The 57,671-nt window shown below is 71.3% G+C and carries 51 protein-coding genes and 1 pseudogene (2 of these 52 only partly in view); 34 read left to right on the plus strand and 18 right to left on the minus strand.

Going from position 1 to position 57,671, the window contains the following annotated elements:
• Together BJ964_RS18930 and BJ964_RS18935 are read right to left on the minus strand one after the other, a co-directional pair.
• Positions 1-599, minus strand: the 5' portion of a protein-coding gene (locus BJ964_RS18930) for a helix-turn-helix domain-containing protein (protein ID WP_188121893.1). Its footprint begins 181 nt before the window's first position; 599 of the gene's 780 nt are visible here — the first part of the coding sequence; the start codon lies at positions 597-599; its stop codon lies beyond the left edge, outside the window.
• 59 nt (positions 600-658) lie between these two features.
• Positions 659-1,243 carry a TetR/AcrR family transcriptional regulator gene (locus BJ964_RS18935; RefSeq protein ID WP_188121894.1) on the minus strand — a complete coding sequence of 195 codons (585 nt, stop codon included), beginning with the start codon at positions 1,241-1,243 and terminating at the stop codon, positions 659-661.
• 164 nt (positions 1,244-1,407) lie between these two features.
• Here BJ964_RS18935 and BJ964_RS18940 point away from each other — a divergent pair, with 164 nt between their 5' ends.
• Complete coding sequence (locus BJ964_RS18940; protein ID WP_188121895.1) at positions 1,408-2,064, plus strand: HAD family hydrolase; 657 nt, start codon at positions 1,408-1,410, stop codon at positions 2,062-2,064.
• Between the two features lie 145 nt (positions 2,065-2,209).
• A complete protein-coding gene (locus BJ964_RS18945; protein ID WP_407650811.1) occupies positions 2,210-3,115 on the plus strand; it encodes a serine protein kinase RIO in 906 nt (301 codons plus the stop codon).
• A gap of 70 nt (positions 3,116-3,185) precedes the next feature.
• Here BJ964_RS18945 and BJ964_RS18950 read toward each other — a convergent pair whose 3' ends face one another.
• Complete coding sequence (locus BJ964_RS18950; RefSeq protein ID WP_188121896.1) at positions 3,186-3,431, minus strand: DUF2630 family protein; 246 nt, start codon at positions 3,429-3,431, stop codon at positions 3,186-3,188.
• Between the two features lie 76 nt (positions 3,432-3,507).
• Between BJ964_RS18950 and BJ964_RS18955 the strand changes: the two genes are divergently transcribed.
• On the plus strand, positions 3,508-4,098 hold the full coding sequence (locus tag BJ964_RS18955; RefSeq protein WP_188121897.1) for a sugar O-acetyltransferase: 591 nt from the start codon (positions 3,508-3,510) through the stop codon (positions 4,096-4,098).
• 24 nt (positions 4,099-4,122) lie between these two features.
• The gene (locus tag BJ964_RS18960; RefSeq protein ID WP_188121898.1) at positions 4,123-4,473 is read left to right on the plus strand and encodes a hypothetical protein; all 351 of its coding nucleotides are present in this window, start codon (positions 4,123-4,125) and stop codon (positions 4,471-4,473) included.
• Positions 4,474-4,764: 291 nt separating this feature from the next.
• Here BJ964_RS18960 and acnA read toward each other — a convergent pair whose 3' ends face one another.
• A complete protein-coding gene (gene acnA / locus BJ964_RS18965) occupies positions 4,765-7,542 on the minus strand; it encodes an aconitate hydratase AcnA (protein WP_188121899.1) in 2,778 nt (925 codons plus the stop codon).
• 207 nt (positions 7,543-7,749) lie between these two features.
• Here acnA and pulA point away from each other — a divergent pair.
• The 3 genes and pseudogenes from pulA to BJ964_RS18980 all read left to right on the plus strand — a co-directional run.
• Positions 7,750-10,881: pseudogene (pulA, locus tag BJ964_RS18970) on the plus strand (pullulanase-type alpha-1,6-glucosidase); the annotation flags it as partial.
• Between the two features lie 12 nt (positions 10,882-10,893).
• A complete protein-coding gene (locus tag BJ964_RS18975; protein ID WP_188121901.1) occupies positions 10,894-12,006 on the plus strand; it encodes a DUF6891 domain-containing protein in 1,113 nt (370 codons plus the stop codon).
• A gap of 47 nt (positions 12,007-12,053) precedes the next feature.
• A complete protein-coding gene (locus BJ964_RS18980) occupies positions 12,054-12,560 on the plus strand; it encodes a hypothetical protein (protein WP_188121902.1) in 507 nt (168 codons plus the stop codon).
• A 1-nt stretch (position 12,561) separates the two neighbouring features.
• On the opposite strand, the gene BJ964_RS18985 is transcribed toward BJ964_RS18980, so the two are convergent.
• Together BJ964_RS18985 and BJ964_RS18990 are read right to left on the minus strand one after the other, a co-directional pair.
• A complete protein-coding gene (locus BJ964_RS18985; protein WP_188121903.1) occupies positions 12,562-14,031 on the minus strand; it encodes an aminopeptidase P family protein in 1,470 nt (489 codons plus the stop codon).
• 76 nt (positions 14,032-14,107) lie between these two features.
• On the minus strand, positions 14,108-14,707 hold the full coding sequence (locus BJ964_RS18990; protein WP_188121904.1) for a superoxide dismutase family protein: 600 nt from the start codon (positions 14,705-14,707) through the stop codon (positions 14,108-14,110).
• A gap of 91 nt (positions 14,708-14,798) precedes the next feature.
• Here BJ964_RS18990 and BJ964_RS18995 point away from each other — a divergent pair, with 91 nt between their 5' ends.
• Positions 14,799-15,722: a carbohydrate kinase family protein gene (locus BJ964_RS18995; RefSeq protein ID WP_188121905.1), complete on the plus strand. Its 924-nt coding sequence runs from the start codon at positions 14,799-14,801 to the stop codon at positions 15,720-15,722.
• Between the two features lie 19 nt (positions 15,723-15,741).
• Here BJ964_RS18995 and BJ964_RS19000 read toward each other — a convergent pair whose 3' ends face one another.
• Genes BJ964_RS19000 through BJ964_RS19015 form a run of 4 tightly spaced genes read right to left on the minus strand, consistent with a single transcriptional unit; the run spans position 15,742 to position 18,371 of the window.
• Entirely contained in the window at positions 15,742-16,140 is a 399-nt protein-coding gene (locus BJ964_RS19000) for a thioesterase family protein (RefSeq protein WP_229807064.1), read from the minus strand.
• 3 nt (positions 16,141-16,143) lie between these two features.
• Positions 16,144-17,544 carry a PH domain-containing protein gene (locus BJ964_RS19005; protein WP_188121907.1) on the minus strand — a complete coding sequence of 467 codons (1,401 nt, stop codon included), beginning with the start codon at positions 17,542-17,544 and terminating at the stop codon, positions 16,144-16,146.
• On the minus strand, positions 17,541-18,056 hold the full coding sequence (locus tag BJ964_RS19010) for a PH domain-containing protein (RefSeq protein WP_188121908.1): 516 nt from the start codon (positions 18,054-18,056) through the stop codon (positions 17,541-17,543). Before BJ964_RS19010 ends, BJ964_RS19005 begins: the two co-directional genes overlap by 4 nt.
• Before the next feature lie 9 nt (positions 18,057-18,065).
• The gene (locus tag BJ964_RS19015; protein ID WP_229807065.1) at positions 18,066-18,371 is read right to left on the minus strand and encodes a hypothetical protein; all 306 of its coding nucleotides are present in this window, start codon (positions 18,369-18,371) and stop codon (positions 18,066-18,068) included.
• A 266-nt stretch (positions 18,372-18,637) separates the two neighbouring features.
• Here BJ964_RS19015 and BJ964_RS19020 point away from each other — a divergent pair, with 266 nt between their 5' ends.
• From BJ964_RS19020 to BJ964_RS19065, 10 genes are all read left to right on the plus strand, one after another.
• The gene (locus BJ964_RS19020) at positions 18,638-19,882 is read left to right on the plus strand and encodes an AAA family ATPase (protein ID WP_229807066.1); all 1,245 of its coding nucleotides are present in this window, start codon (positions 18,638-18,640) and stop codon (positions 19,880-19,882) included.
• Complete coding sequence (locus BJ964_RS19025; RefSeq protein WP_407650847.1) at positions 19,849-20,892, plus strand: DUF58 domain-containing protein; 1,044 nt, start codon at positions 19,849-19,851, stop codon at positions 20,890-20,892. The genes BJ964_RS19020 and BJ964_RS19025 overlap by 34 nt, the downstream gene beginning before the upstream one ends.
• Positions 20,889-21,839, plus strand: a complete 951-nt coding sequence (locus BJ964_RS19030) for a 26S proteasome regulatory subunit RPN10 (protein WP_188121910.1) — start codon at positions 20,889-20,891, stop codon at positions 21,837-21,839. The genes BJ964_RS19025 and BJ964_RS19030 overlap by 4 nt, the downstream gene beginning before the upstream one ends.
• Before the next feature lie 101 nt (positions 21,840-21,940).
• The gene (locus tag BJ964_RS19035) at positions 21,941-25,642 is read left to right on the plus strand and encodes a S8 family peptidase (RefSeq protein WP_188121911.1); all 3,702 of its coding nucleotides are present in this window, start codon (positions 21,941-21,943) and stop codon (positions 25,640-25,642) included.
• A gap of 137 nt (positions 25,643-25,779) precedes the next feature.
• Positions 25,780-26,766 (plus strand): helix-turn-helix domain-containing protein, encoded by a 987-nt coding sequence (locus tag BJ964_RS19040; RefSeq protein WP_188121912.1) that lies wholly within the window; start codon positions 25,780-25,782, stop codon positions 26,764-26,766.
• A gap of 482 nt (positions 26,767-27,248) precedes the next feature.
• Complete coding sequence (fabG, locus tag BJ964_RS19045) at positions 27,249-27,953, plus strand: beta-ketoacyl-ACP reductase (RefSeq protein ID WP_183217662.1); 705 nt, start codon at positions 27,249-27,251, stop codon at positions 27,951-27,953.
• 34 nt (positions 27,954-27,987) lie between these two features.
• Entirely contained in the window at positions 27,988-28,755 is a 768-nt protein-coding gene (fabI, locus tag BJ964_RS19050; protein ID WP_188121913.1) for an enoyl-ACP reductase FabI, read from the plus strand.
• A gap of 110 nt (positions 28,756-28,865) precedes the next feature.
• Entirely contained in the window at positions 28,866-29,894 is a 1,029-nt protein-coding gene (locus BJ964_RS19055) for a ferrochelatase (protein WP_188121914.1), read from the plus strand.
• The gene (locus tag BJ964_RS19060; protein ID WP_407650848.1) at positions 29,837-30,673 is read left to right on the plus strand and encodes an HAD-IIA family hydrolase; all 837 of its coding nucleotides are present in this window, start codon (positions 29,837-29,839) and stop codon (positions 30,671-30,673) included. The genes BJ964_RS19055 and BJ964_RS19060 overlap by 58 nt, the downstream gene beginning before the upstream one ends.
• A gap of 2 nt (positions 30,674-30,675) precedes the next feature.
• The gene (locus BJ964_RS19065; RefSeq protein WP_229807077.1) at positions 30,676-31,068 is read left to right on the plus strand and encodes an NUDIX hydrolase; all 393 of its coding nucleotides are present in this window, start codon (positions 30,676-30,678) and stop codon (positions 31,066-31,068) included.
• Here BJ964_RS19065 and BJ964_RS19070 read toward each other — a convergent pair.
• Positions 31,042-31,572, minus strand: a complete 531-nt coding sequence (locus BJ964_RS19070) for an NUDIX domain-containing protein (protein WP_229807067.1) — start codon at positions 31,570-31,572, stop codon at positions 31,042-31,044. The two genes, BJ964_RS19065 and BJ964_RS19070, sit on opposite strands and share 27 nt — an antisense overlap.
• Positions 31,569-32,351 (minus strand): hypothetical protein, encoded by a 783-nt coding sequence (locus BJ964_RS19075; RefSeq protein WP_188121917.1) that lies wholly within the window; start codon positions 32,349-32,351, stop codon positions 31,569-31,571. The genes BJ964_RS19070 and BJ964_RS19075 overlap by 4 nt, the downstream gene beginning before the upstream one ends.
• Positions 32,352-32,441: 90 nt before the next feature.
• Between BJ964_RS19075 and BJ964_RS19080 the strand changes: the two genes are divergently transcribed.
• On the plus strand, positions 32,442-33,248 hold the full coding sequence (locus BJ964_RS19080; protein WP_188121918.1) for a DUF3097 domain-containing protein: 807 nt from the start codon (positions 32,442-32,444) through the stop codon (positions 33,246-33,248).
• 3 nt (positions 33,249-33,251) lie between these two features.
• Here BJ964_RS19080 and pdxR read toward each other — a convergent pair whose 3' ends face one another.
• Positions 33,252-34,661 (minus strand): MocR-like pyridoxine biosynthesis transcription factor PdxR, encoded by a 1,410-nt coding sequence (gene pdxR / locus BJ964_RS19085; RefSeq protein WP_188127027.1) that lies wholly within the window; start codon positions 34,659-34,661, stop codon positions 33,252-33,254.
• Positions 34,662-34,727: 66 nt separating this feature from the next.
• Between pdxR and BJ964_RS19090 the strand changes: the two genes are divergently transcribed.
• Positions 34,728-35,852, plus strand: a complete 1,125-nt coding sequence (locus BJ964_RS19090; protein WP_188121919.1) for a DMT family transporter — start codon at positions 34,728-34,730, stop codon at positions 35,850-35,852.
• Positions 35,853-36,959: 1,107 nt separating this feature from the next.
• Here BJ964_RS19090 and BJ964_RS19095 read toward each other — a convergent pair.
• On the minus strand, positions 36,960-38,267 hold the full coding sequence (locus tag BJ964_RS19095; RefSeq protein WP_188127028.1) for a serine hydrolase domain-containing protein: 1,308 nt from the start codon (positions 38,265-38,267) through the stop codon (positions 36,960-36,962).
• A 99-nt stretch (positions 38,268-38,366) separates the two neighbouring features.
• Here BJ964_RS19095 and BJ964_RS19100 point away from each other — a divergent pair, with 99 nt between their 5' ends.
• The 3 genes from BJ964_RS19100 (at position 38,367) to BJ964_RS19110 (ending at position 40,773) form a co-directional block, all read left to right on the plus strand.
• Positions 38,367-38,816, plus strand: coding sequence for an NfeD family protein (locus BJ964_RS19100; RefSeq protein ID WP_188121920.1), 450 nt, complete (start codon positions 38,367-38,369; stop codon positions 38,814-38,816).
• Between the two features lie 68 nt (positions 38,817-38,884).
• Complete coding sequence (locus BJ964_RS19105; protein WP_407650849.1) at positions 38,885-39,982, plus strand: SPFH domain-containing protein; 1,098 nt, start codon at positions 38,885-38,887, stop codon at positions 39,980-39,982.
• A gap of 122 nt (positions 39,983-40,104) precedes the next feature.
• Complete coding sequence (locus BJ964_RS19110) at positions 40,105-40,773, plus strand: hypothetical protein (protein WP_188121922.1); 669 nt, start codon at positions 40,105-40,107, stop codon at positions 40,771-40,773.
• Position 40,774: 1 nt separating this feature from the next.
• Here BJ964_RS19110 and BJ964_RS19115 read toward each other — a convergent pair whose 3' ends face one another.
• The gene (locus BJ964_RS19115) at positions 40,775-41,569 is read right to left on the minus strand and encodes a TrmH family RNA methyltransferase (RefSeq protein WP_188121923.1); all 795 of its coding nucleotides are present in this window, start codon (positions 41,567-41,569) and stop codon (positions 40,775-40,777) included.
• Positions 41,570-41,624: 55 nt separating this feature from the next.
• Between BJ964_RS19115 and BJ964_RS19120 the strand changes: the two genes are divergently transcribed.
• Positions 41,625-43,205, plus strand: coding sequence for a flavohemoprotein (locus BJ964_RS19120; RefSeq protein WP_188121924.1), 1,581 nt, complete (start codon positions 41,625-41,627; stop codon positions 43,203-43,205).
• 159 nt (positions 43,206-43,364) lie between these two features.
• Here the strand turns inward: BJ964_RS19120 and BJ964_RS19125 are convergent, their stop codons facing one another.
• Both BJ964_RS19125 and BJ964_RS19130 read right to left on the minus strand, forming a co-directional pair.
• Positions 43,365-43,724, minus strand: coding sequence for a cupin domain-containing protein (locus BJ964_RS19125; protein WP_188121925.1), 360 nt, complete (start codon positions 43,722-43,724; stop codon positions 43,365-43,367).
• Positions 43,721-45,013: a hypothetical protein gene (locus BJ964_RS19130; protein ID WP_188127029.1), complete on the minus strand. Its 1,293-nt coding sequence runs from the start codon at positions 45,011-45,013 to the stop codon at positions 43,721-43,723. The genes BJ964_RS19125 and BJ964_RS19130 overlap by 4 nt, the downstream gene beginning before the upstream one ends.
• Positions 45,014-45,105: 92 nt before the next feature.
• Between BJ964_RS19130 and murD the strand changes: the two genes are divergently transcribed.
• Complete coding sequence (gene murD, locus BJ964_RS19135) at positions 45,106-46,467, plus strand: UDP-N-acetylmuramoyl-L-alanine--D-glutamate ligase (RefSeq protein ID WP_188121926.1); 1,362 nt, start codon at positions 45,106-45,108, stop codon at positions 46,465-46,467.
• Between the two features lie 52 nt (positions 46,468-46,519).
• Here the strand turns inward: murD and BJ964_RS19140 are convergent, their stop codons facing one another.
• On the minus strand, positions 46,520-47,071 hold the full coding sequence (locus BJ964_RS19140; RefSeq protein WP_188121927.1) for a hypothetical protein: 552 nt from the start codon (positions 47,069-47,071) through the stop codon (positions 46,520-46,522).
• Between the two features lie 396 nt (positions 47,072-47,467).
• On the opposite strand from BJ964_RS19140, the gene BJ964_RS19145 reads away from it, so the two are divergent.
• The 9 genes from BJ964_RS19145 to metH all read left to right on the plus strand — a co-directional run.
• A complete protein-coding gene (locus BJ964_RS19145; protein ID WP_188121928.1) occupies positions 47,468-48,481 on the plus strand; it encodes a MurR/RpiR family transcriptional regulator in 1,014 nt (337 codons plus the stop codon).
• 36 nt (positions 48,482-48,517) lie between these two features.
• A complete protein-coding gene (locus BJ964_RS19150) occupies positions 48,518-49,831 on the plus strand; it encodes an extracellular solute-binding protein (protein ID WP_188121929.1) in 1,314 nt (437 codons plus the stop codon).
• A gap of 52 nt (positions 49,832-49,883) precedes the next feature.
• Positions 49,884-50,861: a carbohydrate ABC transporter permease gene (locus tag BJ964_RS19155; protein WP_229807009.1), complete on the plus strand. Its 978-nt coding sequence runs from the start codon at positions 49,884-49,886 to the stop codon at positions 50,859-50,861.
• On the plus strand, positions 50,861-51,718 hold the full coding sequence (locus BJ964_RS19160) for a carbohydrate ABC transporter permease (RefSeq protein WP_188121930.1): 858 nt from the start codon (positions 50,861-50,863) through the stop codon (positions 51,716-51,718). Before BJ964_RS19155 ends, BJ964_RS19160 begins: the two co-directional genes overlap by 1 nt.
• A 16-nt stretch (positions 51,719-51,734) precedes the next feature.
• Positions 51,735-53,168, plus strand: coding sequence for an N-acetylglucosamine/diacetylchitobiose ABC transporter substrate-binding protein (gene ngcE / locus BJ964_RS19165; protein WP_188121931.1), 1,434 nt, complete (start codon positions 51,735-51,737; stop codon positions 53,166-53,168).
• A gap of 20 nt (positions 53,169-53,188) precedes the next feature.
• On the plus strand, positions 53,189-54,088 hold the full coding sequence (locus BJ964_RS19170) for a carbohydrate ABC transporter permease (protein WP_188121932.1): 900 nt from the start codon (positions 53,189-53,191) through the stop codon (positions 54,086-54,088).
• Between the two features lie 11 nt (positions 54,089-54,099).
• Positions 54,100-54,999, plus strand: coding sequence for a carbohydrate ABC transporter permease (locus tag BJ964_RS19175; protein ID WP_188121933.1), 900 nt, complete (start codon positions 54,100-54,102; stop codon positions 54,997-54,999).
• A 97-nt stretch (positions 55,000-55,096) separates the two neighbouring features.
• Entirely contained in the window at positions 55,097-56,734 is a 1,638-nt protein-coding gene (locus BJ964_RS19180; RefSeq protein ID WP_307838010.1) for a bifunctional 3'-5' exonuclease/DNA polymerase, read from the plus strand.
• A gap of 126 nt (positions 56,735-56,860) precedes the next feature.
• Positions 56,861-57,671 carry the start of a methionine synthase gene (metH, locus tag BJ964_RS19185; RefSeq protein ID WP_188121935.1) on the plus strand. It continues 2,792 nt past the right edge of the window, so the window shows 811 of its 3,603 coding nt (coding positions 1-811); its start codon is at positions 56,861-56,863; its stop codon lies off the right edge, out of view.

Raw genomic sequence — 57,671 nt, forward strand, 5'->3', positions numbered from 1 at the left:
AGACCGTCCGGGCGGATGCCGGCCTCGCCGCCGGGATAGCCGGCCAGCTCGGCCCCCAGCTCGTGCAGCACCGGGTCGCCGGTGGCCGTGGCCTGCCGGTCCAGCCGGTGCAGGAGGTGGGTGCGCCACTCGGCGAGATTACCGATCCGGGGCGCCATGCCGGCCGGATGCAGCGCCAGGCGCAGCACGTTGACCGGCGGCGCCAGCAGCTCCGGCGCGCATCCCGCGGTGAAGAGGGCCACCGCCGCGTTGCCGTCGACCATGGTCCAGTGCCGGTCCACCAGCACCGCCGGGTTCGGCCCGTGCCCGGCCAGCACCTCGCGGAGCGCGGACAGCACGTCGGCCAGGGGCGGGCCGTCCAGCGCCGACTCCGGGTAGGCGGGCGCGTACCCACCGGCCAGCAGCAGCTCGTTGCGGGCGCGCAACGGCACGTCCAGCTCCTCGGCCAGCCGCAGCAGCATCTGCCGGGTGGGCCGGGACCGGCCGGTCTCCACGAACGACAGATGCCGGGTGGACACCCCGGACCGGCCGGACAGGTCGAGCTGGCTCATCCTCCGGGTGTCCCGCCAGCCGCGCAGCAGCCTTCCCACCTCGCCCATGCCGGCAGCCTAGGCAGCGGCCGCGCGCCGTGACCATTACCTCCGGGGTAGTGGAGGAATCACGCGGCCGGCTTACGGACCGCCCCCTCGACCACGTCGAGGACGCGGGCCAGCTCGCCGGCCGGGCGGCCGGTGGCCAGGTGCAGCACCAGGCCGTCGTAGGCGAGCTCCAGGAACTGGGTGAGAACCTCGACGGGTACGTCCTCGCGCAGCACCCCGGCCTCACGCTGCCGCTGGAGCCGCTCGCGGGTGGCGTCGGCGATCGCGGCGGACCGCTGGGCCCAGCGCTTGGCGAAGGCGGGGTCGGTACGCAGCCGGTGTGACACCTCGAGCTGGGTGCCGAGCCAGCCGGCCGTGTCGCCCTCGCTGTTGCCGGCCCGGTCCAGCAGGTCGCGCATCACCTGGACCAGGCCGTTGCGGGCGACGGTCTCCACCATGGTGGCGGCGTCGTCCTCGGCCACGGCGAGGAACAGATGCTCCTTGTCCCGGAAATGGTGAAAAATCGCGCCGCGCGACATGCCGGTGGCCTCTTCGAGGCGGCGGACGGTGGCGCCCCCGTAGCCGAACCGCGCGAAACAGGCGCGGGCCGCAGTGAGGATCTCGTGGCGGCGCGCGTAGAGCTGGTCCTGACTCACCCTGGGCACGTCGCTGATCGTGTCATGTGGCTGGACCCTCTTGCAATCCGTACGTACGGCTTACTACAGACCGGCGTCCCACGATCGGATGATGCGAATTTCCTCATCGGCTCAGTGTTTTGTTAACAGTCCTGGACTGGGCGGTCCGGCAGGCGCTCACGTAAAGTGCCCGCGTGCCCCTAGTCTTCCTCGCCCTGGACGACACCCTGCTCGACCGCAGCGGTGCGTTCCGGCTGTGGTCCAAGGGGTTCCTCGACGAGATCGCCGCCCCTCAGGACGACCTGGAGTGGCTGGTATCGGTCGACGCGGATGGCCTGACCTCGCGCTGGGACCTCGCGGACCTCATCCGGGAACGCTACCGGCTGCGGGTGCCGGTGATCGACCTGGTCGACGAACTGAACACCGGTCCGCTCACCTTCGAACGGCTGGACCCGATGGTCGGCTGCGCGCTGGAGATCGCGGGCGACGCGGGGCTGGTGCCGGTCGTGGTCACCAACGGGCAGACCGAACAGCAGGAGGCCCGGATCCGGCGTACCGGGGTGGACCGCTATGTCGCCGACTGGGTGATCTCCGAGGAATGCGGGGTGAGCAAGCCGAACCCGCGGATCTTCGCGCTGGCCGCGCAGCGGGTGCGGATGCGGCTGGCCGGGGCCTGGGTGCTCGGGGACAGCCCGGAGGCCGACATCGGCGGCGCCGCGGCGCTCGGGCTGCCCAGCGTGTGGCTGCACCGCGGGCGGGACTGGGTGGACAACCGGTTCGCGCCGACCCGGGTGGTGGGCAACGTGATCCAGGGAATCTCCGCGATCATGGCCGCCAGAGAGACCAGATAATTCGGTTGCGCCCCGGTCCGGTGATCGGACAGAGTGGGCGCGCGTGTTTCCCGACGAGAAAGAAGGGGGTGGACCTCGTGACTGTCTTTGTCATGCCTGCGTCCCCGTTTTCCCCGATGACTTCTTTCTCTGAGGAGACCCTTCAGTGCGCGAGCACGAGACGACCATGCGCCGTGGGCGCCCCAAGTTCGACGACGACGAACCGACTTTCGTAAAGCGCGGCCGGCTCGAGCCGGCCCTGCAGGAGGACCCCGATCTGCCCGAGGAGGGCGACCGCTGGTCCACCTGGGACGGCGCTCTGCACGGTCCCGATCCCCGGCCCGACTGGGTCCGTACCGAGTACGGCGCCGTCGACACCGAACTGGGGATGCTGAAGACCGGCAAGGAGGCCGACGTCTTCCTGGTCCGGCGCGCCATCCCGGGCACCGGCCAGATCAGCATGCTGGCCGCCAAGCGGTACCGCGACGGCGACCACCGGATGTTCCACCGGGACGCCGGCTATCTCGAGGGTCGCCGGGTCCGCCGGTCCCGGGAGATGCGGGCCATGACCAACCGGACCGCCTTCGGCAAGGAGATGATCTCCGGGCAGTGGGCGGCCGCCGAGTTCGGCGCGCTCAGCCGGCTGTGGCAGGTCGGCCAGGAGAGCGGGCTGATCTGCGTGCCCTACCCGGTGCAGCTGATCGGCACCGAGCTGATGCTGGAGTTCATCGGCGACTGGGAGACCGGTGAGGCGGCGCCACGGCTCGCCCAGGTGCGCGCCGACGCCGACGGGCTGGCCGACCTGTGGCGGCAGATGACCGACGCGCTGTCGGTGCTGGCCCGGGCACAGGTGGCGCACGGGGACCTGTCGCCCTACAACACCCTCGTCCACGACGGGCGGCTGGTGCTCATCGACCTGCCGCAGATCGTGGACGTGATCGCGAATCCGCGCGGCGGCGAGTTCATCGCGCGGGACGTGCGCAACGTGGCCGGCTGGTTCCGGCAACGGGGGCTGGCGGTCGACGAGGAGGCGCTGGTCGAGCGCCTGCACTACGAGGCGGGGCTGCTCTGAGCGCGGTCCCGTGCCGGCCACTGCCCGGCCCGCGGCCGCCGCGTCCACGGCGGCCGCGACCGGCGCCGGCTCACTGCACGTAGTTCTCCACCTCGTCGACGCTGTGGGCCTGCTCGGCGTCGGGGTCGTTCCCGGCCGAGCGGGCCGCACGGCGCCGGCGCAGCAGGTCCCAGCACTGATCCAGCGACTCCTCCAGCTCCCGGAGGCGGTTGTGCTCCTCGTCCGAGGAGATCTTGCCATCGCTCAGCTGACGGCGGAGCGTGTGCTCCTCGTCGACCAGGTCGCTGATGCGGCTCAGCACAGTCTTGTCATCCATTCCCGGAGCCTAAGCATCCGGGCCGGGCCGGTGGGCGCTCACCGCACCGATGTCACGCCGACATTAGGATCATGTGGTGACGCTTGAGGCTCAGCGGGAGCACATCCTCACCGGGCGGATGTACAACGACCTGACCCCGGAACTGATCGGTGCCCGGGCCCGGGCCGTGTTGCTGACCAGCGAATACAACGACAGCTTCGGCCGCCCGCAGGCGGAGCGCGAGGCCGTCCTGCGGCGGCTGCTGCGGTCGGTGGGGCGGGAGTGCCACTTCGAGCCGACGTTCCGGTGCGAGTTCGGGTTCAACATCAGCGTCGGCGACCACTTCTATGCCAACTTCGACTGCGTGATGCTCGACGGCGGCGGGATCACCATCGGCGACCATGTGCTGTTCGGGCCCCGGGTCGGCATCTACACCTCCAACCACGCGGTCGACGCGGCCGAGCGGGCGGCCGGGGCCTGCTACGCGAAACCGGTCGTCATCGGGAACAACGTCTGGGTCGGCGGCGGCGTCACCATCAACCAGGGCGTGACCGTCGGCGACGGGGCGATCATCGGATCCGGCAGCGTGGTCACGAAGTCCGTCCCGGCCGGGGTGATCGCGGCCGGGGTCCCGGCCCGGGTGCTGCGCGAGATCACCGCCGCCGACCGGACCGGCTACCGTCCCTGACATCGCACGCGGGGGAGGACACTGGTGGAGACACGGACGGATCCGGTCGAGATCCTGGCCCGGGTGGGCCGGCGAGACGGACGAGCCCGCGCCTTCGAGGTGTGGTGCTACCGGGCGCAGAAGGCCGGATGGCAGGTTGTGGTCGAGTCGACGGCGTTCGAGGACGACGGCGACGAGTGCGGGATCGTCCATGTCGAGGGCCTGCGCTACCGGATCCGGCACAGCCCGCGGGTCCGCCGCCAGGTGTACCACGTCGACTCCGGCCAGCACCTCATCTCGGTCGCCGTGGCCATGACGGCCGCCGGTGAGGTCGAGGGCCGGGTCACCCAGGGCGTCGAGTTCGACCACGCGGCCTGGGCCGAGCCCATCCTGTGACCATGGCGTCCTCCCGGGACGGACGGGCGCCGTGGAGCCGGAGGATCTGCTGTTCCACGCGGCCGACCTGACCTCGTCAGGTGACCTCCGAGCGGGTTCGTAGCGCAACCGCTCACGCACGTCGCCCGGGGTGGGGAGCGGTTTGGACGCGCCAGCGGCCAGCGAGTCGCGCCGGGCCCTCGGCGGGAGCAGCGGTCTGTGCCACCCGCTCAGGTGCGACATCGGGTTTTGCATCCGGAAAGCGGAACGCCCCGCCCTCCGTGAGTGGAGGACGGGGCGTCTCGGTGATCGTCAGCCGCGGAGCATCTTGCGGAGGACGTACTGGAGGATGCCGCCGTTGCGGTAGTAGTCCGCCTCGCCGGGGGTGTCGATGCGGACGACGGCGTCGAACTCGATGCCGGTGTCCGTCGTCACCTTGACCGTGCGCGGGGTGGAGCCGTTGTTCAGCTCGGTGACGCCGGCGAACGAGAAGGTCTCGGTGCCGGTGAGGCCGAGCGACGCGGCGTTCTGGCCCTGCGGGAACTGCAGCGGCAGCACGCCCATGCCGATCAGGTTGGAGCGGTGGATGCGCTCGTAGCTCTCGGCGATGACCGCGCGGACACCGAGGAGCATGGTGCCCTTGGCGGCCCAGTCACGCGACGAGCCCGAGCCGTACTCCTTGCCGGCCAGGATGACCAGCGGGATGCCGGCCTCCTGGTAGGCGACCGAGGCGTCGTAGATGGTGGTCTGCTCGCCGGTCAGGTGGTTGAGCGTGAAGCCACCCTCGACATCGTTCAGCAGCTGGTTGCGCAGCCGGATGTTGGCGAAGGTGCCACGGATCATGACCTCGTGGTTGCCGCGGCGCGAGCCGTAGCTGTTGAACTCGGCGCGCGGGACGCCGTTGGCCGCGAGGTACTTGCCGGCGGGCGAGTCCGGCTTGATCGAGCTGGCCGGGGAGATGTGGTCGGTGGTGACCGAGTCGCCCAGCTTGGCCAGGACGCGGGCGCCGGCGATGTCGGTCACCGGGCTCGGGTCGGCCTGCATGCCCTCGAAGTACGGGGGCTTGCGGACGTAGGTGGAGTCACCGGCCCAGGCGAAGGTGTCGCCGGTCGGGGTCGGCAGCGACTGCCACTGCTCGTCGCCGGCGAAGACGTCCTGGTACGCCGTGGAGAAGCCCTCGGCACCGATCGCCTGCGCGATGGTGTCGTCGATCTCCTGGTTGGTCGGCCAGATGTCGTCGAGGTACACCGGCTTGCCGTCCGAGCCCGTGCCGAGCGGCTCGGTGGTGATGTCGATGTCCATCGAGCCGGCCAGCGCGTAGGCGACCACCAGCGGCGGGGACGCCAGGTAGTTCATCTTGACGTCCGGGTTGATCCGGCCCTCGAAGTTCCGGTTGCCGGAGAGGACGCTGACCGCGGTCAGGTCGGCCTCGTTGATGGCGACCGAGACCTCCTCGGGCAGCGGGCCCGAGTTGCCGATGCAGGTGGTGCAGCCGTAGCCGACCAGGTTGAACCCGATCTTGTCCAGGTAGGGGGTCAGCCCGGCCCGGTCGTAGTAGTCGGAGACGACCTTGGAGCCGGGGGCCAGGGTGGTCTTGACCCACGGCTTGCGGGTCAGGCCCTTCTCCACCGCCTTCTTGGCGAGCAGCGCGGCACCGATCATGACCTGCGGGTTCGAGGTGTTGGTGCAGGACGTGATGGCGGCGATGACGACGGCGCCGTGGTCCAGTTCGTACTCCACGCCGTCTTCGCCCTTGACCAGGGTCGGCTTGGAGATGCGGCCCTTCGCGCCGTAGGCCGCGCTGAAGACCAGCGGCTTGTCGGCGTCGTCCTGCACGCCGTTGGCCGGCGAGTCGCTGGCCGGGAAGGACTCCTCGCTGGCCTCGTCGGCGTGGCCGTGCGGGGTGGCGTAGTTCGGCAGCGCCTGGCGGAAGGCGGACTTCGCCTCGCTCAGCAGGACCCGGTCCTGCGGGCGCTTCGGGCCGGCCAGCGACGGGACGATCGTCGACAGGTCCAGCTCGAGCTTCTCCGAGTAGTCCGGCTCGGCGTTCGGGTCCAGCCAGAGGCCCTGGCGCTTCGCGTACGCCTCGACGAGCGCCACCTGCTGCTCGGTGCGGCCGGTCAGCTTCAGATAGTCGATGGTCTGCTCGTCGATCGGGAAGATCGCGACGGTCGAGCCGTACTCCGGCGACATGTTGCCGATGGTGGCGCGGTTCGCCAGCGGGACGGCGCTCACGCCGGGGCCGTAGAACTCGACGAACTTGCTGACCACACCGTGCTTGCGCAGCATCTCGGTGATGGTGAGCACCAGGTCGGTGGCGGTGGTGCCGGCCGGCGCCTCGCCGAAGAGCTTGAAACCGACGACCCGCGGGATCAGCATGCTGACCGGCTGGCCCAGCATGGCGGCCTCGGCCTCGATGCCGCCGACGCCCCAGCCCAGCACGCCGAGGCCGTTGACCATGGTGGTGTGCGAGTCGGTGCCGACCACGGTGTCCGGGTAGGCCTGACCGTTGCGCTCCATGATGGTGCGGGCCAGGTACTCGATGTTGACCTGGTGCACGATGCCGGTGCCCGGCGGGACGACCTTGAACTCGTTGAACGCGGTCTGGCCCCAGCGCAGGAACTGGTAGCGCTCCTTGTTGCGCTGGTACTCCAGGTCCACGTTGCGCTGGAAGGCGTCCGCACGGCCGAACAGGTCGGCGATGACCGAGTGGTCGATGACCATCTCGGCCGGCGAGAGCGGGTTGACCTTGGTCGGGTCGCCGCCCAGGTCCTTCACGGCCTCGCGCATGGTGGCCAGGTCGACCACGCAGGGGACGCCGGTGAAGTCCTGCATCAGCACCCGTGCCGGGGTGAACTGAATCTCGACGTTCGGCTGTGCGTCCTTGTCCCAGCTGCCGAGCGCGTTGATGTGGTCGGCGGTGATGTTCGCGCCGTCCTCAGTGCGCAGCAGGTTCTCCAGGAGGATCTTCAAGGAGTAGGGCAGGCGATCGTGCCCCTTCACCTTGTCGATCGTGAAAATCTCGTAGCTCGCGTCTCCGACGCGCAGCTCGCTCTTCGCACCAAAGGTGTCGAGGCTGGCCACCGTCATCTCCTTCACACCCAGCGACTGGAAGTCAAGTCTTTCGCACCGAAAGGGCGACCTTCGGGTTAGGTTTGCCTAACTCTCGGTTGTGCGTGTCCGGTAAACCGTACGTCCGTCTTGTAAGCCCGTGCAAGGCGGGTCCCACGGGCCGAGTCTTCCAGCCCTTCATCGGGACGCCCGGAAAATGTCGTATCCCGCTGCGATGATGTGCCGGTGACAAGAGCCGATCCGCGATGGCTGATCGTGCACTACCGGCGCGACGACGGTGATTACGCGGACTGGGTGCTGCACGCCTGGGGCGACCTCGAGCCCGGTGCCGGCCCGGCCTATCCCGACGGCGTCCCGTTCGCGGGGGAGGACGAGTGGGGCCGCTTCGCCTGGGTGCCGCTGGCCCCCGACGCGCAGAAGGCCGGCTTCCTGGTGCTGAACCGCCGGGGCGCCAAGGACGTCGAGGCCGATCGCTGGGTCCCGGTGCGCGAGGCGAGCGAGATCTGGGTGACCGCCGGTGACCGGGCGATCTCCACCGTCGCGCCGGAGACCACGCCACCCGCCCCCGCCACCGTGGTGATCCACTACCGGCGGCCCGCCGGCGACTACGCCGGGTGGGGTCTGCACTGCTGGGAGGGTGTCTTCGTCAAGGACCGCACCCGCTGGGGCACGCCGCTGGCGCCCACCCGCTTCGACGCGTTCGGCGCGGTCTTCGAGGTTCCGGTCCGGCCCGGCGCCGTGGGCCTGCGCTATGTGCTGCACCGCGGCGAGGAGAAGGACCTGCCCGACGACCAGCGGCTCGACCTCACCGTCTGCCGGGAGGTGTGGCTGACCGCCGGGGTGCGGGCACCGGTCCGCCCCGACCTCGGGACCCTCGGGCCGGAGCTGGACCCGGCCCGGGCGCACGCCGTCTTCATCGACCGGACCACGGTGGCGCTGCCCGACTGGTTCGCCACCCGCGCGGCCACGTTCACGCTCGCCGGGCTGCCCCTGGCGCCCCGGCCCGGTGGCCTCTTCCAGGCGCAGAGCCGGCGGTTCCCGCACCTGCGGGCGTACCGCGCCTTCGCCGTGCCGGAGACGGACCTGGACCCGCTGCTGCGGGACCGTCTGCTGGTCGAGGGCCGGGACCACGCGGGTGAGGTGGTCGCGGTCACCGCGGTGCAGCTCGCCGGGGTGCTCGACGACCTCTACGAGCCCGCCACCGGGGCCGAGCTGGGCCCGGTGACCGAGGACCACGACCGGCCCCGGATCTCGGTGTGGGCGCCGACCGCCCGCACCGTGGAGCTGGAGCTGTTCAGGGACCCCGCCGACGAGCCACGGGTCCTGCCGATGGAGCGCGACGACACGACCGGCGTCTGGTCGATCACCGGCCGGCGCAAGTGGCTCGGCCGGTGGTACAGATTCCGTGTCCAGGTGTGGCAGCCGGCCGCACAGCGGGTGGTGACGACCAGCGTGACGGATCCGTACTCGGTGTCCCTGGCCGCCGACTCCACCCACAGCCAGCTGATCGACCTGGACGATCCGGCGTTGCGCCCACCCGGCTGGGACACCCTGGTCAAACCACCGGCGGTGGCCCCCGCCCGGATGCAGATCAGCGAGCTGTCGGTGCGCGACTTCTCCATCCTGGACGGCGCGGTGCCGGCCGCCGAGCGCGGCACCTACCTGGCCTTCGCCCACCCCGGGTCGGCCGGGATGCGCCACCTGCGCTCGCTCGCCGAGGCCGGGCTCACCCACGTGCACCTGCTGCCGGTCAACGACTTCGCCACCGTGCCGGACCGTCGCGCCGACCAGTCGGTGCCCGCCTGCGACCTGGCCACGTTCCCGCCGGACTCGCCGGAGCAGCAGCGGGCCGTCATGGCGGTCGCCGACACCGACGGGTTCAACTGGGGTTACGACCCCTGGCACTGGACGGCGCCGGAGGGCGGTTACGCCACCGACCCGGCCGGGCCGCACCGGATCGTCCAGCTGCGCCGGGCGGTGATGGCCCTCGGCGAGGCCGGGCTGCGGGTGGTCCTCGACGTCGTCTACAACCACACCATGCACGACGGGCTCGGCCGGTTCAGCGTCCTCGACCGGATCGTGCCCGGCTACTACCACCGGCTGCTCGCCGACGGCAGCACCGCCGAGTCCTCCTGCTGCCCCAACACCGCGACCGAACACGCCATGATGGACCGGCTCGTCGTCGACTCGCTGGTCACCTGGGCGCGGCACTACAAGATCGACGGGTTCCGGTTCGACCTGATGGGCCACCACCCGAAGGCCAACATCCTGCGCGTCCAGGAGGCGCTCGGCCCCGACGCGGTGCTCTACGGGGAGGGGTGGAATTTCGGGGAGGTGGCCTACGACGCCCGGTTCGTCCAGGCCACCCAGGTCAACATGGCCGGCACCGGCGTCGCCACGTTCAACGACCGGCTACGGGACGCGCTGCGCGGCGGCGGCGCGTTCGGCGACGACCCGGGCGTGCGCGGGTTCGCCACCGGGCTCGGCTCGGCCACGCCGCTGTGGCTGCACGACCGGATCAAGGTGGGGCTGTCCGGGGCGCTCACGACGTACCGGTTCGTCAACCACGACGGGGTGGAGCGCAGCGGCGCCCAGATCGACTACAACGGCTCACCGTGCGGCTACGCCCACGCCCCCGGCGAGGCGGTCAACTATGTGGACGCCCACGACAACGAGATCCTGTACGACGCCATGGCGTTCAAGCTCCCCCCGGACACGTCCCAGCTGGACCGCGCCCGGATGCAGATCCTCGCCCTGTCCTTCGTGGTGCTGGGCCAGGGCGCCGGGTTCGTGGCGCTCGGCACCGAGCTGCTGCGGTCCAAGTCGCTGGACCGGAACTCCTACAACTCCGGCGACTGGTTCAACCAGATCCGCTGGGATCCGAGTCTGGGCAACGGGTTCGGCGTGGGCCTGCCGCCGGAGCCCGACAACGCCGACAAGTGGGACTATGCCCGCCCACTGCTCGCCGACCCGGGCCTGGTGCCCCGGCCCGACGTGATCGAGCTGACCGCCGAGCGCTACCGGGAACTGCTCCGCATCCGCCGGTCCTCGCCGGTCTTCGGGCTGCCCACCGCTGAGGAGGTGCAGCGGCGCCTGTCGTTCCCGCTCGGCGGCCCGCGGGAGCCGCCCGGCGTGATCGTGATGTGCCTGGACGGCACCGGCCTGGACGCCCGCTGGAGCCGGGTCGTGGTGGTGTTCAACGCCACCACCGAGCCGGCCCGGCCGGGGCTGCCCGAGCCGGGGTCGTTGCGCCCGCATCCGGAGCAGACCGGCTCGGCGGATCCGGTGCTGCGCGCCGCCACACCGCACGAGGTGCCGGCCCGGTCGGTCGCGGTCTTCGTCAGTGACACCGTCTGAGCAGGGAGATACATGTCCGTCGAGGAGAACGTGCGGGTCGCCGTGGCGCGTGGCGAGCACGACTGGACCACCCTGGTGGAGGAGTGCGCCGAGGACTTCAGCGGCGAGATCGAACCGGAGAAGATCCGTGCGCTGGCCACCCAGCACTTCGCGGCCCACCTCAACGCACAGGCGGGCTGGCCGCGGCGGACCGACAGCGACCGGCTCACCGACGCGTTCCGCGCGCTGGACACCGCCGGCATCACCGCCCGGCAGGACTTCTCCTGCTGCCAGAACTGCGGGGTCGCCGAGCTGCGCGACGCCCCGGGCCGGGGTTTCGTCTTCTACCACCAGCAGGATGCCGAGCGGGCGGCCGGCGGCGGCACCCTGTGGCTCGCCTTCGGCCCGGACGTCGAGACCGGGCAGGAGGTGGTGGCCGCGCTGCGCGCCGAGGGCCTGCACGTGGACTGGGACGAGTCGGCCGGCCAGCGGATCCACGTGCGGCTGCGGTGGGCCCGCCCCCGGTACGGACGGATGGCCGCCCACCCGTCCGAGCCGGACGGCCGGGAGATCGGCGTCGAGGTGGTCAGCGGCCGGCACCGCGTCCCCGGGCGGGTCCCGGCGGCCGTGCTCGGCGAGGTCGAGCTGCCCTGGCTGCCCGCCGGGGTCGAGCTCGAGCTCACCGACGGCGAGCGGTCGGTGGCGGTGCACCGGGAGTTCGACCGGCTGATCGGCGGCGACCGTGCGGTGGGCCGGTTCGACGGGCTGCGGCTGCTGGAGGAGGACGGGGAGAGCGGGGAGCCGCCGGACGAGGCGGGGCTGATCGAGGTGACGTACCAGACCCTGCCGGGCGGGCCCGCCGAACCCGCCGGGCGGCCGATGACGATCGCCGAGGTCACCGACGTGCTGCGGCGGCTGCCCCCGCGGACCGGGTCGTGGCTCAGCGCGGTCGGCCGGTCCGGCGGGTGCGTGCAGGTGGCCTGGGAGGAGGGCGGGCTGTGGCTGGAGACGCCGGACGTCGGCGCGGCCGCGTCGGTCGGCAAGCACGCCACCCTCGACGAGGCGGAGCGGATGTTCGGTGTGCTGGCCGATGAGGACCGGGTCGCCGTCCGGGATCTGCCGGATGTGATCAGCCGGCCCTGGTGACGAGCCGGAGCACGGCGGACGGGCGCGCCTGCGCTAGATTGCGCCGCGTGGGAGTTCTGCGGTTCGAGCGTGTGCTGTTCGCGGTGGTCGTCGCCGGGCTGGCCGGGGGGTGTACGTCCTCCCCGGACAGTGAGCCGGTCATTCAGGATCCGCCGCCGTCGACGGCCGCGTCCGCGCCGGCGTGGACCGAGCCCTCGGCCTACAGCTTCGTGCTGACCCGGGGCTGCGACGCCGCCGCGCCGCTGGGCCGTTACCAGGCCACCGTCTCCGGCGGGGTGGTGACCGGCTCGCAGCGGGTCGGCGCCTCCGCCGCGGCGCCGACCGCCTCGGCCGCCGTCGACCTCGGCCCGGCGACCGGGCAGGAGGGCGAGGAGATCGAGGTGCCGACGCTGGGCGAGCTGGTCGCCATGGCGGAGACCGCCGAGGAGGACGGGGCCGAGGTGGCCACCGAGTTCGACCTCACCGACGGTCATCCGGCCAAGGTGACCATCAACGTCACCGACACGGCGGACGGTGCCGAGTGCTGGATCATCTCCGACTACCGGAGAGGCTGACTCAGCCGGGCAGGCGGGGGCCCGCCTCACGCTGCGCCGCGAGCCACTGCTCCACCTCGCCGGAGGAGCGCGGCAGGCCCGCCGACAGGTTGCGGCAGCCGTCCGCGGTCACCAGGACGTCGTCCTCGATGCGGACGCCGACGCCGCGCAGCTCCTCGGGCACCAGCTCGTCCTCCGGCTGGAAGTAGAGGCCCGGCTCGACGGTGAGCACGTAGCCCTCCTTCAGCTCGCCCTCCCGGTACGTCTCGTTCCGTGCCGCCGAGCAGTCGTGCACGTCGATGCCGAGCATGTGGCCGAAGCCGTGCAGTGTCCACCGCCGGTAGACCGTGCTGTCGTCGGCCATCGCCTGGTCCACGCCGACCGGTAGCAGGCCCAGGTCGTGCAGGCCCTCGGCGAGCACCCGCATGCAGACCTTGTGCACGTCGCGGAAGACCACGCCCGGCTTGATCGCGTCCATGCCGGCCTGCTGGGAGGCGTGGACGATGTCGTACACCTGGCGCTGCAACGGGGTGAAGACGCCGTTGACCGGAACCGTCCGGGTCACGTCGGCGGTGTAGAGGTTGTGGCCCTCCACGCCCATGTCCATCAGCAGCAGCTCACCCGGCACCGTCACACCGTTGTTGCGCACCCAGTGCAGGATCGTCGCGTGCGGGCCGGCGCCCACGATCGAGGTGTAGCCGACGTCGTTGCCGTCGTGCCGGGCGCGCAGCCCGAACACGCCCTCCAGCAGCCGCTCCCGGACACCCCGGTCGGCCGGCAGGACGCGGGCCACGTCCTCGAAGCCGCGCACCGTGGCGTCGATGGCGGCCTGCAGCTGGGCGATCTCCCACTCGTCCTTGACCAGCTTGAGCTCGGAGATCACATGGGCCAGCTCACGGTCGCGGAGCTTGGAACGATCCGGCTCGTACGGCAGGATGGCGCGGTCCACATTCGGGTCCAGCCCGCGCAGCACCCGGGTCCGGCCCGGCGCCGACCCGGCCAGCGCCGGGCCCAGGGCGCCCAGGGCGGCGGTGGGCAGGCCCAGCTCGGTCGACTTCTCGGCCAGCGTGTGCGTGCGCCCGACCCAGAGCTCGCCGTTGCGGTCCCGGAAGAAGCGGTCGGTGTCCTTGGAGTTCCGCTGCCGGGTGTAGAGCACCGCGTCGTGGCCGGAGCCGCTCGGGTGCAGGATGAGCACGCTGTCCGGGTCGTGGTCACCGGTCAGGTAGAAGAAGTCGCTGCCCGGGCGGAAGTGGTAGTCGGTGTCGTTGGCCCGCACCTTCTCGTTGCCGCTCGGGATGACCAGCGTCTCGCCGGGGAACGCCTCGGAGAGCGCGGCCCGCCGCTTCGCGTAGTTGGGCACCTCGGGCAGTGGTGCGACGGTGAGCGGATCCTCCCGCCAGCCCTGGCGCATGAAGCTCAGGAACGCCTCGGGGAAGTCCGGGTCGTGCGACTCGGTCTTCGTGGGCTGGGTGCCGCTGTTCTCGGCCGTCATGGGGGTGCCTCCGTTCTCGGTGCCACCGACGTTACCGCCTGGGCCGCCCAGCCCGGCAGGGCCGGGCGGTGTTCGGTCAGCGGCCGGGCCGTTCCCCGTACTGCGGGAGCGCGCCCCTGGTCAGGCAGGCCAGCCGTGCCCCCGCGGTGCCCGCCTCACCCGGCCCGGTGTGGGTGTGTTCGGCGTGCAGCACCAGCGACCACGGCGCCCGTTTCATGTCGAACATCCAGTCCTGTGCACTCACCGAGCGGCCCACCCCGTTGCGGTCGGCGGTGAAGTCCAGCCAGACCTCGTTGTGCGGGTTGGCGTAGGCCGGGTCCACCGACGGGCGGCCCGGTCCGGCGGCCGGATCCCGGTGGTGCTGGTAGTGCGGCCCGGCGGCGGCCGGATCCCTGCCGCACCTGCTGGTGTGCACGTGCGCCCCGTACGCCCGTCCCGGGATCAGGCCGGTGGCCAGCAGCTCCACCCGTACCCCGGCTCCGGTCCTCTCGGCCGTGACCGTGGCCCGCGCGCCCGGCGGGACCAGCGTGGGTTGATAGGTGATCGCGGTGGCGCCCGCGTGCCAGCGTTTGAACGTGCCCTCGAACTCGTGCCTGGGCAGGGCGGCGCTCGCGGCGGGCGCGGAGAGCAGGCTCAGCGCGAGCGGCGCCGTGAGAATCAACAGACGACCATTCATCCGATAATTATCCCAAATTCACCCATATAGGCCTCGTCGATGGCGGGTACTGGCCCGTCGGTGCCCCGCGACGGATGAGAGGCTGACCGGCATGGGCTACGCGATGGTGATGGGCGAGGCGCTGATCGACCTCCTCGAAGCCGATCTCGACGGCGAGCGCGTCTACCGCCAGGCGATCGGCGGCGCCCCGCTCAACGTGGCCGTCGGCGTGGCCCGGCTCGGCGGCGAGGCCCGCTACGCCGGCACGATCGGCGACGACACGCTCGGCGACCGGATCGCGGTCTTCCTCCGCGAGACCGGCGTCGGCGATCGAGGGGTACGCCGGGTGCCCGTCCCCACCACCCTGGCCGTGACCACCTTCGAAGGCGCCGAGCCGACCTTCACCTTCTACGGCGAGCCGCCGTCCTACGCCCTGCTCGCCCCGGCCGACCTGGACCCGGCCGAGGTGGCCGGTGCCGCGGTCCTCTATGCCGGCTCGATCAGCCTGCTGCGCCGCCCGTTCCTGGACGCCGCCCGCGCGGCCTGGGCCGTCCCCGGTCCGCTGCGCGTCTTCGACCCCAACGTGCGGCCCACCCTGCTCCCCGACACCGCCGCCGTGACCGCGCTGCGTGACCTCGCCGAGGAGTTCTTCGCCACCGCCGACCTCGTCAAACTGAGTGCCGCCGACGCCGTGACGCTCTACGGCGAACCCGATCCGGCGGCCGCCGCCGCGCACGTCCGCTCCCTCGGCGCGGCCACCGTCGTGGTGACCGACGGCGCGCGGGGCGCCCACCTCGCCACCGCCGACGGCGCCGTCACGCTCCCCGCGCCGAAGGTCGACGCGGTCGACGCCACCGGCGCCGGCGACTCGGTGATGGCCGCCCTGATCAGCCGCCTGCTCTCCACCGGCGGGCCCACCACCCGGAGCCACGTCGACTTCGCCCTGTCGGTGGCCGGCCTCGTCTGCGAACGCCGGGGCGGCGCCACGGCCATGCCCACCCCGGCCGACCTGGAGAGCCGCTGGGGCTCTCGCTGAAGATCGGTCGCCCGGGAGGTCAGTCGCCGAAGGCGCGGGCGATGAAGCGCTGCCGGTCGAGGACCATCCGTTCCAGGCGGACCTCGGCCACCAGCAGCTCGCCGTCGTGGACGGTCACTTCGAAGAGGAGCTTGCGCCCGTCCACCTTGGTCAGCGTGGCCTGGGCGACGACCCGGCGACCGAGCGGCGTGGGCGCCCGGTGCTCGACCTCCGCCCGGGTGCCGACCGTGGTGATGCCGCCGGGGATCTGGCGGGCGGTCGCCGCGACCGTCGCCGCCTCGGCCAGGGCGAGCACCCGGGGCGTGCCGAGCACCGGCACGTCACCGGAGCCGAGGGACTGTGCGGTGTCGGCGTCGGTGACCAACAACTCGACCCGGGCGCTGAGACCGGGCGCGAACTCCGGAGGCTCCATTGTCAAAGCTTAAGGCTGTTCGGGCCGTTGCCAGAACGTCTCTTCCGTGGCCGGGACCGGGACGGCCGGTACGGGCGGGGCGGAGCGGGCCCGGCGGGCGCGCAGAGCGAGCTGATCGGCGATGGCGTAGGCCTCGGCCAGGGGCCGGTCGTGAGCCGCACCGGCGTGACCGCCGGCGGTGTCCGCGTACACCGTGGCCAGTCCCAGGCGGCGCTGCACCGGGCCCTGGACGACGCGGACGCTCTGCATCCGTGCGTACGGGATCAGGGCCGTCTCGCGGGTGATCCGCCCGGAGCGGGAGACGAAGACGTCGGCCGCCAGGCCGGCACCCAGGAAACGCAGCCCGAAGGGATGCAGCAGGCGGGCCCGCGGCGGGGGCGGCGAGGTGGCCAGGGTGGCCAGGTCGACGCCGGGGAGCGCGGCGGCGACCAGGGCGCGGGCGGTCGGCAGGTCACCGACCGGCATGAGGCGGTCGGAGCTCTTGTCGTCGCCGGGCTCGGGACCGGACAGGCCGGCGATGTCCATCCGCAGGCGCATCCACCCTTTGGCCCGCCAGAGGAACGGCCAGGTGAGCCGCACCGCCTGCACCCGGTTCGGCGGCACCAGCTGGCTGCGCGTCTCGGTGAGGCCGTAGTGCAGCACCAGCCGGTCGCCGTTCTCCCGGGCGAGCTGGAAGTCCCAGTCGCGCAGCACCCGCCGGATCGGCTGGAGGAGGACACCGGCCATCGCGGTCACCGTGCTGGCGATGCCGATGAACGTCCACGAGCCCTCCAGCAGGAACTGGGCGGACACCCAGGCCACACCGAACGGCAGGAGGATCGCCTGCGGGGTGAGCAACTGGCTGATCAGCAGGTCGTGGTTGCGCACCCGGTAGAGCGGCGCGCCACCGGCCGGCTCGTCCGCGGTGGTGGCGGTGTCCACCGGGGCGGCCCGCCCGGACAGCGCCAGCAGCCGCTCCCGCAGGGTGGCCGCGTCCCGCACGGTCAGGTAGGCGAGCGGGGCCTCCGCCTTGTTGCCGCCGACCACCTCGAGCCGCAGCTCGGCCAGGCCGCTGATCTGGGCGAGCAGGGGCCGGCGCAGCTCCACGGCCTGGAGCCGGTCGAGCGGGATGGCCCGGTTGCGCCGCCAGACCAGGCCCTCGGTGATCCGCAGCTCCCGGGCGACGACGTGGTACCCGGTGTTCCACCAGCCGACCGCCGAGAAGATCACCACCCCGACCGCGAGCGCCAGCACGATGAGCGCGAAGTCGGTCGCCCCGACCTGCCCGAGGGTCTGCCAGGAGAGCGCCGCCACGATCACGGCGATGCTCTTGGCGCCTTTCAGCAGCGGGCTGAGCGGGTGCAGGCGCTGGCGCGGCTCGACCTCCGGCGCCGGCCGCCCGGACGTGACGGGATGCCCGGTGTCGCTCACAGGCCCTCGGCCCGGTCCTCGCCGAGGGCGGTGAGCCGGTCCCGGAGGCGGGCCGCCTCCTCCGGCGGCAGCCCGGGCACCCGGGCGTCGCTGGCCGCCGCGGCCGTGTGCAGTTGCACCGTGGCCAGGCCGAACGCGCGCTCCAGCGGCCCGGCGGTGACGTCCACGTACTGCATCCGCGCGTACGGCACGATCGACAGGTGGCGGACCACCAGACCGTGCCGCACCAGCAGGTCGTTGTCGCGCTCGGCGTAACCCCACGCCCGGACCGCCCGGACGGCCACGCCGGCGCGCCAGAGGCCGAGGACCAGGACCGCGGCCATGCCCCACAGCCAGGCGCTCTGGCCGCCGATGATCCGGCCGGCGAGCAGGCCGCCGAGCAGCACGGCGGTCCAGGTGGCGACGCCGATCAGGTGCACGATGATCAGCCGGCTGGAGAGCGGACGCCAGATGACGGTGTCCGGCCAGGGTTCGAGGGCATCGACGACGGTTCGCGCGGGCGGCTCGCTCACCCTTGAAGCCTAAGAGATGATCGCGTCTCCCGACGAGGTGAAGGGGGTGACCTCACGCAGGAACCCGCGGGCCTCCAGGAAAGAGCCGAGCGAGGCCCGGTGCTCGTCGCAGGCCAGCCAGGTCTTCCGCCGCTCCGGAGTGTGGATCTTCGGGTTGTTCCACCGCAGCTGCCAGACCGCGGGCGCACGGCAGCCCTTGGCGGAGCACTGGGGGTTGATCTCCTCGACCATGCCGTAGACATTACGGAACGGGAGTTTGAGCGCCGGGCGGCCACGGGGGAAGCCGCCCGGCGACGAGCCAAATGCTACACGCATCCCATGGTCGCGTATCCACCCGGTGACCGTGCCCGATCCGGCGGATCGCGCAGAAAGATCAACACAATCGGCCCATGGCGCCGTGGGCTGCGCGGATCAGAGGGTTCCGGGATGATGACGGCCGGATGACGACGGGCCGCTCTAGGCTGGGCGGCGCCGCTGGGACCGGCTCTTGGGAACCTCCCAGCCGTGTGTTGTCGTATGTCGTGTAAGTCTTGAGCGTCGGCGTCGAAGAGCCGGCGCATCTCGACCGTTGTGGAGGACCGGTGGCGCAGCCGAGCACGCCCGAGACCGAGACGAGCGACGGGTCCGGGGCGCCCGTGCCCCCGGCGCACGACGCGTCGCAGCTCGAGCGCGCGATGTTCGAGGTCAAGCGGGTCATCGTGGGCCAGGACCGGATGGTCGAGCGGATGTTCGTGGGCCTGCTGGCCCGCGGTCACTGCCTGCTCGAGGGCGTGCCCGGCGTGGCCAAGACCCTCGCGGTGGAGACCCTGGCCAAGGTGGTCGGCGGCACGTTCTCCCGGGTGCAGTTCACCCCGGACCTGGTGCCGGCCGACATCGTCGGCACCCGGATCTACCGGCAGTCGAGCGAGCAGTTCGACGTGGAGCTGGGCCCGGTCTTCGTCAACTTCCTGCTGGCCGACGAGATCAACCGGGCGCCGGCCAAGGTGCAGTCGGCGCTGCTCGAGGTGATGGCCGAGCACCAGGTGTCGATCGGCGGCAAGAGCTACGACGTGCCCGACCCGTTCCTGGTGATGGCCACCCAGAACCCGATCGAGCAGGAGGGCGTCTACCCGCTGCCGGAGGCGCAGCGGGACCGCTTCCTCATGAAGATCATCGTGGGCTACCCGACGGACAGCGAGGAGCGGGAGATCGTCTACCGGATGGGGGTGAGCGCCCCGGAGCCGAAGCAGATCTTCACCCCGGAGGACCTGCTCGCCCTCCAGGGCCGCGCCGACCAGGTGTTCGTGCACAACGCGCTGGTGGACTACACGGTGCGGCTGGTGCTGGCCACCCGGGCCCCGGCACAGCACGGCATGCCGGACGTCGCCCAGCTGATCCAGTACGGGGCGAGCCCCCGCGCCTCGCTCGGCATCGTCCGGGCCACCCGGGCGCTGGCGCTGCTGCGCGGCCGTGACTACGCGCTGCCCCAGGACGTGCAGGACATCGCCCCGGACATCCTGCGCCACCGGCTGGTGCTCAGCTACGACGCGCTGGCCGACGACATCCCGGCCGACCACATCGTGGCCCGGATCATGCAGATGGTGCCGCCGCCGCAGGTCTCCTCCCGGCAGGGCTCCGGGCCGAACGGTGGGCCCCCGGTCGCGCTGCCGGTCCCGCCCGGCCCGATGACCCCGGTCCCGGCCGGTGCGGCGCAGTCCGCGCAGTACGTGGCCGGCCCGGCCGGTCCGCAGCCCACCAGCGGCGTCCCGGCGGGCGTGTTCGACAACGGCCGGCCCCAGCCGCCGGCCGGTCCCTGGCCCGCCCCCGGTCACCCCGGACAGCAATGATCCGGCCCGGCACGGCGGTGCCGGTCGCCCCGGAGGAGGCGGTCCGGGCCGAGGCCGTCCTCGCCAAGCTGCAACTGCTGGTCACCCGGAAACTCGACGGCCTGCTCCAGGGGGACTACGCCGGCCTGCTGCCCGGCCCGGGCAGTGAGGCGGGCGAGTCGCGGGAGTACCGGCCGGGCGACGACGTGCGCCGGATGGACTGGCCGGTGACCGCCCGGACCACACTGCCGCACGTCCGCCGCACGGTGGCCGACCGCGAACTGGAGACCTGGCTGGCCGTGGACCTGTCGGCGAGCCTCGACTTCGGCACCGCGAAATGGCTCAAACGGGACCTGGTGCTCGCCGCCGCCACCGCGATGGCCCATCTCACCGTCCGGGGCGGCAACCGGATCGGCGCCGTGGTGGGCACCGGCTCCGGCGTACCGGAGAGGAAGGTGAGCCGGAGCTGGTGGCGCCGTAGGCCGGAGACGGTGGGTGACCCGGCGCCGGGCGGCCCGGTTCTGCGGCTGCCCGCGCGGGCCGGCCGTAAGGAGGCGCAGGGCCTGCTGCGGGCGATCGCCCGGACCGAGAGCCGGCCCGGCCGCGCCGACCTCGGCGAGCTGATCGACATGCTGAACCGGCCGCCCCGGCGGCGCGGCGTGGCCGTGGTGATCTCCGACTTCCTGGCCCCGGTGGAGGGCTGGGCCCGGCCGGTGCGCAAGCTCGGCGTCCGGCACGACGTGCTCGCCATCGAGGTGGTCGACCCGCGTGAGCTGGAGCTGCCGGACGTCGGGGTGCTGACCCTGGCCGATCCGGAGTCCGGGATGCTGCACGAGGTGCAGACCGCCGATCCGGGGCTGCGCCGGCGGTACGCGGAGGCGGCGGGTGAGCAGCGCGCCGCGATCGCCCGTGCGCTGCGCGCCGCGGGCGCGGCCCACCTGCGGCTGCGCACCGACACCGACTGGCTGCTCGACATGGTCCGCTTCGTGGCCGCTCAGCGCCACGCCCGTACCCGAGGGACCACACGATGATCCGTTTCCTGGAGCCGTGGTGGCTGCTGACGCTGCTGCCGGTCCTGGCCATGGCCGGGCTGTACGTCTGGCGGCAGTTCCGCAAGCGGCAGTACGCGATGCGCTTCACCAACGTCGACCTGCTCCGCACCCTCGCCCCGAAGGGCCTGGGCTGGCGCCGGCACGTCTCGGCGGGCGCGTTCCTGCTGATGATGGGCGCGCTGGCGGCGGCCACCGCCCGTCCCTCGGTGGACACCGAGGAGCCACTGGAGCGGGCCACCGTGATGCTGGCCATCGACGTGTCGCTGTCGATGCAGGCCGAGGACGTGGCGCCGAGCCGGATCGAGGCGGCGCAGGAGGCCGCGAAGGCGTTCGTGGCCGAGCTGCCGCCCAGCTACAACCTGGGCCTGGTGTCGTTCGCGAAGGCGGCGAACGTGCTGGTCGCGCCGACCAAGGACCGGTCCGCGGTGATCAGCGCGATCGACGGGCTGACGCTGGCCGAGGCGACCGCCACCGGTGAGGCGGTGTTCACCTCGCTGGACGCCATCCGGATGGTGCCGGCCGACGGCGCGGACGGCGCCCCGCCCGCCCGGATCGTGCTGCTCTCCGACGGCTACCGCACGTCGGGCCGCTCGATCGAGGACGCGGCGACCGCGTCGGCGCAGGCCAACGTGCCGGTGTCGACGATCGCGTTCGGCACCGACACCGGTGTGGTCGACATCCGCGGCTCGGTGCAGCGGGTGCCGGTGGACCGCCTCTCCCTGCAGGAGCTGGCCGAGAACACCGACGGCTACTTCTACGAGGCGGCCTCGGTGAGCGAGCTCAAGCAGGTCTACGAGGACATGGGCAGCTCGATCGGGCACCGGACCGAGCCACGCGAGGTGACACGGTGGTACGCCGCCGTGGGCCTGCTGCTGGGGCTGGCCGGCGCGGCGATGAGTCTGCTGTGGACGTCCCGCTTGCCCTAGGTGATTGATTCCTGAATCTTTGCTGGCGGAGTTGTGCCCTGGCGTGACTCCGCCAAGCTCCGGTATTCACGGGCTTCGAGCAGGCATATAGAAATCTTCACATGCCTTCCCCCTCGCAGCCCTTCGGCCCCGATCCGGTGCGGCGCCGGCTGCTGGCCGCGGCAGCGGCAGTCGGATTGATCGCCGGCGGAATCGCCGCGGTCCCGACGCCCGCGACCGCGGCAGCCACCAGCTCGGCCCCCGCGACCACCGGCACCTCCATACACACCATCACTCTCGTCACCGGCGATGTGGTCACCGTGACCACCTCGGCCGACAGCATCGAGAAGGTCGATGTGGAACGGCCCGGCGCCGCCATCGGCGGTGTCCGCCTCCAGCAGACCGGCGACGATCTGTTCGTCCTGCCCGACGAGGTGCTGCCGCTGCTGAGCGCCGACCGGCTGGACCGCAGGCTGTTCAACGTCACCGATCTCCTCGAGATGGGGTACGACGACGCACACACCGACAGCCTGCCGGTGATCAGCACCTACTCGGCAGCCGGGGCACGCGCCGCCGCGCCGGCCACGCCGCGAGGCGCGACATTGGTTCGCGACCTGCGGAAGGTCGGCGCCGCGGCGCTGGCGGTCGACAAGAAGCAGACCCGCCCGTTCTGGGAGACCATCGCGCCGGGCGCGGGCAAGGCCCCCGCCGCGCTCGGTAGTGGTGTGACCAAGCTTTGGCTGGACGGGCGGGTCACCGCCGACCTGAAGGAGAGCGTGCCGCAGATCGGCGCCCCCGAAGCATGGGCCGCCGGGTACGACGGCCGCGGGGTCAAGGTCGCGGTGCTGGACACCGGCGTGGACGCGAGTCACCCCGACCTCGCCGACCAGGTCGACGACAAGGTCAGCTTCGTCCCGGACGAGGACACCTCCGACGTCAACGGGCACGGCACCCACGTCGCCGCGACGATCGTGGGCACCGGCGCGGGCTCGGCCGGCGCGAACAGGGGCGTCGCGCCCGGTGCGGATCTCATCGTCGGCAAGGTTCTCGCCAACGGGGGCTCCGGCCAGGACTCCTGGGTGCTCGCCGGTATGCAGTGGGCGGCCGAGTCCGGGGCGGACGTCGTCAGCATGAGCCTGGGCGACTCGACGCTCTCCGACGGCAGCGACCCGCTGTCCGTCGCGGTCGACGCCCTGTCGGCCCAGTACGGCACCCTCTTCGTCATCGCGTCCGGCAACAACGGGCCGCAGAGCATCGGCTCGCCCGGCGCCGCGGCCAGTGCGCTCACCGTCGGCGCGGTCTCCAAGCAGGATGCGCTGGCGGCCTTCTCCAGCACCGGGCCTCTGCTGGGCAGCGGCGCGCTCAAGCCGGACATCACCGCGCCCGGCGTCAACATCACCGCCGCCCGTTCGCAGCAGATGACCTCCGGAACCGGCCTGTACCGGACCATCAGCGGCACGTCGATGGCCACCCCGCACGTGTCGGGCGCGGCGGCCATCCTGGCGCAACGCCACCCCGGCTGGACCGGCGCCCAGCTCAAGGAAGCGCTGATGAGCAGCGCGAAGGGTCTGAAAACGACGTACACCCCGTACGAGGTGGGTGCCGGCCGGGTCGACGTCGCCGCCGCCGTGCGCAACAACGTCCGGGCCACCGGATCGGTCTTCTTCGGCAACTTCGACTGGCCGCACGAGCCGACCGACGCGCCGACCACCAAGCAGGTGGCCTTCAGTAACTCGGGTGACACCGACGTCACCCTGAACCTCGCCACCACCGGTGCGAACCAGTTCTCGGTGGGCGCCTCCTCGGTGACGGTGCCCGCGGGCGGCAGCGTGGCCGTTCCGGTCGCCGGCGACTCGACCCTGCCCGGGACCGGCGAGGTCTCCGGCTACCTTGTCGGCACCGACGCCACCACCGGCGCCGTGGTCACCCGTACCTCGCTCGGCCTGATCAAGGAGGCCGAACGCTACGACCTGAAGATCAAGCTGCTCGGCCGGGACGGCAAACCCACCGAGAACACCGTTCTGATCAAGAAGGACGGCGTTGCCGAGCCGTGGATGTACACCGTCGACGGTTCGCTCACCCTACGGATGGCCCCCGGCGTCTACACCGTCTCGGCCGACTTCGACGTCCCGGGGGAGCGGGCCGACCGGCTCGGCCGCGCCCTGCTCGTCGACCCGGAGACCATTCTCGACGGCTCCGGAGCCGAGGTGGTGCTGGACGCCAGCAAGGCTCGCCTGCTGGACACCACCGCGCCGCAGCGCACCGAGAACCGCCAGCGCAAGTACGACTTCACCATCGACTTCGGCAACGGTGACAGCCTGCGCGCCGGCTACCTCTACCCGATCGCGTACGACGACATCTACCTCTCGCCGACCCAGAAGGTCACCAAGTCGACCTTCACGATGGTCACCAGGTGGCGTAAGGGCGAGCCGCTGCTGACCGTGGCCGCACCCGGGCTGCCGCCGCTGGACGTCCTGGTCCAGGCGGGCAGCACCCTCATCGCGGGCCGTGAGTCGCTGCCCACCGTGTATGCCGGCACGGGCACCGTCGCCGAGTACGAGAAGATCGACGCCAAGGGCAAGGCGGTGGTGGTGACCCGCAGCGACGCGATCACCGCCGCCGGCCGCGCGGCCGCCGCCGTCGCCGCGGGCGCGAAACTGCTGGTGGTCGTCAACGACGGCATCGGTGGGCTCAGCGAGTGGGTCGGCTCGTCGCCGATCCCGGTCGCCGGCGTGCACCGCGATGCCGGAGCCCGGCTGATCAGCCTGGCCAAGTCGGGCCGGCTACGGCTGAACACCGAGCAGGTGCCGTACGCGAGCTACGTCTACGACCTGTCCCCGAACTACACCGGCCAGGTGCCGGACCGGGCGCTGCGCTACCACCCGAGCCAGCGCGACCTGGCCCGGATCGACGCCCGCTTCTACGACCCGACGACCGCGATGCAGGGCAGCGGCTACCGGTACGACCTGTCGATCGTTCCGGCGTTCGGTGCGTCGGAGCGCGAGTGGTATCCCAACCTCCGTACCGAATGGGTCACCCCGGCCCAGCTCTGGTCGGAGTCGCACACCCAGGGCGGCTGGACCGACTCGGCCAACCGCAGGACGTACGCCAAGGGCAGCAGCACCCGCCTGAACTGGTTCGCCCCGGCCATCCGGCCCGCCTTCAACCGGACGTTCACCGTGCAGAACGCCCGCTACCGCGACTACATGACCATCAACATCCAGGCGTGGACCCCCTCGGACGACGCCCTGGAACACGGCGGCAACCTGCCCTACGGTTCGGTGCCGAGTTCGCTGAAGCTCTACCAGGGCGACCAGCTGCTGCACACGAGCCCTTCGTCGTCGATGCAGAACAGGGTGGTGCCGGCCGGCACCCTGCCCTACCACCTGGTGCTGGACGCCTCCCGCCCGGCCGAGCAGTGGCGGCTGTCGACCCGCACGCACACCGAGTGGGACTTCGTCTCCAGCTCCAACACCTCGGACAAGTACGAACCGTTCGCGCTGATGCAGATGGAGTACCGCCTCGACACCGACCTGCGCGGTGACGTGCGGGCCGGCCGTACCGAGGAGATCCGGATCAAGCCGATTCCGCAGGCCGGACCCGGCGACACCACCGGCAAGGTCACCTCGGTGACGCTGGAGGTGTCCTACGACGACGGTGTCACCTGGCAGCAGGTGACCTTGCGTAAGTGCGACGGTTGGTGGAACGGCGCGCTCAAGCTGCCGAAGCAGCCGGGCGGCTTCGTGTCGGTGCGGGCCACCGGCAAGACCGACGCCGGCTTCGGCATCAACCAAGAGATCATCCGGGCGTACGGCCTCCGGTGAGATCGCACGCAGGGCCCCGGGGCGGTAACGTCCCGGGGCCCGTCCCCGCTCATCTCCTGCCCCCGGAAACTGGGCAGGACCGTATGGAATGGCGCATACTCTCTCCGCGGTCACGGGTGCAGAGGAGACAGCCACCGATGCTGGGCGCGCTGGGCCTGAACCCCGACCACGAAGCCGTCTACTGTGTCCTCGCCGGGCGTACCCAGGCCAGCCTGGCCGAATTGGCCGAGACTCTGCATGTCCCCACCTTCGCGATCGAGGTCGCGCTCACCCACCTGACCGCGTGCGGCCTGGTCAAATCGACTCTCGACGGCGCCTATGCGGCCGCGCCGCCCGCGGTCGCCCTCGGAGCGATGATCAGCGAACGGCAGGCCGAACTGCGCAGCGCCGAGCTGGCCCTGGTCACCCTTGCCGAGGAGCACCGTAAGGCGATGGCGGACCGCACCATCAGCGAACTGATCGAAGTGATCACCGGTGTCGAGGCGATCCGGCACCGGTTCGCCCAGATACAGCACGCCGCTCGGACCCAGGTGCGCAGCTTCGTCACCGCCCCCTTCGTCGCCGTACCGCCCGGCGCCAACCCGGTGGAGTCGCAGATGGTGGCCCAGGGCGTGCGCTACCGCGTCGCCATCGACCGGTCCGCGCTGGCCGAACCCGGTGTGGCCGCCGAAACCATGGAGTCGCTGCGCCAGGGCGTCGAGGTACGGGTGGCCGCCTCGCTGCCGATCAAGCTGATGCTGGCCGACAGCGAACTCGCGCTGGTGCCCTTGACCGTCACACCCGGGGAGGACCCGGGCGCGGTCCTGCTGCACCGATCCGGACTGCTGACCGCGATGGACGCGCTGTTCGAGACCGTGTGGCGGCACGCGCATCCGCTCGACGCGTCGGTGCTCGGCGACCTGACCACGGCGGACGCCGGGCGTACGGAGGCGGACACCCCCACAGCGCTGGACCGGAAGATCCTGGCACTGCTGCTGGCCGGCCTCACAGACCAGGCGGTGGCCACCCAGCTCGACCTCTCGCTGCGCACGTTGCAACGCCGCCTGCGTCACCTGATGGACCTGGCCGGAGTCCAGAGCCGGATGCAGCTCGGCTGGTACGCGGCCCGCCACGACTGGGCCTGACAAACCGATCCGTCAGGGGGTGTTGTGCGCCAGGACGAACAGCACGACGACCCAGGCCGAGAGCAGGGTGAAACCGAGGGGCGCGACGATCTTCTTCATGGTTGAACCGTCTTCCGCTGGTGACTGAGCTACGGACGTAGGTCACTTCGCGGCCGAGAACCACCGCACGCCGGCGGGCCGGCCTCGACAGGGCCGGTGGCATGCGGGTGGGGATCGAGTGTCAGCGGTCAGAAACGCTGACGAGCGTCCCGGCCACGACTAGGAGGATCGCTATCTCGCACAGCGATCACCTCCACTACATAGCCGGGCCAGAACCGTGTCGGACTGTACCCCTTAACCACAACTTAAGAAAATCGGCGCGGCCCTGAACGGGGTGTAAGTAGGCGGGACCATCCCTCGGCAGGGGTAGTGCGGGCCGATAGTCTCGCCTTTCAGAGGGATCGTCGTGACCCTGTGTGATGACCCGTCGATTGGAGTGTGTTGTGGCTCGCACCGTTCTGGTGACCGGAGGAAACCGCGGCATCGGCCTGGCCATCGCCCAGGCTTTCGTCAAACAGGGAGACCGGGTGGCCGTCACCCACCGCGGCTCGAACGTCCCCGAGGGCCTGTTCGGCGTGCAGTGCGACATCACCGACTCGTCGGCCGTCGACGCGGCGTTCACTTTCGTGGAGAACGAGCTCGGCCCGGTCGAGGTGCTGGTGGCGAACGCCGGCATCACCGACGACACGCTGCTCATGCGGATGTCCGACGAGCAGTTCGAGCGGGTGATCGACACCAACCTGACCGGCGCGTTCCGCTGCGCGAAGCGGGCCAGCACCAAGATGCTGCGTGCCAAGTGGGGCCGGATCGTCTTCATCTCGTCGGTCGTCGGCCTGTACGGCGGACCCGGCCAGGTGAACTACGCGGCGAGCAAGGCGGGCCTGGTCGGCATGGCCCGTAGCATCACGCGTGAGCTGGGCAGCCGAAACATCACCGCGAACGTGGTGGCGCCCGGTTTCATCGAGACCGAGATGACCGCCGTCTTGCCGGACTCGCGCAAGGCCGAGATCATCAAGGCCGTCCCGGCCGGTCGTCTCGCGGCCACGGACGAGGTCGCCGCCGCGGTGACCTTCCTCGCGAGCGACAGTGCGGCGTACATCTCGGGCGCCGTGCTCCCCGTCGACGGGGGCCTCGGTATGGGGCACTGAGTTTTTCCGAGACTTTTTCAGGAGAGAAGTAAAAGTGTCTGGACTGCTGGCCGGTAAACGGCTGCTCGTCACCGGCGTCATCACCGACGCCTCGATCGCCTTCTCGGTGGCGAAGCTGGCCCAGGAGGCCGGCGCCACCGTGGTGCTCACCGGCTTCGGCCGGCTCTCGCTGGTCGAGCGGATCGCGAAGCGGCTGCCCGAGCCGGCCCCCGTCATCGAACTGGACGTCACCAACCAGGAGCAACTGGACGGCCTCGCCGGCAAGGTTCGCGAGCACGTCGACGGACTGGACGGCGTGGTCCACTCCATCGGCTTCGCCCCGCAGAACGCCCTCGGCGGCGCCTTCCTCGACACCACGTGGGAGGAGGTGTCCCAGGCGCTGCACGTGTCGACGTACTCGTACAAGTCCCTGGCGACCGCCTGCCTGCCGCTGATGGATCAGGGTGGCTCGATCGTCGGCCTGACCTTCGACGCGACCAAGGCGTACCCGTTGTACGACTGGATGGGCGTCGCCAAGGCCGGGCTCGAGTCGGCCTCCCGCTACCTCGCCATGTACCTGGGCAAGCACGGCATCCGCAGCAACATCGTGTCGGCCGGCCCGCTGCGCACCATGGCGGCCAAGTCGATCCCGGGCTTCAGCGAGTTCGAGGACGCCTGGACCCAGCGGGCGCCGCTCGGCTGGAACCTCACCGACCCGGAGCCGACCGCCCGCGCGGTGTGCGCCCTGCTGTCCGACTGGTTCCCGGCCACCACCGGTGAGATGGTGCACGTCGACGGGGGTTACCACGCTCTTGCGGCCTGAGCGACTGCACCGAGCGGCACCCTGCTGAGGGTGCCGCACCAGGCCGCGGGCGAGGGCCAGGAGGGCAGGCCAAAGGCAGGCACTGCGTAACACGGTGGCAGGATGGGCGCGTGGTTTACGACGCGTTCGTCCTGCTCTCCTTCGGCGGGCCCGAGAAGCCCGATGACGTGATGCCGTTCCTGCGCAACGTGGTCCGCGGGCGCGGCGTCCCGGACGAGCGCCTCGCCGAGGTGTACGAGCACTACATGCACTTCGGCGGGGTGTCCCCGATCAACCAGCAGTGCCGTGACCTGCTCGCCGCGATCGGGACCGAGTTCGCGGCGCACGACGTGGACCTGCCCACCTACTGGGGCAACCGCAACTGGCAGCCGATGCTGGCCGACACCGTGGCGCGGATGCGCGACGACGGGGTCGAGCATGCGCTCGGATTCGCCACCAGCGCGTACGGCGGGTATTCGTCCTGCCGGCAGTACTGGGAGGACATCGACGCGGCCCGGGCGCACGTCGGGCCGGGCGCCCCACGGATCTCCAAGCTGCGGCAGTTCCACGACCATCCCGGTTTCGTGAATCCGCACGTGTCCGCCGTACGGGAAGCCTTGGAGGAGCTGGAACCGGACCGCCGGGCCTCCACCCGCCTGGTCTTCACGGCCCACTCCGTGCCGGTCGGCATGGCCCGGACGGCCGGGCCCGACGGCGGGCGGTACACCGCCCAACTGGAGGAGACCGCCCGGCTGGTGCACGCCGCGGCCGCCGCCGACCTGGGCTACGACCTGGTGTGGCAGAGCCGCTCCGGCCCGCCGCACATCCCCTGGCTGGAACCGGACATCAACGACCACCTCGCGCTGCTCGCCGAGAAGGGTGCGACCGACGTGGTGGTCAGCCCGATCGGGTTCGTCTCCGACCATCTAGAGGTCATCTGGGACCTCGACAACGAGGCGAAGGAGACCGCGGCCAGGCTCGGTCTCGGCTATTCCCGGGCGGCGACGCCCGGCGTTCATCCCGAGTTCGTCGCAATGGTGCGGCAACTCGTCCAGGAGCGGACTGATGATCAGAATCGGCCGGCGCTCGGTACGCTGCCGACCTGGGACGTCTGCCCCGCGGACTGCTGCCCTCCACCCGCGCGACGAAAGGCACCCTGATGAAGGAGCGTAAGGCGATCGAGAGCTGGCTCACCGATATGGACGGTGTCCTCGTCCACGAGGGTGAGCCGGTGCCGGGCGCGCCCGAGTTCGTCAACCGGATGAAGGCGAGCGGCAAGCCGTTCCTCATCCTCACCAACAACTCCATCTACACGCCCCGCGACCTCCAGGCCCGGCTCTACCGGATGGGCTTCGACGTCGACGAGTCCTCGATCTGGACGGCCGCGCTGGCCACCGCCCAGTTCCTCGCCGACCAGCGGCCCGGCGGCACCGCGTACGTGATCGGCGAGGCCGGCCTGACCACCGCCATGCACGCGGCCGGCTACATCCTCACCGAGTTCGAGCCCGACTACGTGGTGCTCGGCGAGACCCGCACCTACAGTTTCGAGGCGATCACCAAGGCGATCCGGCTGATCAGCGCCGGCTCCCGGTTCATCTGCACGAACCCGGACGCCACCGGCCCGTCGAACGAGGGCCTGCTCCCGGCCGCCGGATCGGTCGCCGCGATGATCTCCAAGGCGACCGGTGTGAAGCCGTACTTCGTCGGCAAGCCGAACCCGATGATGATGCGGTCGGCGCTCAACGCGATCGGCGCGCACAGCGAGACCACCGCGATGATCGGCGACCGGATGGACACCGACGTGCTGTGCGGTCTCGAGGCCGGGCTGGAGACGATCCTGGTGCTCACCGGGATCAGCAGCCGGATGGAGAGCGAGACGTACCCGTACCGGCCGTCCCGGATCATCAACTCGGTCGCCGACCTGATCGACGAGATTTGAGCGTGGTCGAGGCGGCGGCCTGGGTGTGTGTCCGCGAACGCCGGGTCCTCGTGGTCCGGGCCACCGGGTCGGACGCCTTCTACCTGCCCGGCGGCAAACCCGAGCCGGGGGAGTCCGACGCCGGCGCGGCCGCCCGCGAGGTGTCCGAGGAGGTCGGGATCAACGTCGACCCGGCCGGGCTGCGGCACTTCACCACCATCGACGCGCCCGCCCACAACCGGCCGCCGGGCACCCGTGTGCGCCTCGTGTGTTTCACGAGCGACGAGCCCGGCGAGCCGGAGGCGGCCAACGAGATCGCCGAGATCGGCTGGTTCACGTCGGCCGACGCCGGGCGGTGCGCGCCCGCGATCAGGATGGTCCTGGACGAGCTAGTCGGCGCGGACCTGATCGACTGAGCGGGCGTGCTCGGTGAAGAACCGGGTGGCGATCGCGGTGTGGATGCCGAAACCGAGCTCGGTCGGCCCGTAGAGCACCTCCCGCCGGACCGTCTCCTCGGTGTCCGGCTCCGGCGGCAGGTCGGCCGGGCTGCGCATCGCCGGCAGCAGACCGAAGATGAGGACCGTGCCGTCGGGGGCACTGACCGTGTCGTACAGCCGGACGTAGCCCGGATCGGCCACCACCCCGGTCTCCTCGAACAGCTCCCGCACCGCGGCGGCCTGCCAGGTCTCGCCCACGTCGATGAAACCGCCCGGCAGTGCGAGCCGCCCGCGCGCCGGCGCGATCCCGCGGCGGACCGCCAGCAGGCCGGCGCCGACCGGCTGGACCGCCACCGCCACCGGGGTCGGGTTGAGATAGCTGACCTCGCCGCACGCCATGCACCGGCGCGGCCACGGCTGACCGGCGGTGAACCGGGCGCCGCAGAAACTGCAGTGCGCGTGCCGGTCGAGGGCCGGGCTCACGGGCGCAACGGGGAGTTGCAGGCCGCCACCAGGGCCTGGCGGCAGGCGGCGGTCAGCGGGCGCAGCGCCTCGTCGCGCTGCTGGGCCTCGTAACCGTTCACAGCGCCGCCCGGCGCGGTCGTCTCGGCGAGGGTGAGCACCTGGTCCAGGACGCTGGCCCGGGCGAACAGCCGTCGCGAGCGCGGGTCGAACCCGAGTGGCAGGGTCTCGGTGCTCTCCGGCCGGCGCAGCGCCTGGAGAGCGCCGGCCAGCTCCGGTTTCCACTGCGCCACGTCGAGCCGGGTCAGCCGGGCGGTGGCCTCGCCGAGCGCGGCGGTCAGCTCCGCCTCGGCCTCGGCGGCGCCCATCTGGAAGACCTGCCGGTGCTCGGGCGCCTCGTGGACCCGCCACAGCACGGTGGAGAACTCCACGCCGGAGCCGGACGTGTGCCGCCGCACCTCGGGCACCACACCGAACGACGGCGTCATCACCGCCTCGCCGGCCAGCAGCGCCGCCCCGGTCAGCTCGCCCGGGCCGGGCAGGCCGCGCGGGTCACCGGGCACCGGCAGCACCAGGCGGATCTCGTCGGGGTGCAGCTTCGCGAAGATCGGCAGGCCCTGGGGGAGCGGGACGTCGGTCCAGGTGCCGGGGGCGTCGGCGACGAGGTGCTCCTCGTCCGCGGCGATCTCGTCGGCCAGCTCGTCGAACGGGACGAGGCCGGCGCGCCAGGCGCGCACCCAGGCCACGAACCTGGTGGACCGGCGTGCGGTACGGGTGGCCGCATCGGCTGCGGGTGACATGCGAGCAAGGGTACGTGCCGGTGCGGAGAGTTGTCTCGGCTCGGAGCGTCACCGCCGGTGTGTCCGTGATCGCGCGTTACCGTGCGGGACATGTATGGGGAGGATGTGCTGGCGGGCGACTGGCGCCGCCGGAAGGTGACACCGGAGGTGGAGGCCGAACCGGATCTGGTGGTCGAGGACGCCGACTCCGGGTTCTGCGGCGCGGTCGTCGGGTTCGAGCTGGGCGCCGTCGTCCTGGAGGACCGGAACGGCAGGCGCCGCAACTTCCCGCTCGCCCCGGCCGCGTTTCTGCTGGACGGCCGTCCGGTCACACTGGTCCGCCCGTCCGCGGTCAGGGCGCCGGCGCAGCGCCGGGTCACCGCGTCCGGGTCGGTCGCCGTCGACGGCGTGCAGGCCCAGGTGGCGAAGGCCAGCCGGATCTGGGTGGAGGGCATCCACGACGCCGCCCTGGTGGAGCGGATCTGGGGCGACGACCTGCGGATCGAGGGCATCGTCGTGGAGCCGCTGGACGGCATCGACGACCTGGCCGGCGCGGTCGCCGCGTTCCGGCCCGGACCGTCGCGCCGGCTCGGCGTACTGGTCGATCATCTCGTCCCGGGGTCCAAGGAGAGCCGGATCGTGGCCCGGGTGACCGACCCGAACGTGCTCGTCACGGGTCACCCCTACGTGGACATCTGGCAGGCGGTCCGGCCCGAACGGGTGGGCCTGCGCGCCTGGCCGGTGATCCCGCCGGGCCGTCCGTGGAAGGAGGGCGTCTGCGCGGCCGTCGGCATCCGTGAGCCGGCCGACATGTGGCGCCGCGTCCTCGCCTCGGTCAGCTCCTACAAGGACGTCGAGACGCCCCTGATCAACTCGATGGAGCGGCTCATCGACTTCGTCACGGTTCTCGAGGGCTGAGCCCTATTTGAGAACGCGGCCGATGCGGGCGGCGGCCTCGGCGAGGCGGTCCGGCGGGTGGGCGGCATAGCCGATCACCAGGCCGGGCGGTCCGGTCCGGCGCCGGTGCCAGGTCAGAGGCTGCACCAGTACGCCGGTGGCCGCGACCCGCCCGGCCACCTCCACGTCGTCGGCCGTCCCCGGCAGCAGCACGAGCAGATGCAGCCCGGCCGCCACCCCGGCCACCCGCAACCCCGGCAGATGCTCGCGCAACCCGGCCAGCAGCGCGTCCCGCCGTGCCCGCTGGCGGGCCCGGACCGCCCGCAGATGCCGCTCGTAGTCGCCGGACGCCAGCAACTCGGCCAGCACCAGCTGGGGCAGGGCCGGATTGCCCAGATCGCTGGCGTGCTTGGCGGCGAGCAGCTCGGCCTGCATCGGGCGCGGCGCGATCAGCCAGCCCATCCGCATCGCCGGCGCCAGCGACTTGGAGACACTGCCGAGGTACGCCACCCGCTCCGGCATCGACCCCTGCAACGCGGCGACCGGCGCCCGGTCGTACCGGTGCTCGGCGTCGTAGTCGTCCTCGACCACCAGGTTGCCGGCGGACGCCCAGGCCAGCAGCTCCCGGCGACGGTCCGGGGCCAGCACCACCCCGGTCGGGAACTGGTGCGCCGGCGTCAGCACGGCCGCACGGACGCCGGACGCGGCCAGATCGCCGATCCGCATCCCGTCCGCGTCGACCGGCACCCCCACCTGCGCCATGCCCCAGAACGCCATCTGGTCGGCGGCGCCCCGCGACCCCGGGTCCTCGACCGCGACCGTCGTGACACCCCGGGCCTTGAGGACGTGCGCGACCAGGGCGAGCCCTTGCGCCACGCCCGCGGTGACCACCACGTCGTCCGCTTCGGAGCGCACCCCACGCGTACGGGTGAGCCAGGCGACCAGTGCCGCTCGCAGCCGGGGCGTGCCGCCCGGGTCGCCGTAGCCGAGGTCCGCGGCCGTGACCCGGTCCAGCACCGCGCGCTCGGCCCGCAGCCAGGCCGCCCGCGGGAACGCCGACAGATCCGGCACACCCGGCGACAGATCCAGGTCGATGTCGTCCGGGGCGTAGACCGGCAGCCGCAGCTCGTCCAGGGTCCGCCGGCGGTCCTCGGCCGGCCGTGACCCCAGCGCCGTGCCGCGCCCGGTGACGACCGTGCCCGACCCGGTCCGCGCCCCGGCCAGCCCCTCGTCGGCCAGCCGCTGGTAGGCCTGCACCACCACACCCCGGGAGACGCCGAGCTCCCCGGCGAGCAGACGGGTGGCCGGCAGCCGGGCGCCCGGCGCCAGCCGCCCGGCCGTGATCGCCGCCCGCAGCCCCTCGGTCAGCCAGGCGGTCAGCCCCTTGGCCGGCGCTTCCCCGGCCCGCAGCTGGAGAAAGTCCGATCCGGAAATTGGTCCACCTCATCCCGCTGGAATTGGCTCTCGAACCGGACCATACCCGGGGGAACGATGCTGTCCATGACACCCTCCGTTCGGGAATCCGCCGCCCCGCCGCGGACCGCGCGTCACGGCCTCGCCGGGGCGGCCGGCATGGTCTTCGTCGGCGGCAGCGTCGCGGTCTCCGGCCACCTCGCCGACGCGCCCCTGTTCACCGTGCAGGCCGCCCGGTACGGGGTGGCCTGCCTGCTCCTGCTCGGCTACGCCCGATGGGCCGGCACCCCCGTCCACCGGCCCCGCGGCCGCGAATGGCTCTGGCTGCTCGGCGTCACCCTGACCGGCCTGGTGATCTTCAACGTCGCCCTGATCCAGGGCTCCCGGCACGCCGAACCCGCGGTCATCGGTGTCGCCGTGGCCTGCGTGCCGATCGTCCTCGCCGCGGTCGGCCCACTCCTGGAAGGCCGCCGCCCGGCCGCCCGGGTACTGGCCGCCGCCACGGTGGTGACCGCCGGCGCGGCCCTCGTGCAGGGGCTCGGCCGTACCGATGCCACCGGCGTGGCCTGGGCGGCCGTGACATTCGGCTGCGAGGCCGCCTTCACCCTGCTCGCGGTGCCGGTCCTGGGCCGGCACGGGCCGCTCGGCGTCTCCGCGCACGCCACCTGGCTGGGCGCCGCCGTGTTCGCCGCGATCGGCCTGACGGTCGAGGGCCCCGGCGCGGTCACCCGGCTCCACCTCGACGACGTCCTGGCCGGCGCCTATCTGGCCGTCCTGGTCACGGCCGTCGCGTTCCTGCTCTGGTACACGTGCGTGGCCGGCATCGGCTCCGGCCCCGCCGGCCTGCTCACCGGCGTGGCCCCCGTCGCGGCCGCCGTCACCGGCATGGCCCTCGGCGCCCCGTCCCCGGCCCCCTTGGTCTGGCTGGGCATAGCCACCGTAGCCGCCGGCCTGACCCTGGGCCTCTCCCACCGCCCCACCCCCACAACCACCCCTCCCACCCCTCCCGCTGCTCCCACCTCTCCCACCCCTCCCACCTCTCCCACCCCTCCGGCTGCTCCCACCTCTCCCGCTGGTCCCGCACCTGCCGCTGCTGCCGGAACTCCCACCCCTCCCGCTGCTCTCGGATCTCCCACGCCTCCCGCGCCTCCCGCTGCTCCCACGCCACCCGCGGCCCGGGCGGCGGCCGCAGGCGCCGTCCCGCGATCTTGAACGCTTTCCCACCGGCTGCGGTGGCCAACCGTCCAAGATCGTGGGCCGGGGAGGCGTGCCCGGCCAGGTGCCCGCCAGCCCTCCGGGCGCTTCCGCGATCTTGGATGCTTTCTCACCGGTTGCGGTGGCTAATCGTCCAAGATCGTGGGCCGGGGAGGCGTGCCCGGCCAGGTGCCTGCCAGCCCGCCAAGCGCTTCCGCGATCTTGAACGCTTTCCCGCCGGCTGCGGTGGCCAATCGTCCAAGATCGTGGGCCGGGGAGGCGTGCCCGGCCAGGTGCCTGCCAGCCCGCCAAGCGCTTCCGCGATCTTGAACGCTTTCCCGCCGGCTGCGGTGGCCAATCGTCCAAGATCGTGGGCCGGGGAGGCGTGCCCGGCCAGGTGCCCGCCAGCCCTCCGGGCGCTTCCGCGATCTTGGACGCTTTCTCACCGGCTGCGGTGGCCAATCGTCCAAGATTGCGGTCGTGGGGAGGGGCGCTCGGCGCGTTTGCCCGCCAGCCCTCCGGGGCTTCCGCGATCTTGGACGTTCTGCCGCCGATGGTGGTGGCCAATCGTCCAAGATTGCGGCCACCGCCGCGGCGGCGGTAGCGGTAGTGGCGGTTGACGGTTGGCGGTTGGCGGTAGTGGCGGCGGCGGTGGCGGCTGGCGCGGTCCCTGCCGGCGCAGGCGTCCTTTCGCGATCTTGAGGGTTTCCCGCCGGTTGCGGTGGTCAATCGTCCAAGCGCGGGTCGTGGGGAGGGGCGCTCGGCGTGTTTGCCCGCTAGCGCGCCGGGCGCTTCGGCTGCACGCCGGCCCGCCGAGCGCTTTGGCGATCTTGGACGCCTTGCCGCCGGTTGCGGTGGGGAAACGTCCAAGATCGCGGGAGGTGGGGTGGTGGGTGACTGCTGTGGTGGGTGGAGGCTGGGCCCGGTGGGGCGGCACGGGCGGGAGTGGGTGAGTGGTTGCGGAGGTGGCGGGAGTGGGTGAGTGGTTGCGGAGGTGGCGGGAGTGGGTGAGTGGTTGCGGAGGTGGCGGGAGTGGGTGAGTGGTCGCGGAGGTGGCGGGACGGGCGGGACGGGGTGGTTGCGGTTGGGGGGTGCGACGTCCGTACCGGGGATGGGGTTGGGGTTTCAGGCCAGATGGCTGGGGGCGCGGCTGTAGCGGAAGGTGGCGATGTCCAGGCGTTCGGCCGTGCCGTCGGGGTCGCGCAGGATGCGCAGGATCTCGCCCTCGTTGTCGCCGGAGAGGCCGCGCCAACGGTCCGGGGCCTCGCGCGTGAAGCGGGTGCGATGGTTCGGGCCGGTCATGACGAGGGCGTCGCCGTCGGGGAGCAGTGAGTACTCGCGGCCCATCCACCACCAGCGGCCGCAGATCTCGGCGGCCTCGCCTTCGGGGGCCGCGGGCGGGCGCCACGCGGGGACGGGGGTGGGTTCGCTGTCCAGGGTGGCGGTGAGGGCCTCCAGGCTGACGTCCTTGATGCTGGTGCCGTCGAGGCCGTAGGCGTTGGCGAAGACGATGACGCCCATCCGGCTGCGGCGGTGTACGGCCAGATGCGCGACGTAGCCGGGCATCGAGCCGCCGTGCCCGGCGTAGACCCGCTCGCCGACCCGGTACAGCTGGGGGCCGAGGCCTTGCCCGGCGGTCCAGGACTCCAGGTCGCTGATGGCGACGGGCGTGCACATCTCGTCGACCGTCTCCCGGGCCAGGACGGCCGGCGCCGGATCGGCCAGGAAGGCGGCCCATTTCGCCATGTCGGTGACCGTCGACCAGAGTTGCCCGGCGGGCGCCATGGCGCCGGTGTCCGGGCGCGGTTCCTCGTGCAGGGCGCCGCCGAGGGCGTGCTGCACCACATAGCCGCGGGCGTACGGTTCGACCGGCGCGTACGTGGTGCGCTTCATGCCGAGCGGGTCGAGGAGGCGTTTGCCGGCGAGTTCCGCCCAGCCCATGCCGGTGACCCGTTCGAGGACCGCGCCGAGCAGACCGTAGGCCAGGTTGGAGTAGCGGTAGCGGCGGTACGGCGGCCCGGCCAGCTTCTCGTAGGTGAGCTCGGCCAGCAGCTTGTCCACGTCGCCGCCGGGGTTGCGTTCCCACCACGGGCCGTCCGGCTCGCGTTGCAGGCCGGAGACGTGCCCGAGCAGCTGGCGCAGGGTCACGCCGCCGATCGGGGTGCCCGGCAGGTGCCGGTAGAGCAGGTCGTCGAGGGCGAAGAAGCCCTCGTCGCGCAGCTGCATCACCAGGGTCGCGGTGATCGTCTTGGTGATCGAGCCGAGCCGGTACTGGGTCTTCGGGTCCGGGCGGGGCTGTTCGCCGGCGCCCGCGAAGTGCAGGACGGCGCGGTCGCGGACGACGGCCAGGGCGAGCGACGGCACCCGGCCGGTGGACTGTGCCCGGGCGGCGATTCCGTCGATCCGGCGGACGGTCTCCGGTAGCAGCGTCACGGTGGGTTCCCTCCCCTGCGGCGAACTCATGGGTCTAACTGTTTGAACCGGATTCGGCTACGGTCGCCGTGGGTGCATGGGCGTGTCACGATCGGTGTTGTGGAAGCCGTGCTCTGGGTCATCCTCGCCGTGGTCCTGGCGATCGCCGAGGCCTTCACCGCGACGATTCTGGTCATATTCTTCGCCGCCGGTGCTCTGGCCGCGGCTGGTGCTGCCGCGCTCGGCGCGGACCTGGTGGTCCAGGTGATCGTCTTCGCCGTGGTGTCCGGGCTCTCGGTCGGTGCGCTGCGCCCGATCATCATGCGGCACGCCCGCCCCGCCCTGGAGACTGGGGAGCGCCCGTTCGGGATCGAGGCGATCGAGGGTTCCCGCGGGACCGTGGTCGAGGAGGTCTCCGCCGACCACGGCATGGTCAAGATCGACGGCGAGCTGTGGCAGGCCCGCTCGGTCGACGGCCAGGAGGTCTTTCTTCCGGGAGTGCATGTCCGGGTCGTCAAGGTGCGTGGCGCGACCGTCCAGGTGTGGCACGACGACCTGCCCGATCTTTAAGCGACGACCTGCCCGATCTTTGAGCGACGACCTGCCCGATCTATAGAAGGAGTGGGGTTGTGGAGCAAATCGTCCTGATCCTCGTCATAGCCATCGTCGTGCTCGTGGTGACCACGCTCGTCAAGTCGTTCCGGATCGTCCCGCAGCAGCGGATGGACGTCATCGAGCGGCTCGGGAAGTACCAGCGCACCCTCTCGCCCGGCCTCAACCTGCTGGTGCCGTTCGTCGACTCGGTACGCACCAAGGTCGACATGCGCGAGCAGGTGGTCTCCTTCCCGCCGCAACCGGTGATCACCTCGGACAACCTGGTCGTCTCGATCGACACGGTGCTCTACTTCAAGGTGGTCGACCCGGTCCGGGCGACGTACGAGATCTCCCACTTCCTCCAGGCCATCGAGCAGCTGACCGTCACCACCCTGCGCAACGTGATCGGCTCACTGGACCTGGAGCGGGCGCTGACCAGCCGCGAGGAGATCAACCGGCACCTGTCCGGGGTGCTGGACGAGACCACCGGCCGCTGGGGCATCAAGGTGACCCGGGTCGAGATCAAGGCGATCGAGCCGCCGCCGAGCATCCGCGACTCGATGGAGAAGCAGATGCGCGCCGAGCGGGACCGGCGGGCCGCCATCCTCAACGCCGAGGGCCACAAGCAGGCGCAGATCCTCACGGCCGAGGGCGAGAAGCAGGCCGCCGTGCTCCGCGCCGACGGTGACCGGCAGGCCCGGATCCTCCAGGCGGAGGGCCAGGCGAAGGCGATCCGGACCGTCTTCGACGCGATCCACCAGGCCAACCCGTCGCAGAAGGTGCTCGCCTACCAGTACCTTCAATCGCTTCCGCAGATCGCCAACGGCACCGCCAACAAGGTGTGGATCCTGCCGACCGAGCTCACCAAGGCGCTGGAGGGGCTGGGTGGGGCGCTCGGCGGCCTGGCGAACATGGTGGGTGACGAGCCCCGGCAGGAGGTGGACGCGAGCGCCGTCGAGCGGGAGGCCGCGGCCGCCGCCGAAGCCGCCGCGGCCGAGGCCCGCCGGGTCGACGAGGCGGTGCGGGAGGCCGAGGCGGAGGCCTCCGGGCGGCCGGGACTGCCCGCCCCCGACGTGATCCCGCCGACCGCGGCGCTCGGCAGCGCCGACTACGACGGAGTGCAGCACATCGAAAAACACTGACTTTTCCGGCTTTTGTGAGATCCGCCGCAATCGACGGTGACTCTTTGGCATGCTTCGCAGCAGGATTCCCGACCGGTGCCCCCGGCCGCTCGGCTTGTTGCCCCAGCTAACGAGGCGGAGCCATGAGCATCAGCGAGCGCCAGACGGCGAGCGGCCGACCTTTGCGGGTCGCACCGGCGTGGGTCGGCGCCCCGACCACGACCGAGGAGGACACACACCTCCTGCCGGTACGGGACGCCGTCTGGATCTGGTCGGTCCGCCGGTACGCCCGGCTGGCCCTGTGGGCGCTCCCGGCCGCCGCGGTGTTCTACGGCTGGCTCACCCTCGGAGTCCTGGGCGTCCCCGGCCCGCTCGCCGTCGGCCTGCTCGCCGGGTGGCTCGCCATGATCTCCCTGATCGCGCTGGCCGGGCTGCTCGCCGGGTCCCGTACCCGGCGGTGCGCCCTGGCCGGGCTGCTGACCACGCTGGCCGGCGCCACCCTGCTGCTGCCGGTGGCCGCCCTGCCGGAGGACGCCGTGGTGGCGAGCGCGCCGATGGTCGCCGGGCACGTCGACGGCCTGCTCACCGTCGCCGCGGCGGTGTGCGGCGCCGGGATGCTGCTGCTCGGCTGGGCGGTGTTCCGTTCCAAACTCGTCAACCCCGCCGACGGGGTGCTGCTGATGCTCGCGGCGCTGGCGATGGGTGCGGGCACGTCCGTGGACCAGCCCGTACCGACCGTCGGCGCCCTTCTCGCGCTGGCCGCCGGCATGGGCCTGGCCTGGACCGGCGGCCGCCTCGTACCCCGTTCCTGAGTCAGCGCGTGATCTCGTAGAACCCGATCGCCGCCGCGGTCGCCACGTTCAGCGAGTCCACCCCGTTGTGCATCGGGATCACCACCCGGGCGTCGGCCGCCTCCAGGGCGGTACGCGTCAACCCGGGCCCCTCCGCGCCGAGCAGCAGCGCGGGCCGCTCCCGCTGGGCCGGGGTCAGGCCGGCGATCGACACGGCGCCCTCGCCCGGAGTCATCGCCAGCAGGCTGAACCCGGCCGCCCGGATCGCCTTGAGGGTGCCCGGCCAGTCGTCCGACTTCGCGTACGGGATGGCGAACACCTCACCCATGCTGACCCGTACCGCCCGGCGGTAGAGCGGGTCCGCGCAGTTCGGCGACAGGACCACGGCGTCGATGCCGAGCGCCGCCGCGCTCCGGAACAGCGCACCCAGGTTGGTGTGCGTGTTCAGCCCCTCCAGGACGGCCAGGCTGCGCGCCCCGGCGAGCATCTCCTCCATCACCGGCAGCTCCCGCCGGTGGAACGACGCCAGGATGCCCCGGTGCACGTGGAACCCGGTGATCGACTCCAGCACCGGCGGCGGAGCGGTGTAGAGCGGCGCCTCCGGCGGCAGCCCGGTCAGCTGATCGGCGCGCTTCTCGTCGACCAGGGCCGAGCGCATCCGGTAGCCGGCCCGCAGCGCCCGCTGGATGACCAGCTCCCCCTCGGCGATGAACAGACCGTTCGGCGGTTCCCACCGGGTTCGCAGCTCGACGTCGGTGAGGGCTAGATAGTCGCCGATCCGTGGATCGTCCGGGCTGGTGATACTGAGTGCAGGCACACCGGCATTATTCGCGGGGTAGGGTCACCCTTGTCGAGTTCGCCGGGGGTGATCCGTGTCGGATCCGCATCTGCTCGCCCTGCTGCGTGCCATCCGGCTGCGCCAGAACGCGCCGGACGCCGCCGCCGCCGGAGTGGCCGATGCCGACGCCGCGCTCTCCGAGATCCCCTTTCCGAACCAGGCCGACGACGAGGAGGAGACCGACGTGCCCCCGTCGCACCAGCCCGGCGGCGGCTTGCTCTGGCGCGGCGATCCCGGCGACACGATCGGCCGCTCCAGCTTTCAGGCCCGGTACGGCCCCGACCGGGGAATCCCACCGATCGGGGCCGTCCCGTCCGGCCCGACCGGCCCGGTGCCGAACATCCCGCCGGTCGCCCCGGCCCGCCGGATCGGCGGGCCCGCCACCGAGTTCCCGCCACCCCAACCCCAGACGACGACCGGTGACCATCCGGGCCGCCGCCGTCCCGGGGTGCCCGGCAAGCGCGGCACGCCCCGGCCCGACGGCGTCGACCCGGCCGACCGCCAGGCGCTGCGCGACACCCAGCGGCTGCTCAGTGCGAGCCTCGACGCCGCGGGCGGCATCGACGAGGTCGCCGGCCGGCTCTGGCGGGCCCTGGGGCAGGCGCAATCGCCCCTGCTCGAGGCGCTCCCCGGCACCCCGGAGACACAGCGCGCCCAGCTGGCCCGCGCGCTCACCTGGCTGGTCCGCCGGCTGGACGACCCGCCGGCCCTGGTCGCCGGCTGCATCCAGCTCGGTGCGGTGCTCGCCGAGTGCGGCATCCCGTGGACCCGGCTCCGGGTGGTCGGCGCCGCGCTGGCCGAGGCGATGCGCGCGGGGATGGCCCCGGGCGCCTGGCGGCAGGACTTCGACCAGGCCTGGCGCTGGACGTGGCAGCACATCTACGAGTGGCTGGTGCACGGCGGGACGCTCGTCGCGTACCAGCCGACCGTCTGGCCCGCCGAGGTGATCGAGCACGACGTGCGCCGCCGTGACCTCGCGGTGATCACGTTGCGGCCGTCGCTGCCGCTGTCGTTCCGCCCCGGTCAGTACACCCGGGTCGAGGTCGACGCCGTGCCCGGGGTCCGGCGGCCGTACTCGCTGGCCGGCGCCCCGCACCGGGACGAGCTGATCGAGCTGCACGTGCGGGCGAAGACGGAGACCGGCGTCAGCGGCACCCTCGTGCACCACACCCGCGCCGGCGACCTGGTCCGCCTGACCCGCGCCGAGGGCGACATGGGCCTCCCCGCGGAACCGGACCGCGGCATCCTCATGATCGCCGGCGACACCGGTGTGGCCCCGATGAAGGCCATGCTCGCCGAGATCGCCGCCACCGGCGACACCCGGCCGGCCGTCCTGTTCTGGGGCGTCCGCGACCGGACCGAGCTCTACGACATCGAGGCCCTCACCGAGCTGGCCGCCCGGTCGCCGCGCGCCGCGGTGGTCCCGGTGGTGGCCGAGGGCGATCCCGGGCCCTACGAGTCCGGCCTGGTCACCGACGTGGTCGCCGCCTTCGGCGAGTGGTCCCGCTTCGAGGTCTACCTGGCCGGGCCGCCGCTCATGCTGGCCAACACCAGCGTGGCGCTGCACCGGCTCGGCGTGGATGCCGCGCGCATCCATCACGACACACCCCAATAGGCCCATTTTCGGTACGCTGCTCGCCGCACCCGACCGCACCACGGCCGTTCCGCCCCGCCCCGCGATGCCACCGCGCCGTCGCGGCCGTAACGCGCCCTTCCGGCGTGTCGCGTTCCCTCACGCGACCCCGCGGCGCCCGCGCCTTGCGGCGCGGGCGGGTCAGCGGACGGCGTAGCCCGGGACGGACGGCCAGCGGACGGTGAGGACCACCGACTCCTCGGCGGCGAACCACGAGTGGTCGACGCCGCGCGGCCAGACCACGTAGTCGCCCTGCTTGTCGAGGACGACCGTGCGTTCCGGGAACTCCATGTGGAAGCAGCCGCTGATCAGCACCAGCAGGGCGGTCCGCTCCTCGCCGCGGACCCACTCGGCCCGCCGGTCGCCCCGCGGATGCCGGCCCCACTTGATCTCGACGTCGGTGCTGTGCCGGGGGTCGCCCTCCGGCTTGAAGTGCCCCAGCAGCCAGCCCCGCTCGGCGAGCGCGTCCGGGTCGGCGTTTCCCACATAGATCTCGCTCATCCGGCGACCGCCTCGTCGAGGATCTTGCGGTAGGCGGGGGGCACGTGGTTCGGGCCGCCGGGGGTGAAGACGTCCGAGTGGGAGACCTCGGCCCACGCCGTCGCCGGCACGGCGGCGCGGAGCTCGGCCAGGACCGGCGCGCCGTCGGTCAGCATGGCGAGGGCGACCAGGCACTCCTCGGCCTCGCCGACGCACTCGAACGGCTTGTGCGCGTCGACGCCGAGCAGTTCCAGGAACCCGGCCGTCTGGGACGGGTCGGCGAACAGGTCCCGGCCGAAGATGTGCGCGAGCCGCTCGCGGTGCATGTGCGGGGCCATCGCCAGGAAGACGAACCGGCACTTCGGACAGTCACCGCACCAGCGGGCCGTCGGGTCGTGCAACTTGAATGCCTTGTTACAGCTCGTAACAACATCATCGTACGCGGTGTGACCGGCGAACAGTTGGGCGATGTGCAGTTCGGACAGTGGGCGCAGCAGTGAGAAGTACGGGTCGGGCAGTCCCGAGTACGCCGTCACGGCGGCCCGCAGCAGCCCCTCCGCCTCGACGCCCTTGGACCACTGGTGGTTGACCTCGTGACCGTTCCAGATCAGGTTCGGGTCGGAGGCGGACCGCTCGTTCGACATCACCACCGGGCCGAGCCCGTGCCAGACCGCGGTGGCGATGGCGATCAGCGAGTTGATCGCGGTGACCGGGATGTGCCCGTTCAGCGCCCCGGCCTTGTTGAGCTCGAAGAGCCGCGGGTCCAGCTTGCGGCGGGCGGCCAGCGCGGGCAGGCCGGAGGCGGCGTTCACCTTCTCGATCACCGGGTTCGGGTTGACCGAGAACGGCACCGGGTCGAGCCCGGCGGCGCGCAGGATCTCCAGCGTGACGATCGAGTCCTTGCCGCCGCCGACCGCGGAGAGCGGCCGGCCCCCGGCGATCCCGGTGGGCTCGGCGGCCGGGATCACACCCGGGGCCTCCACGGTCAGCTCCAGCACGTGCGGCAGCTGGTTGCGGTACGCGTACTCCGCCATGCCCTTGGTGTAGACGGCCGTGAGGAAATCGGTGACCTGGGGTGGCACGGGTTTGGGCGCGACCACCCGGGCCGGCGCGCCGACCTTGAAGTAGCTCACCCCGGCCACCACGTGCAGCAGGTCGAGCACCCGGGTGAGCGCCTCCGGCACGGCCGGGTCGGCCGGCACCGGCAGCGTGATCGTCTCGGTGAAACGCAGTGGCTCCGGACCGTCCAGCAGGTAGTCGAACGTCGCCACCCCCGTCACCGGATCGAACGTGTACGAGGGGAACTGCATGACGTCGAACCGCACCCGGAGTCTCCTTGCCTATGACCGAGGGGCAATATTAGTTCGGTCCGACGAGGTTCAACGCGAAGCGGGGAGACGACGTGCGCCTGGCAGACCTGCGCGGCCGTTCGGTGGCGGTCTGGGGGACCGGCCGGGAGGGCCGGGCCGCGGTGACCGCGATCGCCCGCCATCAGCCGTCCCGCCTGATCGCGGTCGACGACAGTGCCAATTATCTGTCCGTGGAGTGGACCGGCGAACTGGCCGAGCTGGCGCCGCTGGCCGGTGGCGAGCACGCCTTCGCGGCCCTGGCCAGCGCCGACGTGGTGGTCCGGTCGCCCGGGGTGCCGTCCACCCACCCGTTCATGGTCGAGCTGCGCGAGCGCGGGATCACGGTGACCGGCGGCAGCGCGCTGTGGATGGCCGAGCACGCCGCGAAGACCGTCGGGGTCACCGGCAGCAAGGGCAAGAGCACCACGTCCAGCCTGATCAGCCATCTGCTGGCGGCGGTCGGGCGGCCCAACGCGTACGGCGGGAACATCGGGGTGCCGCTGCTCGACATGCCCGAGGCGGAGCTGTACGTGCTGGAGCTGTCCAGCTACCAGTGCGCCGACCTGACCGACTCGCCGCGGGTGGCGGTGGTCACGTCGCTCTTCCCGGAGCACCTGGACGCGCACGGCGGCGAGCGGGAGTACTACCGGGACAAGCTGAACCTCCTCCGGCACGGCCCGGAGCTGATCGTGGTGAACGGCACCGACAAGCGGCTGCGCGACGAGATCCGCGGGGTCACCGACGCGGGCTGGTTCCCGCCGGTGCCGGCGGCCGCCGTGGACTCCCGGTTCCGGGTCGAGGACGGGCAGGTCTGGTGCAGTGACGAGCCGCTGTTCCCGCGGGACGCGCTGCGGCTCAAGGGCCGGCACAACGAGGGCAACCTGTGCGTCGCGCTGGCCGTGCTGGACGGCATGGGCGTGGACGTGGAGGCGGAGCGGGCGGTCGTCGAGGCGGCGGTCCGGTCCTTCCCGGGGCTGCCGCACCGGCTCGCCGAGATCGAGGACCCGTCCGGGCTGACGTTCGTCGACGACACCCTCTCGACGAGCCCGTACGCCGCCATGCACGCCATCGAGGCGTACGAGAACCGGCCACTCACCGTGCTCGTCGGCGGAAATGATCGCGGCCTCGACTACTCACCGTTACGTGACTTTCTGGCCGACCGGGAACTCACCGTGATCGGCCTGCCGGACAGCGGCCCCCGCATCCTGGAGGTGCTGGCCCGCCTGCCCCGGGTCCGCACCGAACCGGCCGAGGACCTGGTCGACGCCGTCCGCCTGGCCCGCAAGATCACCCCCGCCGGGGGAGTGGTGCTGCTGTCCCCGGCCGCGCCCAGCTACGGCCGCTTCCGCAACTTCGAGCACCGCTCCGAGGTCTTCGCCCAGGCGGTCCGCGAAACGGCGGAGGCGCAGGCGTAGGCGGCGCGAAACGGCGGAGGCGCAGGCGTAGGCGGCGCGAAACGGCCGAGTCTCAGGCCGGCTGTGACACCGCCGTCGCCGGGACGGGCGGCCCGGTCCGGACCTGGTAGAGCTCGACGCGGTCCGGCCCGGACTTCGCGACGAGCGTGGTGGTGACCGTGGTCGACACGAGCCGGGACGTGCGGACCTTCTCGTCCGGCTTCGGCTCGGGACACGGCGTGCCCGGCGCCGGGGGGACCGTGGTGCCGGAGATGCCGGCGTAGGCCTTGACGATCCGGAAGCCGGTGACGTCCCGCGTGCCCGGCTTGCGGGCCACCTTGACGGTGAGGAACTCCTTCGCGTCCTGGGCGGTGTGGACCGCCCGGAGCGGGCGGGCGCCGGCTCCTCCGCAGACCACCACGTAGGTGTCCTGAACCAGCCTCAGGTGCTCGAACTCCAGGCCTTTCGCCTTGGACCGCAGGGTGGCGGCGTCCCAGTCGAAGGCCTGCCGAACGTCCTCGGCGTCCACGAAACCGGTGTTGGTGCCGAAGTCGAAGGTGACTTTCGCGTGGGCGGGGCCGGGGAGAGCCAGGACCGCCATGACGATCACCGATAACCATCGCATGCCTATTTCTCCTGAAATGAGAGCAATTGCCCCTATGCTGCCACTCCGGCGCTCACGGCGTACCGGAAATTTTTTTGATTTTGTTTCCGGTGTGACGGGAAGGTTTCAGCGCGTCACGGAGACCGGGCGATCGGGTGATCGCGCCTCGCCGAAATGGCCTAGTCCTTATGGGCCGTTTGGCCGACCAAAAAAGGGCGCAATTCGGGCATGTGATGGCGGTCACGTCGTATCGGCCATTTGTGGATCGATGGCGGTCATCCGCCCCGCCGGAAACATCAGTTCATACGCCCTGCTCCGGTAACGGTTTGAAAACTTCCTTCACAGCCTTGACAGCAAGGGGCCGTTAGTAAGAACTTTTACCGCGACAGTAAACAGTCCTTCCTGAAAGGGTGACCGATGGCTGAGCCGGAGATGGACGGCGCCGCGTGGACCGCGGTGACCCCCTCGCTGGTTCGCGCCCACGCCGCTCTGAACAGGAGCAACGGGAGCGACCACGGGGGTGGGCGCACCACCGGATCGAACGGCGTGGACCATCCGCCCGTCGATGGGGTGCTCGCCCGGGTCAGGAAGTTGCTGCCGGACTTCACCGGGGCGCTGCAACGGGTCGCCGAGCAGGTGCTCGCCGACCCCGCCGCGGCCTCCCGGGCCACCATCGTCGAGCTGGCCGAGCGCAGCGGCACCTCGCCCGCGACGATCACCCGGTTCTGCCGGGCGGTCGGCTTCGACGGTTACGCGGACCTTCGCCTCGGCATCGCGGCGGAGACCGGCCGGGCCCGCTCGGCCGGCTGGACCGTGGACATCGGCCGGGAGATCCAGCCGAACGACCCGCTCGAGCGGGTCCTCGGCCAGATCATGGCGGCCGACACGCGGGCCATGCACGACACCGCCACACTGCTCGACCTGGGCGAGGTGGAACGGGCCGCGGTGGCGATCGCCGCCGCGCCACGGGTGAACATCTTCGGCGCCAGCGGAAGCGCGCTGGTCGGCGAGGAGATGCAGTTCAGTCTGCACCGCATCGGCATTCCGGTGTGGGCCTGGACCGACGTGCACAACGGTCTGGCCAGCGCCGCCTTGTCGAGGCCCGGCGACGTCGCGCTCGGCATCTCGCACAGTGGCGAGACCGGCGAGACGATCGAGCTGCTCGCCGAGGCGAACAGCCGGGGCGCCACCACGATCGCGCTGACCAGTTTCCCCCGTTCCCCACTGGCCGAGCTCGCGGACATCGTCCTGCTCACCGCCACGCAGGCGACGACCTTCCGGCCGGACGCGCTCAGCGCCCGCCACCCCCAGCTGGTCGTTCTCGACCTGCTGTACGTCGCCGTCGCGCAACGAACCCACGAACGTTCGCACGCCGCGTTCCAGCGCACCGCCCAAGCGGTGCACGGGCACAAGGCCGCGAAAGACAGCTGAACCCTTAAAACGTATGAAATCCCCTCGGGAGGAAATGTGAAGCGCAAGATCGCGGTTGCGGCGGCGCTCGCCGCGTCGCTGTTCGGTGCGGCCGCCTGCGGCAACTCCGGCAGCGACGAGGGTGCGACCTCGGCCAACGGCACGGTCGACGGCAAGGGCAAGACCATCAAGGTCTGGCTCATGGTCGACGCCGAGACCAGCTGGAAGGGCGTCGTCGAGGACGCCTCCAAGCGGTTCACCGAGGCCACCGGCGCGCAGGTGAACGTCGAGTACCAGCAGTGGGCCAACCACCTCACCAAGCTGGACGCGACGCTGGCCGGCTCGGACGTCCCGGACGTCGTCGAGCTGGGCAACACCGAGTTCTCCAAGTACGTCTTCTCCGGCGGCTTCGCCGAGCTGAACAAGGGTGACTTCGAGAACTCCGGCACCTGGCTGTCCGGCCTCTCCGGCGCCTGTGAGTCCGAGGGCAAGACCTACTGCGTGCCCTACTACGCCGGTGCCCGCGTGATGATCTACCGCACCGACCTCTTCCAGAAGGCCGGCATCGCCGAGGCCCCGAAGACCTACGCCGACCTCCTCTCCGCGGCCGACAAGCTCCAGACCGGCAACGCGGCCGACAAGAAGTTCAGCGCGATCTACATGCCGGGCCAGTACTGGTACGCGGCCATGTCCTGGGTCAAGTCGACCGGCGGCGAGATCGCCAAGCAGGACGGCGACAAGTGGGTCGGCCAGCTCTCCACCCCGCAGTCGCAGGAGGGCCTCCAGCGCTGGGTCGACATGGTCAAGAAGTACTCGAAGGCCGACGTCACCAAGAACGAGAGCGAGCAGGCCGGCATCTTCTCGCAGGGCTCGGGCGGCATCTTCTACGGCAACGCCTGGGAGCAGGGTGTCGCCGAGGAGGTCCGCAAGGACCCGAACGACCCGAACTCCGAGCTGGTTCCGACCAAGGTCAAGGGCAAGCTCGCCGCCGCCCCGCTGCCCGAGGTGCCGTCCTTCCTCGGTGGCTCCAACCTGGGTGTGACCGCGAAGAGCGGCAACAAGGAGCTCGCCGCGCAGTGGGTCAAGTACTTCACCGACAGCAAGTCGATGGAGGGCCTGGTCAAGGCCAGCGCGCTGCCGAACGCGACCGCGCTGCTGGACAAGGCCGCCACGGACAACCCGAAGATCGCGCCGGCCGCGCTGTCCGCGAAGAACAGCTGGTTCCCGCCGAACGCCGAGAAGTGGGCCGACGTGGAGAAGGGCAACATCCTCCAGACCATGCTGACCGACATCCTCACCGGCAAGAAGACGGTGGCCGACGGCGCCAAGTGGGCTGACGAGCAGATCGCCGCCACGCTCAACGAGGCCTGATGACGCATGTGCCGCCCGCCGTCGGGCGGGCGGCACACCGCACTGGAGGATCATGATGCACGCCGTCGACTCCCGGCCCGCCCCGGCACAGGCGCCGCAGGCCACGCCGCCCAAGCCCGTCAAGCGGGTGCGCTCCCGTGGCCAGCGCGACTCCGGTGTCGCCTGGCTGCTCTCCCTGCCCACGCTGCTGATCCTGATCGCGATGCTGGGCTACCCGCTCTACCGCATGATCGTGCTGTCCTTCCAGAACATGCGGCTGCGGGAGCTGTTCTCCGGCGCCACCCCGCCGTGGGCCGGCGTCGACCAGTACACGAAGGCCCTCACCGACAGCGACTTCTGGGGCGTCGTCGCGCGGACCGCGGGCTTCACGGTCGTCTCGGTCGCCCTTTCGGTGCTGGCCGGGCTGGGCATCGCGCTGCTCATGCGCCGGGTCACCCGCGGCGTCCGGATGTTCATGATGATCGCGATGATGTTCGTCTGGGCCCTTCCCCAGCTCGTCGCCGCGCAGGCCTTCCGCTGGCTGACCGACTCGGACTTCGGCGTCCTCAACTACGTGCTCACCGAGCTGGGGCTGGACTACTCCTCCCACAGCTGGTTCGTCAACCCGTGGGAGGGCTGGGCGGTGATCACCGCGCTGGTGCTCTGGGCCGGCATCCCGTTCCTGGCGATCTCGCTGAGCGCCGGTCTCACCCAGGTGCCGAAGGAGCTCCTGGAGGCCGCCACGGTGGACGGCGCCAACCCCTGGCAGTCGTTGCGCAGCATCACCCTGCCGATCCTGAAGCCGCTGCTGATGATCGTCACCACGCTGTCGGTGATCTGGAACTTCGGCCTCTTCACCCAGAACTGGGCGCTGCGCGACGGTCACCCGGAGCCGGTCTACCAGACCCTGGCGACCTACTCCTACACGCAGGCGTTCGGGCGCTCCAACTACAGCTTCGGCTCGGCGATCTCGGTGATCACCGTGCTCCTGATGCTCGGCGTGATGGTCTTCTACATCCGCCAGATGTTCAAGATCGGAGAGGTGGACTGATGGCCCGCCATGACGATGGTGTGATCACCGTCGGACGCAGCCGCACCGGTACGTTCTTCGCGAACGCCACCGGCATCGTCTTCGGCCTGGCCATGATCTTCCCGGTGTACTGGGTGCTCATCACGGCGTTCAAGCCGGACCGCGAGGTCCGCAGTTTCACCCCCACCTTCTGGCCGCACGACTTCACACTGGACAACTTCAGGTCCGCGCTCGGCGAGGAGCTGTTCATCCCGAGCATGATCAACGGTCTGGTCATCACGGCGATGGCGGTGGCCGCGGCGCTGGTCGTGGGCTTCCTCGCGGCGCTCGCGATCGCCCGGTTCAGCTTCTACGGCCGCAAGGCGATCATCCTGGTCGTCCTGACCGTCCAGCTGGTGCCGTTCCTGGCCCTGCTCATCCCGCTCTTCCTGATGCTCCAGAGTGTCAACCTCACCAACACCCTCGTCGGCGTGGCGCTGGTCTACCTGGTGCTGCTGCTGCCGTACACGGTGTGGACGCTGCGCGGCTTCATCTCGGGCATCCCGCGGGAGCTGGACGAGGCCGCGATGATCGACGGCTGTACCCGGGCCCAGGTGTTCTGGCGGATCATCCTGCCGCTCACCGGTCCCGGTCTCGTCGCCACCTCGGTCTACGGGTTCATCCAGGCGTGGAACGAATTCATCATCATCAACACGCTGAACGACCCGACGAACCAGAACCCGATGGCCTGGCTGCTCCACAACCAGACCGAACGTGGCACCGCATGGGGTCCCCTCATGGCCGGTGCGATCATCACCTCCATCCCGGTGGTGGTGTTCTTCCTCCTGATCCAGCGCAACATCGCCACCGGTTTGACGGCCGGCGCCGTCAAGGGCTGAACCCGAAAGGACATCGATGTCTGACATAACGAACTCTGAGCTGGACCGCCGTACTCTGCTGCGCCGCGCCGCCGCGGTCGGCCTGGCGGCGACCCCGGCGGTGGGCATGCTCAGCGCCTGCGTGGGCGGTGGCGAGGAGGACACGACCGACCAGGCCACCGGTACGAAGTCCGCGGACAACCCGCTGGGCGTCGACCCGAAGGCGCCGATCGAGATCGTGATCTTCGACGGCGGTCTGGGCACCAAGTACGCCACCGACGTCGACACCCCGCTCTACAACAAGAAGTGGCCGGAGTCGAAGGTCGCCTACTCGGCCACCCAGGAGATCTCGACGACCGTTCAGCCGCGCCTCAACGCCGGCGACGCGCCCGACATGATCAACAACTCGGGTGCCAAGATGATGGACTTCGGCGCCATCGTGGCGGCCGGCCAGGCGCAGGACCTCACCGAGCTCTACGCCGCCCCGTCCTTCGACATCCCCGGCAAGACCGTGGCGGAGACGCTGGTCCCGGGCACGGCCGAGTGGGGCAGCTACACCGGCAAGCCGTACGCGCTGAACTACTCGTACACCGTCTTCGGCCTGTGGCACAACGCCACCCTGTTCGAGAAGAACGGCTGGGCCCTGCCGGCCACCTGGGCCGAGTTCACCGCCCTCTGCGACAAGATCCAGGCCGCCGGCATCGTCCCGTTCGGCTACGCCGGCGCGAACGCCGCGTACTACATGGTCCGTGCCCTGCTCACCAGCGCCGGAAAGATCGGCACCGAGCAGGTCCTCAAGGACATCGACAACCTGAAGCCCGGCGCGTGGACCGCCCCGGCCGTCCTCGAGGCCGCCAAGGCCTGGGGCGAGATCGGCAAGAAGTACCTGGACAAGTCGTTCCTCGGCCTCAAGCACACCGAGGTCCAGCTCCAGCAGAACCAGGACAAGGTCGCCTTCTACCCGTGCGGCTCCTGGCTGGAGAACGAGCAGGCCAAGGACACCCCGCCGACCTTCAAGTACGCGGTCGCGCCGTACCCGAGCGTCACCACCTCGGACAAGCTCCCGGCGGCCGCGATGAACGCCGCGGCCGGTGAGATCTACTTCGCGTCGTCGAAGGGCAAGAACCCGCGCGGCGGCATGGAGTACCTGCGGGTCATGCTCTCCAAGGAGGCGGCGACCGAGTTCACCAAGCTCACCAAGTCGCTGACCGTGGTGCTCGGCGCCGCTGACGGTGTCGAGCTGTCCCCCGGCCTGACCAGCGCCAACGCGGCGCTGACCAAGGCCGGCAAGGACGTCTTCATGGGCTACCTGTTCGACACCTGGTACAAGAAGCTCGGCGACGAGTCGCTGAGCGCCGTCAACGACCTGATGTTCAAGGGCGGCGACGCGCAGAAGTTCTGTGACCGGATGGAGGCCGCCTCGCAGGCGCTCGCCAAGGACTCCTCCGTCCAGAAGCAGATCCGTAGCTAGTAGTAGTGAGGTAGAGCGCCATGCGGCACGGTAAGTATCCCTTCATCATCGGTTTCCTTGCCGTGCCGGTGGCGCTCTACGCCACCTTCGTGGTGGCGGCGTACATCCAGACCTTCCAGCTGTCCGTGGCCAGCTGGTCCGGGTTCGGACCGATCAAGTACGTCGGCTTCGACAACTTCGTCAAACTGTGGAACGACGACCTCTTCTGGAAGTCGTTGCGGCACAACGGTTACCTGCTCCTGCTGCTGCCGATCGTGACGATCGCGCTCGGTCTGCTCTTCGCGTTCCTGCTGAACGTGGGCGGCGGATCCAAGGGCGGCATGACCCGCGGGGTCTGGGGCTCCAAGTTCTACCGGGTGATCTTCTTCTTCCCGCAGCTGATGGCCCTCGCCATCGTCGCGGTGATCTTCGGCCGGGTGTTCGCCTCGGACAAGAGCGGCATGATCAACGGTCTGCTCCCGGACTCCTGGGCGCCGTGGCTGTTCCTGGCCGACGAACGCTGGGCGCTGACCTGCATCCTGGTGGTGCTGGTCTGGCAGGCGGTCGGCTTCTACGTGGTGCTCTTCTCGGCCGGCATGGGCTCGATCGAGCACGAGATCTACGAGGCCGCGGCGCTGGACGGCGCCACCCGGGTCACCCTCTTCTTCCGGATCACCCTGCCGCTGCTCTGGGGCACCATCCAGACCGCATGGGTCTACCTGGGCATCGCCGCGTTCGACGCGTTCGCCCTGATCAACATCATGACCGTGGACCGCGGCGGCCCGGACGGCGCGACCTCGGTGCTGGCCATGATGATCTACCGCAACACCTTCGAGTACTCCCAGGTCGGGTACGCCTCCGCGCTCGGCGTGGTGCTGTTCTTCCTGACCCTGACCTTCGCCGCGCTGACCCTGCGGGTCACGCGACGTGACGCCGTCTGAGAGGCCCGCACATGACCACATTGACCGCGGCCGTCTCCGAGAAGAAGTCGCAGAAGAAGGTGGAGACCCACCGCCAGGTCCGCGCCTTCAACGGCCTGGCCCACGTGGCCCTCGTCTTCTGGGCGCTGGTCACCGCCGGACCGCTGATCTGGGTGCTGCTGGCCTCGTTCAAGTCCAACACCGAGATCTTCCTGGGTGAGCCGTTCGCGCTGCCGGACTCGTTCTCGCTGGAGACCTACTTCTCCGCGTGGAATCAGGCGCACATCGGCCGCTACTTCCTGAACAGCGTCTTCGTGGTGGCGGTCAGCACCGCCGGCACCATGCTGTTCGGGTCGATGGCCGCCTACGTGCTGGCCCGCTACACCTTCCCCGGCAACCGGGTCCTTTACTTCCTGTTCGTCTCCGGCCTGGCCTTCCCGACGTTCATGGCGCTCGCCCCGCTCTTCCACATCCTGAAGAACCTGGGGCTGCTGAACTCGTACATCGGCCTGATCCTGGTCTACATCGCCTACTCGCTGCCGTTCACCGTCTTCTTCCTGGCCGCGTTCTTCAGGACGCTGCCGCACGAGATCGACGAGGCCGCGACGGTCGACGGCGCCTCGCACACCCGCAAGTTCTTCCAGATCATGATGCCGATGGCGAAGTCCGGCCTGGTCAGCATCACGATCTTCAACATCGTGGGGCAGTGGAACCAGTACCTGCTGCCGCTGGTGATCATGCAGGGGCAGGGCGCCGACCAGAAGTGGGTGCTCACCCAGGGCATCGCGAACATCTCCACGCAGGCCGGTTACCACGCCGAGTGGTCGACGCTGTTCGCCGCGCTCACCCTGAGCATCCTGCCGATGATCGTGGTCTATGCGATCTTCCAGCGCCAGATCCAGGCAGGCCTCACCGCCGGAGCCGTCAAGTGACGGCATGAACGACCGAAGGGAGTTCATGCTGTCGCCGGTTCGCTGACGGGTTTTGCCGAGTGGGGGAAGTGTCATACCCGGCGGTGACAATGGCCTGGTGCTGATCGCGGTAGTGCCCGACCCGGACGGTCCTGGTGGCCGTCTGGGCCGGCATGCTTCAGGGGAGCGGTGGCACGTCCCCGACCTGGCCGCGGCGATCGCCGCCCTGGAAGCCACCGAGCAGCCACGCTGGGTCTGGACCCGCACCGCCGACGTCTATCCGGCGCTGCTGCGCGCCGGGGTCCGGGTGGCCCGCTGCCACGATCTCGAGCTGACCGAGGCGCTGCTGCTCGGCCACGCCGGCCGCTGGGGTGAGCCACGCGGGCTCGCCGCGGCCGCCGCCCGTCTGCACGGCCTCCCGGTCCCTCCGGACCGGCCACGGCCGGACGCCGAACCGCCCGGTTTCGCGCAGGTCGCCCTCTTCGACGCGGTTCCGGCCGAGCGCGTGGAGATCTCAGATCTTCTGGAGGTGTACGCGGAACAGGCGCGCCTCATGGGGGAAACCGAACATCCCGGCCGTTTCCGGATGCTGGTGGCGGCCGAGTCCGCCGGCGCCCTGATCGCCGCCGAGATGGGCCACACCGGCCTGCCGTGGCGCGCCGACATCCACGACGAGCTGCTGCGTGAGCTGCTCGGCCCGCCGCAGCCGATGGGCCCGCCCCGCCGCCTGGCCGAGCTGACCGCCCGGATCAACGCCGCGTTCGGCACCCACGGCCTGCACCCCGACCTGCCGGCCGAGGTGGTGCGCGCGTTCCACCGGGCCGGCATCGACATCCCCAACACCCGGCGCTGGGTGCTGCGCCAGGTCGACCATCCGGCGGTCGCCCCGCTGCTCGAGTTCAAGGAGCTCTACCGGATCTGGACCGCGCACGGCTGGGCCTGGTGCGACGCGTGGGTGCGCGACGGCCGTTTTCGCCCGGAGTACGTGCCGGGAGGCGTCGTCTCCGGCCGCTGGGCGACCCGGGGTGGCGGCGCCCTCCAGGTGCCGAAGGTGGTGCGCCGGGCCGTGGTGGCCGATCCCGGTCACACGTTCGTGGTCGCCGACGCCGGCCAGCTGGAGCCCCGGGTCCTGGCGGCCGTCTCCGGTGACGGGCGCCTGGCCCGGGCCGCCGCCGGCGGGGATCTGTACGCGGCACTGGCCACCGATTCGTTCGACGGCGACCGGGCGAAGGCCAAGCTGGCCCTGCTGGGCGCCATGTACGGGCAGACCGGCGGCGACGCCATCCCGGCCCTCGCCGTGCTCCGCCGCCACTACCCGACCGCTTTCGAGTACGTGGAGGCCGCCGCGCGTACCGGGGAGGCCGGTGGCCTGGTCCGTTCCTGGCTCGGGCGGACCTGCCCGCCGGCGGCCGGGTCGTGGCGTGCGGACGGGCTCGATCCCCCGGACGAGGCGGCCCCACCACCCGGCCGGGCGAGGGGCCGCTTCACCCGCAACTTCGTGATCCAGGCCACTGCCGCCGAGTGGGCGCTGGTCCTGCTCGCCACCCTGCGGACCGAGTTGTCCGGAACCGATGCCGAGCTGGTCCTGTTCGTGCACGACGAGGTGGTCGTGCACTGCCCCGCCGAGCAGGCCGAACGCGTGGTCCAGGCGGTGCACGCGAGCGCGGCATCGGCCGGCCGTCTGCTCTTCGGCGCCACCACGGTGCGTTTCCCGTTGGACGTCTCAGTGGTTGGTGCCTACGCCGACGCCAAGTGATGGAGTCGGTATCGTTGACGGTCCGGCCGAGAGGCGCTGCAGCGGGGCCGACCCGTCACGCTCGACCGGTGAACCACCCGAAACAAGGGCGCCTCCGACTTCTCAGGGATCTCGGAGGTGTTCTCGTTGACTCAGACCGTCACCCAGCTGCGTGAGCTGCTCGCTGAGCGAATTCTGGTGCTCGACGGCGCGTGGGGCACGATGCTCCAGGGCGCGAAGCTGACCCCGGCCGACTACCGCCGTGACGACCTGATCCCGGCCGACCACCCGCAGGACGTCACCGGCGACCCGGACCTGCTGATCCTCACCCGGCCGGACGTCATCCTCGACGTCCACCGGCAGTACCTTGCGGCCGGCGCCGACATCACCACCACGAACACGTTCACCGCGACCAGCATCGCCCAGGCCGACTACGGGCTGGAGCACCTGGTGCGGGAGATGAACGTGCAGGGTGCCCGCCTGGCCCGCCAGGCCGCCGAGGAGGCGTTTGCGGCCGACGGTCGCCCCCGGTTCGTGGCCGGTTCGGTCGGCCCGCTCAACGTCACCCTGTCGCTGTCGCCGAAGGTCGACGACCCGGCCTACCGCGCGGTCACCTTCGACCAGGTCAAGGCGACGTACGCGGAACAGATGTCGGCGCTGGCCGAGGGCGGCGTCGATCTGTTCCTGATCGAGACGGTCTTCGACACGCTGAACGCGAAGGCAGCCGTCGCGGCGGCCCGTGAGGTCGCCCCGGAGATCCCGCTGTGGATCTCTGTCACCATCGTCGACCTCTCCGGGCGTACCCTCTCCGGTCAGACCGTCGAGGCGTTCTGGCGCTCGATCGAGCGCGCCGAGCCGCTGATCGTCGGGGTGAACTGCGCGCTCGGCGCGACCGAGGCCCGCCCGCACGTCACCGACCTGGCCCGCCTGTCGAACGTCTACGTCGCCGCCCACCCGA

This window comes from Actinoplanes lobatus (genome assembly GCF_014205215.1).
In the GTDB taxonomy this organism is placed as follows: domain Bacteria; phylum Actinomycetota; class Actinomycetes; order Mycobacteriales; family Micromonosporaceae; genus Actinoplanes; species Actinoplanes lobatus.

Coding starts and splice junctions, on each gene's coding strand:
- BJ964_RS18950 (WP_188121896.1), bottom strand. CDS start 3,431: ATGGATGACAAGACTGTGCTGAGCCGCATCAGCGACCTGGTCGACGAG.
- acnA (WP_188121899.1), bottom strand. CDS start 7,542: ATGACGGTGGCCAGCCTCGACACCTTTGGTGCGAAGAGCGAGCTGCGC.
- BJ964_RS18975 (WP_188121901.1), top strand. CDS start 10,894: ATGTCCGTCGAGGAGAACGTGCGGGTCGCCGTGGCGCGTGGCGAGCAC.
- BJ964_RS18985 (WP_188121903.1), bottom strand. CDS start 14,031: ATGACGGCCGAGAACAGCGGCACCCAGCCCACGAAGACCGAGTCGCAC.
- BJ964_RS18990 (WP_188121904.1), bottom strand. CDS start 14,707: ATGAATGGTCGTCTGTTGATTCTCACGGCGCCGCTCGCGCTGAGCCTG.
- BJ964_RS18995 (WP_188121905.1), top strand. CDS start 14,799: ATGGGCTACGCGATGGTGATGGGCGAGGCGCTGATCGACCTCCTCGAA.
- BJ964_RS19015 (WP_229807065.1), bottom strand. CDS start 18,371: ATGCGTGTAGCATTTGGCTCGTCGCCGGGCGGCTTCCCCCGTGGCCGC.
- BJ964_RS19030 (WP_188121910.1), top strand. CDS start 20,889: ATGATCCGTTTCCTGGAGCCGTGGTGGCTGCTGACGCTGCTGCCGGTC.
- BJ964_RS19035 (WP_188121911.1), top strand. CDS start 21,941: ATGCCTTCCCCCTCGCAGCCCTTCGGCCCCGATCCGGTGCGGCGCCGG.
- BJ964_RS19040 (WP_188121912.1), top strand. CDS start 25,780: ATGCTGGGCGCGCTGGGCCTGAACCCCGACCACGAAGCCGTCTACTGT.
- BJ964_RS19075 (WP_188121917.1), bottom strand. CDS start 32,351: ATGTCACCCGCAGCCGATGCGGCCACCCGTACCGCACGCCGGTCCACC.
- BJ964_RS19080 (WP_188121918.1), top strand. CDS start 32,442: ATGTATGGGGAGGATGTGCTGGCGGGCGACTGGCGCCGCCGGAAGGTG.
- BJ964_RS19090 (WP_188121919.1), top strand. CDS start 34,728: ATGACACCCTCCGTTCGGGAATCCGCCGCCCCGCCGCGGACCGCGCGT.
- BJ964_RS19110 (WP_188121922.1), top strand. CDS start 40,105: ATGAGCATCAGCGAGCGCCAGACGGCGAGCGGCCGACCTTTGCGGGTC.
- BJ964_RS19125 (WP_188121925.1), bottom strand. CDS start 43,724: ATGAGCGAGATCTATGTGGGAAACGCCGACCCGGACGCGCTCGCCGAG.
- BJ964_RS19130 (WP_188127029.1), bottom strand. CDS start 45,013: ATGCAGTTCCCCTCGTACACGTTCGATCCGGTGACGGGGGTGGCGACG.
- BJ964_RS19140 (WP_188121927.1), bottom strand. CDS start 47,071: ATGCGATGGTTATCGGTGATCGTCATGGCGGTCCTGGCTCTCCCCGGC.
- BJ964_RS19145 (WP_188121928.1), top strand. CDS start 47,468: ATGGCTGAGCCGGAGATGGACGGCGCCGCGTGGACCGCGGTGACCCCC.
- BJ964_RS19155 (WP_229807009.1), top strand. CDS start 49,884: ATGATGCACGCCGTCGACTCCCGGCCCGCCCCGGCACAGGCGCCGCAG.
- BJ964_RS19160 (WP_188121930.1), top strand. CDS start 50,861: ATGGCCCGCCATGACGATGGTGTGATCACCGTCGGACGCAGCCGCACC.
- ngcE (WP_188121931.1), top strand. CDS start 51,735: ATGTCTGACATAACGAACTCTGAGCTGGACCGCCGTACTCTGCTGCGC.
- BJ964_RS19170 (WP_188121932.1), top strand. CDS start 53,189: ATGCGGCACGGTAAGTATCCCTTCATCATCGGTTTCCTTGCCGTGCCG.
- BJ964_RS19175 (WP_188121933.1), top strand. CDS start 54,100: ATGACCACATTGACCGCGGCCGTCTCCGAGAAGAAGTCGCAGAAGAAG.